This window comes from Collinsella sp. LCP19S3_F2 (genome assembly GCF_052121015.1).
Lineage (GTDB): Bacteria > Actinomycetota > Coriobacteriia > Coriobacteriales > Coriobacteriaceae > Collinsella.
Genome location: NZ_JBQKFA010000003.1, coordinates 230,687 through 284,419, shown reverse-complemented (window position 1 = coordinate 284,419; position 53,733 = coordinate 230,687). Strand labels below are relative to the sequence as shown.

The following is a 53,733-nucleotide window of genomic DNA, read 5'->3' as shown; positions in this document are numbered from 1 at the left end:
GGCCTCGGCAACGGCGTAGCGCTCGGCGCCCTCGACGGGGTCCCACGTCAGGGTGACCTCGCCGTCGCCGGTCGCCTCCGCCCTGGGGGCGGGCGCCGACGGGTCGGAGGGAGTCGCGGAGACCAGATCGGAGTCGGAGAAGGAGGTCCACCTGCCATAGACGCAGGCCTGCACGAGGAATCGGTAGCTCGTCCCGTTGGACAGCCCGGAGGCCTTGAAGGACTCACCGGAGCAGGAGGTCGTCAGCGTGCGGTAGCCGGACCCGTTCCGGTAGGCCACGGCGTACTTGGTGGCGCCGGGCACGCGGCCCCACGACAGCTCGACGCTGCCGTCGCCGGCGGTCGCCGCGGGCGCGGGCTTGACGGTCCCCTCCGGCCTGCAGCGCACGAGGCTGGCGGGGCCGAAGGAGGACCAGCGGCCGTTCACGTAGGCCTGGACGAGGAAGTCGTGGTCGTAGCCGTTGGGCAGGTCGGTGGCGGTGTAGGACGTCCCGGCGAGGGACTTGGTGAAGGTGGCGTAGGTGCCGCTGGAGAAGGCCTCGGCAACGGCGTAGCGCTCGGCGCCCTCGACGGGGTCCCACGTCAGGGTGACCTCGCCGTCGCCGGTCGCCTCCGCCCTGGGGGCGGGCGCCGACGGGTCGGAGGGGACAGTGCGTGAAATTGATTCAGCCTGCGACAGTACGGCATCTGCTGGGATGGAAGCAATAGCCGTGGAGCATACAGACAAAGAAAGCGCGACGGCAAGAGATAAAGAAATTGAGAGACGCTTCATACCACCCTCCACAATTAATAACTGTCTTTATGTTATCGGAAGCGCGGCATTTAATTAGTACTCACTCGGACCAGTGGACGATATTTACGCCAGACGGCGTTCGTGCAAAGCTAATTCAATAGCGCTGGCCATTCCTAGAATCACAAATCGTCAAACTCACTCTCGCTGCTAAGATTGGGATTCCTCCACGGATCACCGCTGAGGAAGGACTCCGGCCAGCGCTGCATGAACAGCGCCTGTTCGCGCTTCCAGCGGCGCAGTTTTTCCTCGTTGGCCTCTTCCCTGCCGCGCAAGGTGAACTCGTAGTGGTACAGCTCGGCATAGGGCGTAAAGATGGTACGGTAGCCCGCCTCCCACACGCGCAGGCAAAAGTCCGCGTCGTTAAAGCCGACGGCGAATTCCTCGTTGTAGCCGCCGACCTGCTCAAATACGTCGCGGCGGACCATCTGGCATGCTCCCGTTACGGCGCTATAGTTGCCAGGCCGCACGGCACGGACAAGATAGCCCTCGCGCTTTGCGAACGGCATCTTTGTTGCTGCGCATTTAAACACGCAATGCTACAGATAGACGAAATCTGATTGGCAGGCGATGAGGAGAGCCGCATCTTATTATCACGGGGATTGTCACCCCAGAAAAACCGAGGCTTCGGTAGTTTGTGTGACAAGGGGCTAGCCTAGGCAGCAACGCTCTTCGCTCCCTTCACGCCCTTCTTCCTCGCCTTCACCGGGCGACCCGGGAGCTGGGGCTGGCAGTCGCCGCACCTGAGCATGAGCAGGGCCACGAGGTTGTCGGTGTTGCGGAAGCCGTAGCCCATCCTCACCGTCACCTTGATCTTGTTGTTGATGGCCTCTACGCGCCCGTTGCTGATGCCGAGCTCGACTGCGGCGATGATGTCGTCGCGCCGGCGGCGCACCTTCTTCTCCACGGCGACGACCTTGGCGATCTTGCAGTAGGCGGCCCTGTGCATCCAGTCGTCGAGCAGCTCGGCGGCCTCGGAGCCGTCGGCTGCCCGGAAGACGGCCCGCAGGTCCTCCTTGAGCTCCCAGGCCCTGACCAGCCGCGAGCCGGCCCTCTTCTTGAGCGCCTCGAGCCTCGCCCTCTGGCCGTCGGTGAGGTCCTCGGGGTTCTTCACGAGCGCGTAGCGGCTGCCCTTGATGGAGGCCGCCTCCTCCTCGAGCGCCCTGACCTCCTCGGGCGGCAGCTCGCCTTTGGCAGGCCTGCCGCGCTTGCCCTCGGGCCTGGGCCTGGCGGCCCTGGCGGCGGCCCTGGCGGCGTTCCACTCCTCGCAGCGCACGGCGTCGAGCGCGTCGTTCATCCACTGGACCACGTGGAAGGGGTCCATGACCCACCTCGCGTTGGGGCAGCGGCGCTTGACCAGCTGCCTTATCCACCTCGCGCCGTCGGCGGTCACCACCTCTATGGCGCGCCTCTGCTCGCGCGTGAGCTCGTCGAGGAACAGGTTGAGCACGTCCTTGCCGGTGCCCTCGTGCGCCCAGATGAGGCAGCCGCGGTCGTGGTCGACGACCACCGTGACGTACTTGTGGCCCTTCTTGTACGACGTCTCGTCGATGCCGATGCGGCGCACGCCGTCGAACCTCGAGGCGCCGCGCGCGGCCTCCAGCTCGGCGTAGACGCGCCTGCACACGCCGCCCACGCTGTGCCACTCGACGCGGGCGAGCTCGGAGACCGCCGAGGCGGTGCAGCGGACCGCCAGCCACGCCACCCAGTCCTCGAAGTCGCGCGTGAAGCGCGCTGTGTTCCGTCAAGTAAAAATCGACAAATACGTCTGTCGAATTTCGACACCCTCATGCTGACCGCCTCCGGGCGGGCCGGCGCCGTCGCGGCCGGCCCGCCCGCTGCCTAGAACGGTATCTCCCAGTCCTCCGGGGGCACCTCCTCCATCCCGCCCCGCTCGCCCGTCATCAGCGGGTGGTCCGGCGTCAGCCCGCAGCCCGGGCACTGGAAGAGCCCGCAGAGCGCCTGCGCGTCCCAGGCGCCGGCGTCGCGGTCCTTCATCCTGTTCACCGGGCAGTCCTCCGCGGCGTACCTCATTCGGCCTCACCCTTCCCGAGCATCAGCGCGTTTTCCATCCTGTAGCTGGCGCCGTTGAACTCCACCAGCCTGCCCGTGTAGACGAGCCTGTCCACGACGGCCGCGGCCATCTTGTCGTCGCCGAACACCGTGCCCCACCTGCTGAACTCTATGTTGGTGGTGACTATGAGGCTCTGGGTGCCCTCGGGGGCCGACATGACCTGGAACAGCAGCCTCGCCCCCTCGACGTCGAGCGGCACGTAGCCGAGCTCGTCGAGTACCAGCAGGTCCGCCGACAGCAGGTCGTCGAGCTCCCTGCGCAGCCTGCCGCGGTCGCGCGCGTCGGCCAGGTGCATCACGAGCTGCGCGACGGTGAAGAACCTCACGGACTTGCCGGCCCTGACGGCGGCGGCGCCGACCGCGATGGCGAGGTGGGTCTTGCCCCTGCCCGTCTTCCCGTGGAAGACGAAGTCCTGGCACGCGTCGATGAAGGCGAGCGACCTGAGGTCGGCCTCCCCGTAGCCGTCGGGGAACGAGACCTGGGAGAAGTCGTAGCCGTCGAGCGACTTGGCCGCGGGGAACCTCGCCCTGCGCATCCTCCTCTCCAGCTGGTTGGCGGCCCTGACCTCCATCTGCCTGGCCAGCAGGCCCTCGACCGCCCTCATCTCGGGGAGCGTTGCCTCCTCGCAGAACTCGTCGACGACGCTGTTCGAGAACAGCATCGAGCGCGCCTTGCCCCTCAGCGAGGACTCGAGCAGGCGCCTGTCGGGGCATGCGGCCCTGGCCATCTACGCCACCCCCATGAAGCCGTCGTAGACGCCGAGGTCCACGGGCTCGTCGTAGGTGACGGTCCCCGTGGCGGCGCGCGCCGCGCTGACGGCGACCGACGCCTCGTCGATGCGGCCGGTCGCCTCGTAGGCGAGGCGCACCGCCTGCAGCGTGGCCTCCCATCCGGAGGTGGCCGCCTGGTCGCGCATCACCCTCAGCTCGGCCTTCAGGCCCGCCCTGTCCAGTGAGTCCATATGCTCCCTGAGCTCGTCGGGGAGCGCCTCCCTCACCCTGCTGTTCTCCCAGCCGCCGGCGTTCCACGCCAGCAGGGCGAGCTGCGAGGCGGGGTCGGACGTGTCGGTCGGGGCGCTGCCGTAGGCCCTGGGGTGCTCGCAGACGAGCTCGCCGCTGTCGGGGTCGTAGACGCTCACGGTCGTCGCCCGCAGGCCGACCGTGAGCCTGCGGCGCGAGAGCGACGGGTGCGTGGAGTAGAGGTGGCGGCCCCTCTCGCCGACCGAGACCTTGCCCTTCTTGTCGGCGGTGCGAGAGACGTAGGTGACGCAGTCGAGGGGCTTGGCCGGCAGCCCGAGCATCGCCAGCCTGTCGGCCTCGAAGAGATCGAGCTCGCGCTCGCCCTTTATCCAGTGGGGCTTGTCGGACATGGCGAGGCTGCGCTCGAGCAGCCTGCGGTTGAAGGCGCCGGCGTCCCACAGCTGGGGGACGGGGACGAAGAGGTTGCGGCGCACGCAGCCCACCTTGTTCTCGACGCTGCCCTTCTCGTTGCCCGAGCGGGGGTTGCAGAACCTGAAGCGGAAGCCGTAGTGGGCGCTGCAGGCGGCGAACAGCTCGGTCGTCCGGACCCCGCCGCCGACGCGGCGGCCGACGCCGGTCGCGTTGTCGAAGACGATCTTGGTCGGCACGCCGCCGACGTGCTCGAAGACGTTGCGCAGGGCCTGGCAGACGCACTCCGACGTCTCGCCCGGGAAGACCTGGGCCAGCCCGACGTTGGAGTACGGGAACGTCATCACGAAGAAGCTCAGCGTGGTCCGCATCCCCCTCACGTAGAAGTCGGCCTCGCCGAAGTCGGCCTGCGCCTCGCCGGGGCCCCAGACGAGGTCGAGGTACTGGGCGTCGGCCGCCTCCGCCGAGCGGCGGGCCCTAATCTCCCTGACGCACCGCTCCACGGTGCTGACGGAGACGTCGGCGCCGCACTCGGAGACGAGCCTGTCGTGGACGCGCTTTGCGGTATGGCGCTGCTTGCGTCCGCTGCGCATGTCGTCGTCGAGCCAGGACTCGATCAGGGGCCTGTACGGGTCGAGCTTTGAGCCCTGCGCCCGCCTCGCGGGCGGCTTGGGGCTGAAGTCGTCCATGTCGCGGTACTTGTAGACGGTGTCCCGGCTCACGCCGGTCTTGCGCGCGATCTCGGCGACGCTGTCCCCCTGCCGCCACAGCAGGCGTATAGAATTCTTATCGGTCATGCTGATCATTTCCTCTCCGGGCCTCCTTTGGTAGATACGAAGCACCACCAAGATAGCCCTGCGATCTGGTCAGCATGCCCCTTGCGGGAAGTGTCGACTTTATGCTGCCGTTTTTGTCGATTTAGATGTTACGGAATACAGCGCGCCCCGTGCCGCGCCCAGGGGACGGCCTCGGTGCGCACGCCGTGCTCCGGGCAGCGCACCCTGCAGGGCGCGTACTCCAGGTAGCAGGCCGAGCGCGCCAGGTCCATCGCCCTCCACAGCCTGGGGGCCCCGCGGTTCGCCATGTCGTAGAAGTCGCAGGCCCTGCCGCATACGGGGCAGCGGCGCTGCTCGCGCTTGTAGGGCCGGACGCTCACGACGATGCGCTCGGCCTCGATGCGCGCGCCCAGGACGACCGTGCGGGCCAGACCGAGGGCGAGAAGTAGTAGACTCTTCATGCGTCACGCCTCTTCGGTTGTCTGAATTTGGCTTAGCAATCATAGGCGGATGACGCGGAAACGGCCCCTCCCGGGGCCGTTTCAGTTCCAGATCGTTGTTTTCGCCCGCTGAGCTGGGCCTATGCCGGAATCTCTCCCACAGAAACCACCGAAGAGCCGAAAAACCCGATATGACAATCAACGCCGACGGCAGTCTTAAAGATGGTGACGTCGTCCTCTCTCGACCTAGAACCGCTCGAGAATCTCCGCGGCATTCTCTCGCAGATAAGTATCTAGGTCCGGCACGGCAAACTGCACGTAGCCCCTCTGCGGAGCCTGAATAACCTCTCTTTGTAGCAGCTTAGCCCTAATAGAGCTGATCTCATTGGTCTTTTTTCCCATGCGCCTAGCAATCTCGGCTGATTTGGACTGTTGCTTATCCTCGCACATCGCCAAAAGGTATTTGATATCGTTAAGCCCCAGTCCAGAAATCGCGGGCCCGTGAACAACATCGTGAAAACGAGCCTCTGCCAGCGCAATGCCTTCGGTGACGTCGCGCTCGCTCACAATGGCACTTTTAGCACGATGCAAGTTGGCGCGCTGCCAAATGGAATAACCGACCAGTTGCACCAGATAGGCATAGCCCTTAGTGGCCTTAGCGGCTCTCGACAGAAGATCGTCCTCTATGGTCAAACCAGTCGCGACAAAGCTATCGCCCATAGAGAGCGCTACCTCCACCTGGTTGATAGGCGCCAGATCTTCGGGGAGGGCACGACGCAAGAACGTAAGCGCCTTGCCGTTAATAAGATCCATAACGCCGGCCGGTAAGCCGGCAAAGGCAAGTGCGATATCTACTTATATCGGATAATATCGAGTTATATAAGCGTGTATAAACTTATCGCGAAAGTATCGACCTTTCGTAATTTGTCTTAAATAAGTAGTCCAACCCTGCTTTCTTCCAAGCTCATAGCGAAAGAAAGTTAAGGACCTCCTAAAAACCATTGCCTTAATACGAGAAATACTCGCTCTCAGCGGATAAATTCGGCCCCAACCACGGATCGCCCGTCAAGAAGAACTCAGGCCAGCGCTGCATGAACAGCGCCTGTTCACGCTTCCAGCGGCGCAGCTTTTCCTCGTTGGCCTCTTCCCTGCCGCGCGAGGTGAACTCGTAGTGGTACAGCTCGGCATAAGGCGTAAAGATGGTGCGGAAGCCCGCCTTCCACACGCGCAGGCAAAAATCCGCATCGTTAAAGCCGACGGCGAATTCCTCGTTGTAGCCTCCGACCTGCTCAAATACGTCGCGGCGGACCATCTGACAGGCGCCCGTCACGGCACTAAAGTTACCGGGGCGCACAGCGCGGGCAAGATAGCCCTCGCGCTTAGCCGAGAAGTCTTGGTTGGCATGAGCAAGTGCGCCGCGCACACCGACCAAAATGCCGGCGTGCTGCACCAGATGGTCGGCAAAGTAGAGCTTGGCACCCACCACGCCCGCATCGGGACGCTGCAGATAGCCCATCATCTCTTCAATAAAGTCCGGGTTTATGACCTCGGTATCGTTATTAAGCAGCAACAGATAATCGCCCTTGGCATGCTCAACGCCAAAGTTGATGATCTGGGAGTAATTGAACTCGCCCGGCCAGTACACAACACGTGCGCTACCTTTACCTTCGGATGCTGCAGCCACGCGCTCTGGCAGGGTTTCGTAATACGCAAACGTCTCCGGGGCTTCGCTGTTGTTCTCCACCAAGACGATCTCGTAGTTGGCATACGTAGCCTTCTGGGCAATCGACATCACACAGGCGTCGAGCGTCTCAATGTGGTCCTTGGTGGGAATCACAATGCTCACCAGCGGCTCGGGCTCCGGCAGCGCATAGCGCATGCGGTAGACAAACGGCGTCTCGGTCTCCTCGACCGTTCCGTGAATGCGCAGCGCGTCAAAGTGACGCTGCAGCGCAAGGCGCCCGGCCTCGATGGCATACGGCTTGCTATCTGCAGAGCCATCGGCGGTAGAACCGGGATGTACGCGCCAGTGATACAGCACGTGGGCAACATGCTCAAACCGTGCGCCCGATGCAAGGCAGCGAAGCGTCAGATCATAATCCTGGGCGCCCGCGACGTCTTCCGGCGACATGCCAATGCGATCGATAAGCGCCTTCTCCACCATCAGCAAATGCGTCACGCAGTTATGGCTATAGAGCAGGTCGACGTTGAGCCGCGTCTTAAAGACCGGCTGACCCCACTCCCCCGTTTTCTGAAACATATCCTCGTCACAAAACAGGACCTGCGGACGCTCCCCCTCTGCCGCCTTGTTCAACGCGGCGACATAGCGGAACAACGCATCCGGCTCCAGAATATCGTCATGGTCCAAAAATGCGATGTAGTCGCCCGACGCTTGCTCAATACCCGCGTTGGTGTTGAGCACAATGCCGCCGTTGCCAGGCAGCTCAATACGATGAACCCGCTCGTCATTGGCGGCGGCCGCAAGCTTGGCCACCGCATCCCATTCGGGCGAGGCGTCCATAAGCAGCAATTCCCAGTTGTCATAGCTCTGAGATAGCACCGAGTCCAGCAGCTCGTGCAGATAGACCCGATCGGTCTTATAGCACGGCACCACAATGCTCACGAGCGGTCGGTAGGCGAATGCCGCCGCGACAACGCGCTGGCACGCCAAGTCGCCCGGCTTCGCGCGATGCTGCTCAAACCAGCGTCGATAAGCAGCGTCATCCGCACGCGCATCCTTCATGCGGTTCCAACTGTCGTCGACCATGCCGTTGTATAAACGACCATCCATGGCACAAAACCCGCTCTGGATCTGCTCTGTGGGATCGCTCGCAATCGCGACAAAATCTCGTATATCCTGAGGTATCTCCACGCTCAGATACGTTTTATTGACGCGACAACCGTTTTGCTGGAGAACATCGACCTGCGACTCAAATACATGCACGGTAGCATCAATCGCATTCATGTGCGTATCGAAGATCTGGAGCCCAGGGACGCACTGGGGCTCTCCCGCCCACTTGACCTCATAGCGCCAAACGGCGCCCTCATCTGCCGGTAAATAACGAACGGCATCGATCTCGTAGCGACCGCAGCACTCGCCGCGCTGCGCATCGCGAACGAGCGCGCACATCGCAGACTTTGCTTTGTAGTTAATCTTAGATTCCAGCTTGGCAATACAACTATCAAGGCGAATGGAGCCCAGCCTTTTGCCGCCGGGCGCAAATGAGACATCAATTGTAGAGCCGTCCATAAACGGAAGCACCAAAACGACGAGTTCGCGCTCATAATCGGCAACGGAGGGACAAAGCGCAAGCACGCGGCCATGATCGACCGGCAGTGCCAAAGACGGCACGCAAGCGCGATTGGTCGTCGCGCAAGCAAAGGTCTGGGAACCCTCCCGCTCAATAAGCCCCGCGATATCCTGGCCGACAAAACGAAGCAGCACAAACAGCCGGCCCTGGCTGCGGCAAAGCGCCAAACGCTTGATACTCATCTACACTTCTCGCTTTCCCAGAGCGTTCGCAGCCATGCGCTTACACGCGCCCAAGCGCCCAAACCTCAAGACGTCGTAATCGAACATGAGCTTTTTGCACGAACGAGCAGCAGGCGCCTTACCGACAAGTGCCGTACGCACCATAGCGGCAACAGAAGGATCACATTGCGCAAGCGCAGCATCACTGCCCACGGCAGAACCGTCAAGCGCTGCAGCAACGGCAGCAAACACCTTGCCGCAGCCCGAGCCCAGGAGCCTAAGCGCATCGTACAGCACCAGATCACACAGGAAGTACGCCAGGTCATCGGCATGCCGGGCATCGAGACCGTGGCGCCGCCAGTCAGCCAGCACCGCGGAGTAAATCTTCACGTGCTCCAGCAAACGCGTCTCATCGTCGTAGCGCATGGTGTCCATGAGCGAACCCTTGCGCGCCACGCGGTAGTCGTACAGCTTGTTCGAGATAAGCGCGGTCTTACGCGAACGACCGTACACGGCAAAATCGAAGACCTGGTCCTCGCCATACTTAACGGTTTCATCAAACACGATCCCGCTACCCAGCAAAAAAGCGCGCTTGCAGGCGGTGCGCCATGCAAAAGGGCGAGACGCTTCCTTAAACAGCAGGTCGGAGCTATAGCCCACAAACGACACGTCGCGCGGGCTCAACACGTAGTTAAGCCACGGATACCCCGCCTCCAAGGGATACGGGTTCGCGCCAAAGGTCAAAACGTCGCAATCTTCACGCTCAAAGGCATCGACGATCACACGGCATGCATCGGACGTAAAGCGGTCGTCGGAATCCAAAAACGCCACGATAGGCGCCGTGGACGCAGCGATACCCGCATTTCGGGCGCTCGACAGACCACCGTTGGGCTTATCGACCAGCTTAAAGCGCGTATCCTTTTCGCAATAGGCAGCGGCGATATCGCGCGACCCGTCCGGCGAGCCATCGTTAACCAGCACACCTTCCCAATCGGGCATATCCTGCGCGAGTAGAGAGTCCAGGCACCATGCCAGGCACTCCTCCACCTTGTAAATGGGAACGACGACGGAAATCTTAGGGGTAACCATAATCACGCGCTCCTACTGTGCCGCCGGCACGTCATCGGGATGCGGGTTATCACCGTAGGTACGCTGATACGTCAGCACACGCCAAACCAGCGGCAGACCGCCAATCTTAAAATAATGCTTAAACGTATTGAGCTTGCCCGGCTTCTTAAAATCAAAGCGCGAATCGATATAAGCACGGGGCGACTTGATCATCAGTCGCAAATCGGTCTCGCCGCGCGGATCGAAGAGCGACAGGTCAAAGCGACCGGCATCCCAATCGGCCTTGAGCTCCGGAGACGCCTTCTCCCAAAACTGCTCGCGCAACTCATCGACCAGGCGCTCATCATTCCAACGGTACGTATCGACCTTCATGCGCATTAAAATACCCTGAAGCTGAGCCTTAAGCTCGGGACGCTCATCCAAAAAACGTTGCATCTCGGCATATTCGTCGCACACGCAAAACACCTTGTTGGGCGAATTAACAGAGCTCTTCTCGTTATCCTGGCGATAGCACAAAATGGGGTCCGCAATAAACGCGGCACGCTCGGCGCACGCCCAAACCTTAAAGTTAAAGCCTGCGTCCTGATACGAGGCACCCGGCGTGGGAAGGAACCGAATCTGATTGTCGTTGAGGAACTCGCGCCGATAGATGGCAGACCAAATGGAAGGCTTGCGGTAGAAGATACCCGGACGATCGGCGGGGCGATACGCGGCGCCCGTCATATGCTCGTCGATAATCCCAAACAGCTCACGGCGCTCGCTGGGCGCAGACCAGTACAAGTAAAAGTCTCCCTTAACGACATCGGCATGCTCAGCATCGGCCTTGGCGACCAGCTTTTGGAGCGAATCCTCAAACATAAAGTCGTCGGACTCAAGGATGCCCACGTACTCGCCGCGTGCCATCTCCAGGCCGCGATTCATCGAGTCGCCGTAGCCGCTGTTGGCCTTGTCGATCATCTTTACACGGGGGTCGCGCTCCATGTACTCGCGGATAATCGCCGGCGAGTTGTCGGTAGAGCCGTCGTTGATGCAAATGATCTCAATGTCCTTGAGCGTCTGCGCCACGGCGGAATCGAGGCACTCGCGCAGGTAGCGCTCAACGTTGCAGATGGGAACAAGCAGCGAAACTTTAGGGGTATCAGAGTTCTGCAAGAGAACCTCCTGTTGAATAGCGTGTAACAGGGTTATTTTAGCAGCCGAGTTGCGGCGGGCGGCAGCGCCCAGAATTAGATAAAGCGTTCCAGGCAGGCTTTGAGACCGCGGGTCGAAAGATAGAACAGCGTGGCATCTGCCATCGAAACGCCCGAGGTCGCCGCTACGAGCTTATGGGCAACACGGCGAACGGCGCCCTGAGCAGGCATATCCGCCCACTCCGATCCCAAAAACGTCGTGAGGTCCATGTTGACGCGAGCCGCCACGCGATGGAAGTCATCGGCATCCAAGCGTGCCAGGTCGAACACAATGAGGTCCAAAAACCAAGTGATCAGCTCGCCGGGACACAAGTCCAAAAGACCGTAGGCAGCCCAATCCTTCAAGACCTCCTCGAGCATCCTCATATGGACGTCGAGCTTTTTAGCGCGGGCCTCGGCGCTGTTGAACTCGTGCGTTGCCGAGTCGTTCTCCATCACGTAGTGGTAGAACTTGTCCGGCATGACAACGGTCTTGCGGGCAAGCGCATAGGCCGCAAATTGAAATACGACATCCTCGCCCAAGGCCAAGCCGGGAGCAAAGCGAATGCCTTCGCGATTGAGCAGCTCGCGCGAAAAAGCCGCACGGCACGCATACGGCTGCGCATTCGCATGGAACAGCAGCTGGGGATCACGAGCGCCGAAGGTACTAGCTTTGGGACCCATGAGTTGCTGGACGCGTTTGGGTGCGGCGTCGGACGGCTCGCAGACGCCGCCAAAAACGGCAACCTCGGCATCCGCGGACGCCATGGCCTGCAGCACGCAGTCGACCGTCTGGGCGTCGATGTAATCGTCGGCGTCCACAAAGAAGACGACCTCGCCCTCGGCCGCATCGATACCGGCATTTCGAGCGCACGAGACGCCAGCGTTTTCTTGGTCAATCACCAGCACACGGCCGTCGGTATGGGCAATCTGGCGCAAGACGCTTAGCGAGCCATCTGCGGAGCCGTCGTTAACGCAGATAACCTGAATCGAGCGCTCCGACTGCGCCAACAGCGAATCGAGGCATCGCCGAATCGAGCGTGCCGAGTTGTATACGGGAACGACAATAGTCGCTTTGGGGCTCGTGGCCTCTCCCATGCCGATCTACCCCCTCAGCGATTCGATGAGAAAGGCGGCGACCACGCCAGGGCCTCCAACCGATGCGTAGTACTTGGCACGCCCCAAGGCACCATCCGTCGCAAAACTCGGATGCTCGTCAACCCAGCCCTCAGGATCTTTGAGGATGGCAGCAAGATTCGCGCGCTTCCACGGTTTGAGGTCGTCTAGCGAAAAATCCCCCGCGTCCAAGGCCGCCTGAAATTCCTTGGCCATCTGAACCAGGAACTCCTTATAGAATTTAGGCGCCAGGCGCACGTAGTTCCACATGTACGAATCGTACTTAATGAGCTGATTGAACTTGAGCATGCGGGCGACGTCATCACTTGCGTGGTCGCGAGCATAATCCTCTCGAATCCAACGCTCGATCTCGGCATACTCGGTATTGACGCAAAAGACCTTGGCTGAAGAATTAACCGAGGAATTCTCGTTGTCCTGGCGATACGACAGCACGGCATCATGCAGGTAAATAGCCTTATCGGCACACGCGATCACCTTAAAGGCAAACGACGTGTCCTGAAAGGATGCCCCCGGAGTCGGCAAGAACTTGATGCCGTTGCGCTCAAGAAAATCGCGACGGTACACGGCCGACCAAATCGACGGCTTTTGCTTAAAGAACTGCGTCGTGTCGCTCGGATGCACCGGCTTGTCACAGTCCCTTGCCTTAAACATCTCGTGCAGCGAGCGGCGCTCCTCGGGCTTAGACCAGTAGAAGTCAAAATTCGCCTTCGCAAAGTCGGCGTTACTGCTCTCGGCTGCCAAGACCAGCTTCTCCAGCGCATCGGGCGCCATAAAGTCATCGGACTCTAGAATGCCCACGTACTTGCCACGCGCCATCTCGAGCCCGCGGTTCATCGAGTCGCCGTAGCCGCTGTTGGCCTTGTCGATCATCTTGACGCGCGCATCGCGCTGCATATACTCGCGGATAATCGCCGGCGAGTTGTCGGTAGAGCCGTCGTTGATGCAGATAATCTCGATGTCCTTAAGCGTCTGCGCCACGGCGGAATCGAGGCACTCGCGCAGGTAGCGCTCAACGTTGTAGATGGGAATAAGCAGCGACAGAACAGGGCTGCCAGAGGAATTAGTAGACAAATGTGCTCCTTAGGAAATACCTATCGTTAATGGTATCAAAGGGCTGACGTGCCAACGGGCGTTTATATAATCTATGGAGCCCATAGAGGCAAACCGTTACGAAAGGAAGCCATGCATCCCAAAGCCGCACGCAACATATCCATCGAAGCGCTGCGCTTGGTAGCGGTCGCTGGGATTGCCATATTCCACACGTTTCAGTGGACCTTCCAAGCCGTCTGCACCAGCCTACCGGAATACGCGCCGCTCGCTGTCTTCCCTTACTCCGGCGCGCCCGGCTTTATCAACCTGCTGGGCTGCTGGGCCAACGAGGTCTTTTTTATGATCTCGGGATACTTCCTTATTACTTCGGCTGCTCGCGCCTGGAGCGACGGGGCTACGTGGACGTCGCAACTTCAGCGGACGACGCAGCGCCTTGGCAAAGTCATCTTGCCCACCGCGTTTTATTGCCTCGCGGCACTCGCATGGTCCACAGCCGTCTCCCCCATTCCCGATGTCTCCTTTCACACGCACTATTGGTACACGCTGGGGCTTGAGTTTATCTGGGTCTATGCCGCCACGGTCTTTATGGCGCCATGGTTTGGACTGGCTAAAAACCGACTCGGTAAGAAAAGCTGCACAGCAGCCGTCGTCGCCGTCGGCGTTCTCGTTTTCATTGCCAATGGTTATCTAGCGGCGCAGAGCTCGGTAAACAGCGGTGAGTTTTCTTGGCTCCAAAAGGTCATGAGCGCCATCACCTACGTCGTCGCCTTTTTGATGGGAGGGCTGCTCCGCGACTATACCGGGACGACAACTCCGCGCAAAGCGCGCACCGTCGCCAAACGATTGCTTGCAGCAGTTTTAATCATCGTGATCGCCCTAGAAGCCGCGCTCTCCGCAACCGGCAATCTGTCGGCAATGGGGATGCTTTCCTATAAGTCGACCTCATTCGTCTCGTTCGCCCTCGCTGCCACCTCGTTGTTCTTTGTGGCGACACGCGACAATAAATCGAGTAATCCTCGCGCCGCGAATGTCATCGTCACCCTATCGACCGCCACGCTCGGTTTCTATGTGATGCAGTCGCTCACCAGTAGCCTGTGGCGTCCAGTCTTCAATACGTTGCTCGCAAACATACTGGTCAGCCAAAACAGCCCGGCAGCTATATGTATCGTCACGGGTACCGTCATTAGCATCGTCTTTGCGCTGACGCTTCTCATCATCGATGCAGCTAGAAGCCTTATCGCCCGTAGTATCAAGCAGCGATCGACGCATCAACATTGAGTATCGCGGCCACCATGCCCATGGCAGGTTCCTGCGTTTTATTCAAACCTTGCCTACATGGCGCAGCGACCCTTTACAATAGGTGCCGTCCAACGGACGCATTCGATAGCTTCCGCGCAGCGCTCGCCCGCCGCGCGTGAAAGGATATATTCCCCATGACTTCTACCCTCCCCGCTCCCATCGACAAGCTCGCCATCGTCGTCGTCACGTACAAGCGTCAGGAACTCCTGGCCAACCTGTTCGACTCCATGACCGAGCTCACGGCAACGCCTTGGCGTATCGTGATCGTCGACAACGAGAATTCGCGCGAGACCGAAGCCATGTGCGCAGCATTTAACGAGCGCCTCGCCAACCTGTGGGGCATCGACGCCGATCAGCCCGACGCGCAGGGCGGCACCGACCGCGTCATCTACGCCCCGCAGCTCAAAAACGGTGGCGGCGCGGGCGGCTTCTCCGCCGGAACCAAGTGCGCCTACGATCTGGGCGCCCAGTGGTTTTGGGTGATGGACGACGACGTGCTCGTCATCCCGGAGGGCATCGAGCGCCTGGCCAAGTGGACCGACCGCTACGACGTCATCCAGGGTTCGCGCCTGGACTTTGACGGCGGCGCCTTCTTTTGGCAGTACCAGCTCATCCTTTCGCTTGGCATCCCCAACCCCATCGCTAAGTGGGACCTGGGCCCCGAGGGCTACCGCGCCATGAACCAGCTGTGCTTTGAGGGAGGCCTGTTCTCACGCCGTGTTGTCGACAAGATCGGCCTGCCCGACGCTCGTTTCTTTATCTACGGCGATGACGCCTGCTATGGCTATGTCGCCAGCCAACACTTCCCTGCCGCCGTGGTTGCCGACGTGGTGCTCAAGCGCGCCCGCGCCGTCTCTAACTGGGATATCGCCGGTAAGCGTCAGCTCAATTCCACCAGTGACACCAATCGCTACTACATCATGCGCAATCGCGGCTACTTGGCCCGCTACATGCAGATCTACGGTGATTACCACCCCATTTTGTTCCGTTTGGGCAATGTGGCGACCTTCTGCAAGGAGTTCATCCGCCTTGCCGCCGTCGACAAGTGCTTTAAGACCGGCATTCCGGCGCTGCGCCGTGGCATGAAGGATGCCCGCAAGATCGTACGCGACCCCAACTGGAAGCCCATGCCGCCCATGAAGGAAACCGAGTAAAGCCGGCCCTCCTATAACTTCTGACATGCGACGGCAACTCGTTGCCCATCAAAGCCAAACCCCCAGCGCATGCGGCCCACGGCAGGACGCGGCACGCGAATGTCGTCGAGACCGCTCCGTTCGATATCGAGCAATGCCTGCACTGACAGAAGCTCTAGGCCCAACGCATCGACATCGGGGTCGTACAGCATGCTGACCGAGATCAGCGGGCGGCTATCCAATATGCCAAGTGTATCCGCCGCATCAAAGGTATTGGCGGTCGGAAACACCTGGAAATCCACAAACTCCAAACCGTGCGCTCGTTTTGTAACGGGGTCGGCATATCCAGGCAACCCAAAACAAAGACCCTGCAGTGCCAAACGAAAAGCCAGCAGCAAATCCGACTCGTCTCCATCGACGCCCAAGTCATTAATAATTGCGTCCAAAGCTCGCCTAACTGCACGCTCGTCTCCGCGGCAAAGACCCTCTTGGAAATCATCGATAGTCTCGGCACTCTCGGCAGCGCACTCGAACCATTCGATAATCACATGACGCATCGCATACCGGAGCTCGTTATTGGGAAGGCGCAGGGCGCGGGGCAGACTGCCGTCCGTCTGGCGATCGGTCGCATCTGTCGTCAGGAGTCCACTCAAATACAAATCGGTCCAAATACCTTCCGCTGTCCCGGCATCAGGCTTCACGGCGTCTATGCACAGCGGCGCCTCAACACAGCCATACGGATTAAGCAAATCAAACATTGCCGCAAGCCATCTTAAATCCCAGGTGCCCACAGTCTCGTTCAGACAATCGGCATAGCAACATACATCAAAGCGCGTTGGCGGCAGGCAGCCCCGAGCCAAGAACTCAACCACACGCGCCGGGTTCGAACAATAGAACCCGCCAAACCGGTAGCCTTCGAACCATTCGCGCGCGCAAGCCAGTCTGTCGCTCTGACCAGTGTAATCTAGCAGCGCCCTGTTTTCGGCATCCGAAAAACCAAAGCGGCGATCGCACCAGCTCGACAAGGGCGAAGCCAAACAATACGGGCAGTTGCGATGCGCAAGTGCCGCCCGTGCGGGGCCGGGTCGCTCCCCCATCAAGCAAACCAGCCGCAAAGAATCGGTAGAGGAGACAATGACGTCAAAGAGCAGGCGGTCAAGCAACTCGACAAAGCACGAGCCATAGGCGCCCTTCGTCTGCATATGATTCGAGAATGCCGCGTCATACCCATCAACCAGCAGCACAACCTGTTCATCACATGCCATACGGAGGAGCTCGATTAACACGCCAAGCGCCGAATCGATTTCATCAGAACCGGCAACACCGCGCGCTACGCGCTCGATATGGCGCACGTCGCCGCGCGCTAAATCGGGAACTTCCAGCAGCGGCAACAGACGAGCGCACTCACGAGCGACGGCATCGCGCATGGCGGCCTCGGCATCGGCGCCTCGATAGGAGGAAGTAGAAAAATCCAAAGCAATGATCGGGTAGCGTGTATACTCATCACGATAGATGCCATCTTCTGCGTCCCATATTTGGCTACCGATGAACAGATTCACGCTCGACGAGCCGGGCACAGGACGCTCCAGATAACATTTGAGCATGGAGAGGTTCATACTCTTGCCAAAACCATGAGGCCGACAACAGAGCGCCACAGTCGATTCGCAATCTAAGATATCGGCAATAAACATGGTCTTATCAACTAAAACACAATGATCGGCGGCGTCGGCAAAATCATGAATATCAATCGGCAGAACGGCATTTCCGCCGGGATTGAGCAACTTCACGTCAAAGGTGTTATCAATATCATACATTGCCTGTTCAGACACCGTTTTATCTCCCCTTTTAGAATAACGATGCCATTTTAGCGACCATCTTGATAACAATTTTATTGTTCAACAAATGATTCGGGTAACGGTAGAAATGACTCCATAAGGGGGGGCATAACAAAACGATTCGCAACAAATAGGGGTCCGGTGCTATCGCATCGGGCCCCTATTTCAATCCCTAAGGCAAAACACTCGCTGAGAGCCTACTTTTGGGCGTCTTTCTCCGCAGCGTCTTTGTTTTGCTGGTCAAGTTTATGCTTACCGCTCACAATAGACGTAGCGCCCAATGTGGCCAAGCTCGCGCTGGCAAGGCTCGCCATCAAAATCAAGTCACCCGTCTTGGGCATGCTGCCCTTAGAGGACTCAGTCGTCGTGGCTGAAGCAGTCACAACCTTGGTCTTACCCTGGTTCTGGTCGGCGGCATCATCAACCAGGCCCTTGGACCCATTGTCGTCCGTGTGCTTGCCATCCTTATCAAGGCGGGGATCCTTCGATTCCGCACCGTCTGATTCCGTGCCCTTGTCGGAATCAGACCCCTTAGAACCCTCGTCCTTCGAATCGCCCTTAGCATCCTCGGTCTTTTCCGTAGCGCCCTGGTCGGAGCCATCCTTCTTGGAAGACGAGCTGCTGTTGATGTCAACCATCAGCGAGGAGCCAAACATGGAGCCAAGTTGTTCGCTCGCAGAGGGTTTGCCATTCGTCGACGAGTCGCTCGAACCGGCAGTCGATCCACCGGCGGAAGAACCAGACCCTGCCGCAGCATCTGCGGAATTCGAAGGCGAGGCAGACCCCGCGCTGCCGGCCGATGCGACATCGCCATTTCCATCGCTTGCTCCGGCATCGTTCGAAGGAGCATCGACGGTATCCTCGTCAGCACCATTGGTATCGGCACTAGGCCCAGAGGGAGCAACGGGAGCGGCGGGCGCCTGGCTAGGCGCTGGAGTCACGGGCTTGGGCTCAGGCTCGGGTTCAGGCTCGGGCTCAGGTTCAGGCTCGACCGGCGGCGTCGCCGCGGCCTCGTCCTCGGTAATATAGACCAGGCAATCCTTAAGCTCGTTCTTGTAACGGTTCTTCCAGCCCTCGTGATATTGCGGCTGGCTCGAGTACTTACGGGCAACGTTATTGACCACGCTGCTGGAAAGCGCCGTCACAAATTCACGGTCGGTCATATCGTTTGTAAGATTTGCCCAGCGGAAAAAGTCCTGGCAGCCATAGGTGCCGCACATGTTGGTGATGCTCCACACCATACCCTTGACGCAATCGGCGCGGCCAGAGATATCAATACCAAGCGCGCTCTTGAGCCAGGCCTCGGTCACCGCGTAATAGGAGTTGTATGCATATGAATCTTGCAGCGCCGAGAACTCAGCCGGATCGGCGTTATAGGCGCCCTGGAAGGCCTCCTGTGCAATGCGGCCCAGCTCCGTCAGCTGACCGTTCGAATACATGGGGTTGCTTGCGTTGGAGATATCGCCCCCGCGGTCAATTGCAGACTTAAGCATGCCGTACTTGGCAGGATTGTAGTTATAGACCTGCTTCATAAACGGGATGAGCGACCAGCGTCGATCGAACTGGTAGTAACCGAGCGCGTTGTAACCATCGCCGTACGAAAAGCCCTGGTTATAGTTGCCGTGGCTCTCATACTTGGTAAAGTACTTCATCTCGCTGGTCACATTGACAAACGAGACGCCTTGGACCGACCTCAGCACGCCCGAGAAAGACTGCTGGGTATAAAGACCCTTATCGATATCGGTGGCATCCGAGGCAACGCCCGGCGTGGGCTCATCCGCAGCAGCGGGCGCGGGCGCGGCAACGGCGCCAAACGAAAGAGCCAGCGTCAATCCGGCAACAATCGCAGAATGCTTGGGCTGCATAAGATCCTCCTTGCATTGGTGTAGTTAAAGTGCAGTTTGCAAAGATAGATTTAAGTATCGCAGCAAGACCGATGTCGTACAACAACAACTCGACAAACGATAACGCCCTCCGCGAAATCTTAAGGAATTGTGCTCGAGTTACAGCTTGATATCGAAGTTAATCTCGGGCACGGCCGCCAAGTCGGCCAACGTCACGCCGTCGACGTACTTTTCAATCACGTCGTCCAGACCGCGCCAGAACTTCACAGTAGAGCACAGATCGCTGCGAGTGCAGTTGTTATCGATGCCATCGCATGCGACGGGCGCCGTGCTGCCCTCGACAGCACGCAGTATATCGCCGGCTCGCACCTCGGCCGGGTCCACGGCCATCATGTAGCCGCCGCCCTTGCCGCGCACACTCTTGAGCAGGCCCGCCTTCATAAGCGGACGGACCAGCTGCTCCAAATACTTTTGCGAAATATGCTCGCGGTCGGCAATCTCGCGCAGGGCGATTTTGCCCTCGGCGTCACCGAGCGCCGCGATATAAATCATCAAACGGAGGGCATAGCGGCCCTTAGAAGAAATGAGCATACCTACCCTCCCGGTGCGCTTGAGAAAAAATCATCAGCAGAGTTTGCCCCCGATGCCAAGCGTGTGGGACAGACGATCCCGACTATTATGTCCCACATCTGAAAAGTCGAGTGGATTAGTCGGGTTTTCCCTTGACTAACGCCGAACCCATAGTAACTTTATTCCGAGAAGATTCCTAGGGTTTAGTACACCTATGAGTACACCATAAACAGAGAGGGACAGCATGAGCGCAAATCCGCTGCTTTCCATCGAAGGTCTGACCGCCTCCGTGGACGAGAAGACCATCCTCCACAACGTCAACCTCAACGTCGCCGCCGGCGAGACCCATGTGCTGATGGGGCCCAACGGCGCCGGCAAGTCCACCCTCGGCCACCTGGTCATGGGCGATCCCGTCTACACCGTGCAGAACGGCCGCATCGTCTTTGACGGCCAGGACATCACCGAGCTCACCGCTGACAAGCGTTCGCGCGCCGGCCTGTTCCTGAGCTTCCAGGCTCCGGTCGAGATCCCGGGCGTGCCGCTGTCGAGCTTTTTGCGCGCCAGCATCGCCGGCCGCCCCGGCCTGGAGATGAAGGGCAAGGAATTCCGCCGTCGCGTCAAGGAGCTCGCGGCCGAGCTCAACATGGACACCGCCTACCTCAACCGTGAGCTGGGCGTAGGCTTCTCGGGCGGCGAGAAAAAGAAGGTCGAGATGCTCCAGCTTCTGCTGCTGCAGCCCAAACTCGCCATCCTGGACGAGACCGACTCCGGCCTGGACGTCGACGCCCTGTCCACCGTCAGCCACGGCATGGACGCCTACCGCAAGAGCTGCAACGGTTCCATGCTCATCATCACGCACAACACGCGCATCCTGGAGCACCTGGATGTCGACCGCGTCCACGTTATGGTCAAGGGCCACATCGTGCGCGAGGACGACGCCTCGCTGATCCCCTGGATCGACAAGAACGGCTTTGAGGCCTTCGAGCGCGAGGCCGCCGAGCAGCGCGCCCAGGCCGAGGCAGCCGCTGCCGAGCAGCAGGCGTAAAGGGGCGACGCAATGACCAAGAACCGCACCGAGGTCGCGGACATCGACCGCAGCCTCTACGACTTCACCTATGGCGAGGAGGGATTCGAGCGCCTCGACGCCGGCATCACGCCCGACATCGTGCGCGAGATCAGCGCCAAGAAGGACGAGCCGCAGTGGATGCTCGACCTGCGCCTCAAGTCCCTCGAGATCTTCAACCGTTTTCCCGACCCAACGTGGGGCCCCTCCATCGAGGGCCTGGACATGGACAACATCGTCACCTACGTCAAGCCCAACACCGACCAAAAGCACGACTGGGAGTCGGTGCCCGACGACATCAAGAACACCTTTGAGCGCCTGGGTATCCCCGAGGCCGAGCGCAGCTACCTGGCAGGCGTCGGCGCGCAGTACGACTCCGAGCTCGTCTACCACAACATGCAGGACACCGCGTCCAAGATGGGCATCGTCTACTCCGGCATCGAGGAGGCTCTGCACGACCCGCAGTGGGAGCCGCTCATCCACGAGAAGTTTATGACGCTCATCCCGCCCACCGACCACAAGTTTGCGGCCCTGCACGGCGCCGTATGGTCGGGCGGCTCGTTTGTCTACGTGCCCAAGGGCACCAAGCTCGATTTTCCGCTGCAGAGCTACTTCCGGCTCAACGCCAAGGGCGCCGGCCAGTTTGAGCACACGCTCATCATCGTCGAGGACGACGCCGACCTGCACTTCATTGAAGGTTGCTCCGCACCCAAGTACAACGTGGCAAACCTCCACGCCGGCGCTGTCGAGCTCTTTGTGGGCAAGCGTGCGCACCTGCGCTACTCGACCATCGAGAACTGGTCCAAGAACATGTACAACCTCAACACCAAGCGTGCGCGCGTGGACGAGGACGGCGACATCGAGTGGATCAGCGGCTCCTTCGGCAGCCATGTGGGCTACCTCTACCCCATGAGCGTGCTCAACGGCCGCCGCGCCCGCTCGAGCTTTACCGGCATCACCTTTGCCGGCGCCGGCCAGAACCTCGATACCGGCTGCAAAGTCGTGCTCAACGCGCCCGATACCTCGGCAACCGTCGAGACCAAGGGCATCTCCAAGAGCGGTGGTATCCAGACCTTCCGCAGCTCTATCGTGGCCACGCCCAAGGCCGAGGGTTCCAAGGCAACCGTGAGCTGTCAGTCGCTCATGCTCGACGACCAAAGCCGCTCCGATACCATCCCCGCCATGGACATCCGCGCCAAAAACGTCGACATCGGCCACGAGGCCACCATCGGCCGCATCGGCGACGACAAGGTGTTCTACCTGATGAGCCGCGGCATCTCGGAGGAAGAGGCCCGCACCATGATTGTCAACGGCTTTGCCAACCCGGTCTCCAAGGAGCTGCCGCTTGAGTACGCCGTCGAGATGAACAACCTGATCAAGCTCGAGATGGAAGGAGCGATCGGATAATGAAACAGACCACGAACACGCCGAACGCATTTACGTCATCCGAGCTTCTGCAGTGCGACGTATCGGGAGCGACGAGCCCGACGACGCGTACTAAAGGTACGCGAGGAGGGTCGGAGCCCCGAGACGGCGTGCTGCAGGAGATCGGGGGCGTCAACGCGATGCCGGCCGCCACATGGGGCTGGCTCAAGATGAACCAAACCAAGCTCGAGCTTTCGGACGAACTTGCTGCCGCTCCCGCCGAGGCCGTTGAGGTCGAGGGCCTGGACGAGCAGATCCATGGTGCGGCCGACGCCTTCGATACCGCCATGGAGGCCATGGCCGAGCGCTTCCCCGAGCGCCGTGCCTCAGCCCCCGGCGACGCCGCCGACCGCGCCCGCATCACGCCCGAGACCGAGCTCGACGTGCCCGCCACCTCTGTCTACCAGGCCGGTGCCATCAAGCTCGAGGAGGAGCTCTCCCCCGCCGAGGCCTTCGAGACTGGCATGGGTGAGGCCGCCTACACCTACCTGGCCGGCCACGCCACCAAGCGCATCGTCATCGATGTGCCCGCCTACGGCCGTGCCACGGTTACCGTGCGCGTGAGCGGCGTCGATGCCGCCGCTGCCATCGCCGCCATCGATGTCGTTGCCCGTCCGCAGGCAACGCTCGACCTGCAGATCGCCCTGGACTCCCCCGTTACCGGCGAGGGCGTCGTGGGCTCCGTGCTGCGCGTGTGTGCTCACGAGTACGCCACCGTCAACGTGACCTGCACGCAGACGCTCGACGACAGCTGGATCGCGCTCGACGACACCGGCCTGTTCCTGGACGAAGGCGCACGCGTCAACGTGCAGCACACCGTACTGGGTGCTGGCGCCAGCGCCACCGGCCTTGCCGGCGACCTGCTGGGCGATACCGCCAAGGTGACCATCGATACCGATTACCTGGGTGCCCGCGAACAGGTGCGCGACTTTAACTACGAGCTTCGCCACCGCGGCCGCAAGACCGAGTGCGAGATCGATGCCAACGGCGTGCTGACCGGCACATCCAAGAAGGTCTACCGCGGCACCATCGACCTCGTGCACGGCTGCAAGGGTGCCGTCGGCACCGAGCGCGAGACGGTGCTCTTGGCCAACAAGGGCGTCGACAACAAGACCGTTCCCGTCATCCTCTGCGACGAGGACGACGTCGCCGGCAACCACGGCGCCACCATCGGCCACGTCCGCGACGAGCAGCTGTTCTACCTCGCCTGCCGCGGCCTTGACCAAAACGACGCCGAGGACCTGTTCATCCGTGCCAAGCTGGAGGACGCCGCACTTTCCGCCGCCGACGAGCGCATCCGCGCCGCCGTCGTCCGCTTGGGCAACAACCTGATCGATAACTTTGAGGAGGAGCTCGCATGATCGACACCGAGCACGTTAAATGCGATACCTGTACTGCCCCCGAGCCCATGGAATTCGACGCCAGCGACGAGGCCTCGCGCGGCTGGCCTACCGTCGACATCGAGACCAACCCCTACAAGGCGCAGTTCCCGCTGTTCCAACAGCACCCCGAGATCGCCTTCCTCGATAGTGCCGCCACCGCGCAGCGCCCCGCCTGTGTGCTCGACGCCGAGCGTGACTTCTACCAGCGCATGAACGCCAACCCCCTGCGCGGCCTGTACTCGCTGTCCGTCGAGGCCACCGAGGCCATCGCGAAGGTGCGTCAGCAGATCGCCGACCTCATCGGCGCCTCCCAGGCTAATGAGATCGTCTTCACCCGCAACACGAGCGAGTCGCTCAACCTGGTCGCCAAGAGCTTTGCGCCCACGGTGCTGGAGCCCGGCGACGAGGTCGTCATCACCATCATGGAGCACCACTCCAACCTAATCCCGTGGCAGCAGGTCTGCCGCGAGACCGGCGCCAAGCTCGTCTACCTCTACCCCACCAAGACCGGTCAGCTCACGACCGAGGAAGTGCTTGCCAAGGTGGGCCCCAAGACCAAGATCTTGGCCGTGGGTCAGATCTCTAACGTGCTGGGCGTCGAGAACCCGGTCAAGAATCTCGGCAAGCTCGTGCACAAGTACGGCGGCTATCTGGTCGTCGACGGCGCGCAGTCGCTGCCGCACATGCCGGTCGATGTGGCCGATCTGGGAGCCGACTTCTTTGCCTTTAGCGCGCACAAGGCCATGGGCCCCATGGGCATCGGCGTGCTGTGGGGCAAGATGGATCTGCTCAACGCCATGCCGCCCATGCTTACCGGTGGCGAGATGATCGATTCGGTCACCGAGCAGGACGCCGCCTGGGCGCCCGTCCCCGAGAAGTTCGAGGCCGGTACGCAAGACGCCGCCGGCATCTTCGCCACGGGCGCGGCGCTTGATTACCTGGTCAATACGGTGGGCTACGAAAACATCCAGGCCCGCGAGCAGGCGCTTGTCCACTACCTGATGGGCGAGCTCATGCAGCTCGACTTTGTCCAGATCATCGGCTCCATCTATTGGGACAACCACCACGGGGTCGTGAGCTTTAACGTCAAGGGCATCCACCCTCACGACGTCGCGAGCATCATGGACATGGACGGCGTCTGCATCCGTGCCGGTCACCACTGCGCGCAGCCGCTGCTCACCTGGCTGGGGGTCGAAAACCTTGCCTGCTGCCGCGCCAGCGTGGCCTTCTACAACGACAAGGCCGATATCGATAAGTTCATCGCCGGCCTGTATCACGTTTGGAGCACGTTCAATGGGTAATCTGTACACCTCCACCACGTTTATGGAGCACAACTCCCACCCCGACTACAAGTACGAGATGGATGCCCCCACGCACGAACACGACGGTATCAACCCCAGCTGCGGCGATGAGCTCACCCTGCAGCTGCGTGTCGAGAACGATGTGATCGAGGAGGCCTCGTTTACCGGGCACGGCTGCGCCATCAGCCAGGCCAGCGCCGACATCATGGCCGACCTCATCACGGGCGAAACGGTCGAGGAGGCTCGTCGTCTGGCAGGGCTTTTCCTCGCCATGATCCGCGGCGAGGAGCTCTCCGAGGAAGACTTGGAAGACTTGGACGAGGCCGCCCAGCTCCAGGACATCTCACACATGCCCGCCCGCGTCAAATGCGCCGAGCTCGCCTGGCGCACCCTCGACGGCATGCTCGAGGGTCAGGCTAACCAGTAACGGATGCCCCGAATCCAAGGTTTTTGATTGCCGAGCCGCCCGATACGGGCGGCTCGGCTTTTTCATAACGAGCGCACGCGCAGCCACGCTTCCGGCGCCCAATCTTCATTTATCGCACGGCCAACCGCAAGCACAAGCGTTATTCACAGTACCAAAGGCTTGCCACAGGGCCACGGGGCACGCCGAGCAAAGCGCCAGGCACCGTCCTACTAGGCTCCGGCTCGCCTCCTGCCTGCCGCAGACGGGTCCCATAGGGTGCGGCGTGCATTTTTGCGAGTATTCAGCACGCCAAGCTATGTGCATACAAATCACGAGCATAAATTAGCGCCTTCGGGCGCGTGTATATTGCGTTTTAGAACAGGCATTACGGTCTACGGGGACGCAAACGCGTGCTTCGGGGCGTAATGGCAGACAAATAATTGTCTCGGGGCCCGCAAGTTGCAAGGTTATAGTAGTTCCGACAGCACTACGATGCTGAAAACTCCGCTTTTTGCACGGCGTGGACGGGGGTAGGCACGGGCAAAACCGGACTGAGCTATTGTTTTATGCAAGACGGCAATCATTCTATGCATATTTAGAAGTGTAGTTAACGTCCAAGCATTTAGAATGATGGTCCCAGTGGGCAGACAGCCCTATCCCAGGCTGTCATCAGTCCGCACCGCCGTTCGAGCACGGGCGCGCACAATACGAGAAGCGGTACTTTTGCTTATCCCCGTATACCGCTCAATCTGGCGCACCGTAAAACCAGCATCGTGCAAGCCAAGAATAACGATATTGCGCTGCGCCGGCGGCGCCGCTTTAACCCCCTGGAGCGCAACCCCGAATCCCTTAGCCAACTCGTCGGCAAAGGCGTGCCGCCCCAACTCCATCTCTACCAAATCGCGCATCGCCGGATCGCCGCCGTCGGGCGTCGAAAGCGAATAGGCAATAAAGGCCTTAGCCGAACCAAAAAGCTCAAGCACGCAAGAAGGATCGGAAAATCCCCTCGTAGCATCTGCCTCGTCACCGTCGTAAACGCGCAGATGCTCCGCAAAGCTGCTCCAGGGATAACGCTCAATTAGGTTGATGCCCGCATCCTGCGGATCGGCGTGAACGGAGCGAACAGCCTCCATCACCTGTCGGTCGGTATCGAGCGAACAGCGCTCAAAACGTTCCCGGAACAGGCAGCCCGATCGCCCGGTACGCTTATTGAACCGACGAGCATACGTCAACAGCAGGCGCTGCATGGCTGCACTCATGTTGTCCTCATAATCCAGAAGTACCAAATCCACATGGTCGCCCATGAGGCACCACGCCACAATCGTTACCTGGGCATCGCGGCAGCAGTCGCGCATCAGCTCCAAAAACTCCCACCGGTCCTCGTCGCTCTCAAAGATCAGCTGACTGCCCATACCGCGGGCACAGACATGGTAAAAACCGGTGATCGTTTTCCAAACACGCTGCATGGCGCTCCCTTCGCCGGGACCTGCTTACCGTCCAATACATCACGATTGAAACGTGCCATCAAAAACATTCACGCAAAATGGCACCCGTCGACGGTAAAAGGCGGCAAACCGACGGCGAATGGCATCATAACCACAGGCTAGACACCGCAACAGGGGCAAGAACTAACCAATAACTTGACCAGAACTGACCCCCTATAACGTAACGCATAACCGCAACCAGGGTTGTTAAATCGTTTCAATTGAAAGTTCCGCGCTTCTCGTTACGAAAACTGCGCCGTTCGCCGAATATTCCGTGCATTTCGCGGTATTATAGGGGCTGCATGTCATGTCCCTTTCGAAGGGTCGCCCGGCAATCACCAGCCACGACCTCCAGACGGGACGCCAACACGATAGAGAGGAGAGGCATGCAGTACTCACAGGAAGTGGAGAACATGTGCCCCGTTGCCAAGGGTGCATACCACGGCCCCGCACCCATCCCCGAGGAGGGCAAGTGGGTCCAGGCTAAGGAGATTTCCGACATCTCCGGTCTTACGCACGGTGTGGGTTGGTGCGCACCTCAGCAGGGCGCCTGCAAGCTCACGCTGAACGTCAAGGACGGCATCATCGAGGAGGCCCTCGTTGAGACCATCGGCTGCTCGGGCATGACCCACTCTGCTGCCATGGCTTCCGAGATCCTTCCCGGCAAGACCATCCTCGAGGCCCTCAACACCGACCTCGTCTGCGACGCCATCAACGTTGCTATGCGCGAGATCTTCCTGCAGATCGTTTACGGCCGCAGCCAGACCGCGTTCTCCGAGGGCGGCCTGCCCGTGGGCGCCTCCCTCGACGACCTCGGCAAGGGCCTTCGCTCTCAGGTCGGCACCATGTTCGGCACCAAGGCCAAGGGCGCTCGTTACCTCGAGCTCGCTCAGGGCTACGTCACCCGCATGGCTCTCAACGACAAGAACGAGATCATCGCGTTCGAGTTCCTGAACCTCGGCAAGTTCACCGACGCCGTCAAGGCCGGCAAGACCCCCGAGGAGGCCATCGCTGGCGCCATGGGCCACTATGGTCAGTGGGAGAACGCTGCCAAGTACATCGACCCGCGCACCGACGAGGAGACTCACTCCGTCGCCAGCGTGTTCCCGGTTCACGAGTAGAAAGGGAGGGAAATAACTATGACTGTTACGTTCGAAGGTTACGAGCGCCGCGCTGACAAGATCAACAAGTGCCTCGCCGACAACGGCATCGCCTCCCTCGAGGAAGCTCTGCAGATCTGCACCGACAAGGGCTTCAACCCGCGTGAGATCGTCAACAACACCCAGTCCATCGCCTTCCAGAACGCCGAGTGGGCCTACACCCTCGGCTGCGCTCTCGCTGTCAAGCGTGGCGCCAAGAACGCTTCTGAGGCTGCCGCCATCATCGGCGAGGGCATCCAGGCCTTCACCGTTCCCGGCTCCGTCGCCGAGGACCGCAAGGTCGGTCTGGGCCACGGCAACCTGGGCGCTATGCTGCTCTCCGACGACACCGAGTGCTTCGCCTTCCTGGCCGGCCACGAGTCCTTCGCTGCCGCTGAGGGCGCTATCGGCCTGGCTCTGAACGCCAACAAGGCTCGTAAGAAGCCGCTGCGCGTTATCCTCAACGGTCTGGGCAAGGACGCCGCCCAGATCATCGCCCGCATCAACGGCTTCACCTACGTGAAGACCCAGTTCGACTACTACACGGGCGAGCTCAAGGTCGTCGAGACCATCCCCTACTCCGATGGTCCCCGTGCTGCCGTTAACTGCTACGGCTCCGACGACGTCCGCGAGGGCGTTGCCATCATGTGGCACGAGAACGTCGACATCTCGATCACCGGTAACTCCACCAACCCCACGCGCTTCCAGCACCCCGTCGCTGGCACCTACAAGAAGGAGCGCATCGAGGCTGGCAAGAAGTACTTCTCCGTCGCCTCTGGTGGCGGCACTGGCCGTACCCTGCACCCGGACAACATGGGCGCCGGCCCTGCCTCTTACGGCATGACCGACACCATGGGCCGTATGCACTCCGACGCCCAGTTCGCCGGTTCTTCCTCCGTGCCTGCGCACGTCGACATGATGGGTCTCATCGGCATGGGCAACAACCCCATGGTCGGTGCCACCGTCGCCTGCGCTGTCGCCGTCGAGGAGGCCCTCAAGGCCTAATCGCGCCCGCGCGATGCTCATATAGTTGAGCCTTGGAGCCGCTATCCACCCGGGTAGCGGCTCTTTTTTATTCCAAAACAGCCAATCGCTTTGGATTGCTCCACGAAAACGGCCCATCTACTACGTTTAACCCGCGCAGCTCGACCATAGCCGGGTTTTTGAAAATCAATAAGCCGTCTACCTGCGGTTTTAATTTTGTAATTCTCGGTATGATTGGGGGTGACCGCCCAGACGTAGTAGATAGGCCCATTTCGTGGCGAGCGGATCGACCCGAGGCGCAGGACAGCTCGTAAAGCCCCCGTCTCAAATTGACTACTCCAAAATAAATGTCCGATATATCAGTTGCAGCGAAATACGAGATGCCCGGAGACGAAGCCAGCGAATGCGTACGACGCCCGCCTGCCATATTCGCCCTTTACCGAATAGCGCGGCCTTTGCATCGCATTAGTCGATCACCCATGCGACAATGCGCCGGACGAGAAAGGAATCCCATGGAATCGACTGATGTACTGGTAATAGGATCTGGCATTGCGGGCCTTTGTGCCGCCATAGAAGCGGCACGCGCGGGCGCGACCGTTGCCGTCGCAAGCGCCGGCAAAACTATGAGCGGATCGAGCTTCTTCCCGGGCACCTGGGGCCTTGGCCTTATTGGCCCCATCGACGAAGACGACGAACAGGACCTCATCGACACCGTCCAGACCGTGGGCGGCGGCGTCGCCGACCCTACGCTCGTCCAGACGTTCGTCCACGGTATTCCCCAGGCCATCCAATGGCTCGAGCAGGATCTAGGTGTTGAGCTCCAGCGTCCGCAAAGCGCTGAGAGCGCTCAGCAAAAGCAGTTTATCCCCTGCTTTGACCATAAGACGCGCAATTGGCGCGGCCTCACTCGCAAGCCCCTTGAGGACGCGTGTACGGCCCAGATCAAGTCTCTCGGCATTCGCCTACTCCCCCGCCACGAGCTTATCGACCTTGTTGAGGACACGACCGGAAAGATTATCGGCGCCGTACTCTACGACCGCACAAACGAGCATCTCGTGCCTATGGCAGCCAAGGCCACCATCATCGCTGCGGGCGGCACGGGTGGCCTGTTCGAGCGAAGCCTCACTTCCGCCGACGTGCTCAGCTCCTCGCAGGCCATCGCGCTGGCACACGGCGCAACGCTCACTAATATAGAGTTCATGCAGATGATGCCGGGCTTCATCGAGCCCAAGCGCAACCTTGTCTTTAACGAGAAGACCTGGCGCTACGTACATGTAGACCAGCCGGTCGATATTGCCGACGAAAAGCTGGACGATCTACTTGAGCAACGCTCCGGATATGGTCCCTTCACCTCGCGCTTGGCCTCCCGCGCCATCGATCTTGCCATCGATCAAGCGGGTACCGAAGGTCTGGCGCTCCACTACGACTTCCCCCGCGAGGACGTCCCCGAGTTTGTGCAGACCTTTGCCACCTGGCTACAAGACGAGCACGGCATCGCGCCGACCGACGAGATGCGTGTGGCGATGTATGCCCACGCCGCCAATGGCGGCATCAAAATCGACAAGACCGCATACACGGGCGTTGAGGGCCTCTATGCCTGCGGCGAGGCGACAGGCGGCATGCACGGGGCCGATCGCATTGGTGGCCTGTCAAGCGCCAACGGCATCGTGTTTGGGCGCATCGCGGGCGCCTCGGCAGCCCAAGCAGCACAGAATGCACCTGAGGTGGCCTCAAAGGCGGATGTCGCCCTCCCCCAGCATGGCATTGCCACAACAGACGCCAATCGCCTAACCCGTAGCCTCAAGCACACGATGAGTACCTATTGCATGATCAACCGCACCGAAGCAGGCCTCTCCAAGGCGCTGCAAGAGCTTGAAAGCCTGCAAGACGAGGCCACCATGCTGAGCAAGCCATATGTCAATGACAGCGAAATCGCGGCTTACGCCCGCCTGCAATCGCAGATTCAGCTGGCAGCGGAAATGGTCAAAGCCATGCGCAAACGGACCGAAAGCCTCGGATCGCACTATCGAGCGGACTGATTCGATTCCCACCTTGAGCTTGATCACAATTACTCAACATGTATCGAGCCCCGTAAGCATGATTCCCCTAAGGAGAACACGCTTACGGGGCTTTAGCCGTGTTTTCCCTAAGGGAATCACAATGGAGATTTCTCAGCTCCGCGCCCTTTCGGGTTCGACCCATGTATGGTCAACAAAAAAGCGACCAGCCTAAGCCAGTCGCTTTAACATGCTTTGGTGGGCCGTCAGGGGGTCAGCCTGCTGCGCAGGCGGCCGCTGCGGCGCTTCGCGCCTTGCGCGCTGCGCTGGTAAATGCTCACGCATTTCCTCAGCTCCGCGCCCTTTCGGGTTCGACCCCATGCGAGGTCAACAAAAAAGCGACCAGCCTAAGCCAGTCGCTTTAACATGCTTTGGTGGGCCGTCAGGGGGTCGAACCCTGGACCTTGGGATTAAGAGTCCCCTGCTCTACCAACTGAGCTAACGACCCAAAGCTAAAGTCCGTAGTAGCGGACTTTAGAGGAGATATCGTGTGGTGGGCCGTCAGGGGGTCGAACCCTGGACCTTGGGATTAAGAGTCCCCTGCTCTACCAACTGAGCTAACGACCCGATATCAACACGAAGCAAGAACTGGGGTGGGTAAAGGGACTCGAACCCTCGACCTACGGGACCACAACCCGTCGCTCTAGCCAACTGAGCTACACCCACCGTGTCCTGTGCGCTTCGCGCTCGACTATTATTGCAAGGAACGCCACGCGACGCAAGCCCCAATTTTCAAGAATTTTGAAAAGAGTTTTTCGGATCCATTTCGAGCAAATCCCACCGGTTCCATAGGAGTAAACTTGCCCCACCCCGATGTTCGAAAGGACAAGCATGAAAGAACTCTCCAATCGCACGGCAACGTTTACCGATTCGGTCATCCGCCGCATGACGCGCATCTCCGATATGTACGGCGCCGTCAACCTCTCGCAGGGCTTCCCCGACTTTGATCCCCCAGCGCAGCTGCTCAAGAGCCTGGGCACCATCGCCACCGATCCCAAACCGCTCTACCACCAGTACTCCATCACCTGGGGCTCCCAGGCCATGCGCGAGGCGCTTGCCGCCAAACAGGAGCACTTTATGGGCATACCGATCGACCCCAACCAGAACATCGTGGTCACTTGCGGCTCCACCGAGGCCATGATGGCTGCCATGATGACGGTCACCAACCCCGGCGACAAGGTCGTCATCTTCTCGCCGTTCTACGAGAACTACGGCGCCGACACGATCCTTTCGGGTGCCGAGCCCATCTACGTGCCGCTCAACCCGCCCACATTCGACTTTGACCGCGAGACACTCGAGGCGGCCTTCCGCGACAACGACCCCAAGGCCATCGTCCTGTGCAACCCTTCCAATCCCTGCGGTAAGGTCTTTACACGCGAAGAGCTCACCTTTATCGCCGATCTCTGCAAAAAGTACGACGCCTACTGCATCACCGACGAGGTGTACGAGCACATCGTCTACGCGCCCCACGAGCACGTCTATATGGCCACGCTGCCCGGCATGTTCGAGCGCACCATCAGCTGCAGTTCGCTGTCCAAGACGTACTCCATCACCGGCTGGCGTCTGGGCTACACCATCGCCCCGGCCCAGATTACCGAGCGCATCAAGAAGGTCCACGACTTCCTCACTGTGGGTGCCGCCGCCCCCCTGCAGGAAGCCGTCGTCACCGCTCTCAACTTCGACGACAGCTATTACCAGGAGGTCCTCGATCTCTACACAGCCAAGCGCGATCTGTTCTGTCAGGGGCTCGATAGCATTGGTCTTGAGCATAACGTGCCGCAGGGCGCCTACTACGTCATGATGGACATCTCTGAGTTTGGCTATGACAGCGACCTCGACTTCTGCGAGGACCTCGCGTCTAAGGTGGGCGTGGGCGCTGTGCCCGGCTCGAGCTTCTTCCGTGAGCCCGTCAACCATCTGATTCGCCTCCACTTTGCCAAGCGAGACGAGACGATTAACGCGGCGCTGGAGAACCTCAAGTCGCTACGCGATAAAATCAATCCGCGCGGGTAAGGACGGCCCGGCAACTAAAGCACCCAAAGAAGCCCCGCACCGCACGCGCGTTGTGGGGCTTCTTTTTATAGCGCTTTCTTAATTTGTTTAAAGCGCTATACTTTAGTCACGGAACAACTCGTCCCAGGGGGGGGGAATACTATGGCAGAGCAGCAGCTTATCGGAGCGCTCGAGGCCGGCGGCACCAAGATGGTCTGCGCCACGGGCTATGCAGACGGTACGGTTCTGGAGCGTGAGCAGATCGCAACCACGACCCCGCAGGAGACCGTTGAGACCGTCAACGCATGGTTTGCAAACAAGGGCATCGCCGCGCTGGGCATCGGCGCCTTTGGCCCCACTGCAGTCAACCCTGCCTCGCCCCAATACGGCAAGATCTTGGAGACGCCCAAGACGGCATGGCGCTACTTTGACCTGCTGGGCACCATCCAAAACGAGCTCAATATTCCCTGTGGCTACGATACCGACGTCAACGTCGCCTGCTTGGGCGAGGTCAGCTTTGGTTGCGCCCAGGGCCTCACCGACGTGGTGTATCTGACCATCGGCACCGGTGTGGGCGCCGGCGTGCTCTCGGGCGGCCAACTCGTGCACGGCATGATGCATCCCGAGGCAGGGCACATCCTGGTCACACGCGATCCGCGCGACACCATCGGCGAGCACAGCGGCTGCCCCTTCCACGACAACTGCCTCGAGGGCCTCATCGCAGGCCCCGGCATTAAAAAGCGCTGGGATGGCAAAAGCGCCGGAGACATGGCCGATGACCCGGCGGCCATGGACCTGCTCGCAGGCTACCTGGCACAGGCGCTCATGACCTACACGCTGTGCTATGCGCCGCAAAAGATCATCATCGGCGGCGGCGTGGCCGACCACACCCCCATCGTGCCGCTCGCCCGCAAAAAGTGCGCCGAGATGCTCAATGGCTATATCGTCACGCCCGAGGTCAACGACATCGATACCTACATTGTCAACAACAGCCTCGAGGGTAAGCAGGGCATCATGGGCTGTCTGGCCCTTGGCGCACAGGCGCTCCAGTAAAGGGTGCACCAACGACACACGGTATTGCCGGGCCCGTATAACGCGCAGACAACGCTATCGCGTCCTGCAGGGCCCCCAAACGCACAAGGCCGCCTAGGACCAAGAAAAACGTCCTAGGCGGCCTTTTTGGTGCATACAAGCGATCGGAGGAGATATCGGAGCATGACGCCGGTAGCCGCTCCGCAGCAGTCAATCATCACGTCGGTAATCATACCGGCGCGCCCCGGCACAAATAACTGAATCGTCTCGTCGATTGAGGGGACCAGCAACAGAAAAACCACCGTGGGAAGCAGTCTGTCAAAAGTGCGTCGACCCTCGATATCAAAGGCATGTGTCACCAAAACACCGAGCACCATATACTCGGTAAAGTGTGCGCACTTGCGGACGACAAAGTTGGTTACCCATTCATACGGCAGGCTCAAGCTATGCAAAAACCCGCGGACGTCCTCCATGATCGCCAAGCTCAGTGAGCCGGACCCCGTGCCGGGAACCAGTGAATTGCCCCAGATCAGCAACACCATGACGCAGGCCGCAACCGCCCACTTACGATCGATCTTAATCATGCAGAACTAGGCCTCGGCACGAAGCGGCGTAAAACTGGCGGTACCGCCCTCGATAACACTCAAATAGGCACGGCCCGTACGCTTGGCGGTAGAGGACTGCAGGCGCTCGATCTCTTCCTCAAGGATCTGATTGACGCGCTCATGGCGACGGTTTTCCATAACGCCGGCGGCGATAGCCTCGGCGCGCTCGATACTCTCGCGCGAGATACGCGCGGTATCCTCGGGAAACACGGAGCTGTGGCGGCCGACATAGACGGGAGCAACCGAGACAGGTGAGGCTGCAGGCGTGGGCATCGGCGCGGGGGCGGGCTCGGCGACCTCGGCCATGATCGCCATGGCGGCGGCCCACATGTTCTCGTGGCCCGAATAATCGGCCATGGGGATATCTTCCTCGAGGGAGGCATCGGGGAGACTGTCGGTATCCACGCGATTCTGGGCATCGATAGAGGCAGTGATGGCGGCGGGCTCGTCCAAATCGGTGAGATCCACACCCTTGGCATCGGAAATGATGGGCATGCTGGCGAGCTTGGCGTTGTACGGCACCGCCTCCGCGGCCTGCATTTGGGCCGAAGCGCCCCAAAGCGAGCTTTCGGCAGCACGACGAGCGGCGATGGTCTCCTCGTCGACAACCAGGGGCTCATCGGCAAAGGGGTCGGCGACAGGAGCCGGCTGAGCTGCGCCCTGCTGGCCGGTCGAAGCGGCCGCCGCGGCAGAGGCGTACGCAGCCGAAGAAGCACCGTTACAGGCGGCATTGTTGGCAGCGTTGGCCACAAGCGCCACGAAAGCTGCAGTGCTGCCCGCAGGGGCGGCATGAGAGCCCGAGACGGCACGTGCGGCAGCAACGATGTCGTCGCGGTTATAGGAGCCAGTCTTTCCACCGTTTGTGAGCTCGTCAATTGCGACCTGGTAGATATCGCGCGAGCGAGCGGGATCGCAGCTAACCGGCGAATCGTCGTCGAGCATGCTATCGATCATAGCCCAGGCATCGGCCTCGTCCATGGCATTGGCGGCACGGGCGATGGTCGGAACGCCATCATCGGCATGACGGCGCTGAAACGCGCCGGTCAGACCGGAGAGAAGCGAAGAGGATTGACCCTGCTCGTCCAAAGTGACAGGAGCAGCAGCCCGGGGAGCGGCCTCCTCCTGCTGAACGGGAATAGAGGCGGTCTTGAACTCGTTGTAGGTCCGACTAAACTGAGCGGCGCCGCCCACGGCATCGGGCTCAAACAGGCGGCCATCGTGCTCCGCACGATACTCAGAGATACCCAGCGAGGCGGCATAGATACCCACGCCGGCCACTGCGCCCACGGCAAAGGGAACAGCACCCGCGACGACCGTCTCGTTGATCGACGAAAACGGCAGTGTAGCGGCATACACGACCACGGGTGCGGCAAGGCCGATCCCGCAGGAAAGTCCGGCAAGGACTGCTCGTTGTGTTGCATCAGAAGAAGCCATGAGCTCTCCCCATCTTCCAGCACCCAAATCGCATCATTCAGTTGGCTGCGCGAGAGAAGATGAAGCGGGGCCTGAGCCCCAAAGCAACGGTATAAGGTTCGTTTCATCTGCGTTTTCCGTCGCGAAGCTTAACTGCTATTATGCGAAACCCCCTTGGGGATTGCAAGCGACGAAGCGGAATTGAAACGGGAAAATCGCTGCTTGCCGGTCGTGAGGTCAATAATCGTTGGCGAGCGGCTATACGAAAAGGGCCAGGATCTAAACCCCGGCCCTTCTGGCATGTCTATGGTTGCTGTCGCGTGCAGCGGACGGACTAGAACGTCTGCTCGTAGTCGCTGTGCTTTTTAGCCGAACGCACCAAAAATTCCTGGTTGGTATTAGTGCCCTTAAGGCCCTTGATAAACGACGCTGCCGCGCGCTCGGTGTTGTTCATGCCGGCGAGGATGCGGCGCAGGCCAAAGACAAACGGGCGCATTTGCTCGTCGACCAACAGGTCCTCGTTGCGCGTGCCCGAGGCAACGGGGTCGATGGCCGGGAAGATGCGGCGGTCGGCCAGGTCACGGTCGAGCTTGAGCTCCATGTTGCCGGTGCCCTTGAACTCCTCAAAGATGACCTCGTCCATCTTGGAGCCGGTATCGATAAGGGCGGAAGCAAGGATGGTGAGTGAGCCGCCGTTTTCGATATTGCGGGCAGCACCCAGGAAGCGTTTAGGCGGATACAGGGCCGCCGAATCGACGCCGCCCGAAAGGATGCGGCCCGAGGCGGGCGCCGCCAGGTTGTACGCACGGGCAAGACGCGTGATGGAGTCGAGCACCACCACGACGTCGCCGCCCAACTCCACGATGCGCTTGGCGCGCTCGATGACGAGCTCGGCCACGCGGGTATGATTGTCGGCGGGCATATCGAAGGTGGAGGCCACGACCTCGCCCTCAATGGAGCGCTGCATATCGGTGACCTCTTCGGGGCGCTCGTCGACGAGCAGGCAGATAAGGTGCACCTCGGGATTGTTGATCGAGATAGACTGGCAGATCTTCTTGAGAATCGTAGTCTTACCGGCCTTGGGCGGTGACACAATCAGGCCACGCTGGCCCTTGCCGATCGGCGACACGATATCGATGGCGCGACCGGTAATGGAATCCTTGCCATGCTCCATGCGCAGCGGCTCATTGGGGTAGACCGGCGTGAGATCGCCGAACTTGGGGCGGTTACGGGCCTGCTCAGGATCAAGGCCGTTGACGGTCGTAATTTTGGCGAGACCGGCACGCTTGTCGCCGCCGCGCGAGGGACGAAGCGAACCCTCGATCACGTCGCCCGTGCGCAGACGCGCGGAGCGGATGAGGTAGGCGGGCACGAAGGCGTCGTCATTGGACTTCATGTAGCCGTGGGCATGGATGATGCCGGAGCTGTCCGGGCGAATCTGCAGGATGCCCTTAATATCGCGGAAGCCCTCGGCCTTCGCGGCTGTAGTGTAGATCTCTTCGACGAGCTCGGCCTTCTTCTTGCCGGTCGTCTCAATCTCGAACTCCTTGGCCTTCTCGCGCAGCTCGGCGACCTTCATGGCCGCGAGCTCCTCGCGCGAAAGCGTGGGCTCAGTCGGAGCAGCATTGCGCTCCTTATTGCGCTGTTTGCGGTCGCGCTGACGGCTGCGGCGGTCGTTGTTACGATCATCCTTGCGCTCGCTGCGCTCATCGTTACGCTTGTGCTGACGACGGTTGGGGCGGGAACCCTCTTCGGCCTCAGCGCTCTCGACGGCAGGCGTCGTGGGCGCATCGGCGGTCGCCAGGGTCTCGCCGTCCGACTTAGCGTCGGACTCGGGCTGTTGCTCAGCATCCCCCTGCTGTTCGGCAGACTTGGTCTTGGAAGATTTCTTGCGCGTGCGCTTGGGCTTCTCGCCTGCCGACCGATCGGTGCCCTCCGTCTCGGGAGTCGTGTCGACACTCGCCTCGGTAGACTCAGCTACCGCAGATTCGGCGCCGGACTTCGCCTCTGCCTTAGCTGGGCGTTTGGCTGCGGTGTGACGGCTGCGCCCGGGACGAACGTCGGCAGACTCGGCAGCGGCAGAAACAGCGACCTCAGGAACATCAGCGCCCTCGGCCGAAACCACGGCAGCCGTTGTAGGCTCGACGAACGCCGGGGCATCTTGGACAGAAGCCGCGGCAGCGGCCGCCTTCTCCGCCTCGACAAATGCCTTGGGCTTGCGGCCGCGGCGATGCGGGCGCAAAGCAGGATCGACGACAAATGCACCGCCGGCCTCGGCAGGCACGACAGACTCAGCAGAGGAAGCGTCCTCCTCCGCCGCAGAGCGAACCGGGGTCTCGGCGGCATCGGACGAAACCTGCTCGGCAGCCTGCTGGACCTTGGCCGCCGTGCGACGGCGCGTGCGCGGAGCCGGCTTTTCTGCTACCTGCTCGGGAGCCGGAGCCGAAGGCGCCTCGGGGGCGGACGAAGCCGCGAGTTCGGTCAGAGCCGCAGCATCGCGCTCTGCGGCACGACGGCGAGCACGAACAACCTGGGCTTCGCTGATCTGCGCAAGCGCGCGGGCCTGCGCAACCTCATCTGAAAGCGGCGCCGAAACCTCGGCGGAAACCGGACGCTTGGCACGCGTCGTGCGCGTGGTGCGGCGTTTGGGCTTTGCAGCCTCATCGCCATCCGCAGCGGGCTTGGCCACACGACGCGTGCGCTTGGGCTTCACGGGCGCAGCCTCCTCCCCGGTAACAGGTGCGACGGGAACAGGCTTCTCACTCAAAGCCAAGGCAGCGTTCTGGTGTGTCTCGGGGACCGACGCCTGCGACGGTGCGGGTTTCGCGATTTGGTCCAACGCAACCGGTGCAGCGGGAGTGGTTTGTGCCGTGCTTATTTCATTTTCTTGCTGTTGATCAGACACAGTGTTTGCTCAACTTTCTTTTAAAGCCCTGTGATCACATGCTCCCTGCATAAACCTTCAGGGCGGCTAAACAGTCTAGCTCCGTTCAAAACACAACGGACATCATTGATCTGTATCGAGATGATTGCGTCAAATACGCAGCGTTAGTGTAACACAACCGCCACCACCTGCAACTTAGTCATTGGACGTTCTTATACAACTGGTCAAAAGGGACACTCTCCCTCAAAAGCGCTTCCTCTGTCGCACCAGAGGAGTGAAGCCGTGGCATCCGGAATAGCCGCGCCACGAAACGCGCCTATCTACTACGTTTGACCCGCGACCCCTGACCATCCCCTCGATCTTCCTAAAATCGCAAGCCCGCTACCTGCGGTTTTAATATCGTACTTTTCGGCATGGTTCGGGGTATGCGACTAAACGTAGTAGATAAGCCCGATTCGTGGCGGACGGTTTCGCACCGTCTCCCACCGGACAAAAATGATCCGTTTTCCTCCGTCCCCAAGGGGTCGTTTTCAAAACGATCGCGGATTACGGTGCAAGAACGGCGTAAGCCAACCATACCCTGCATTTTTAATATTCGGCAAGCCGTCTACCTACGATTTTATTTTCGCTGCTGTTGCTATGGTCGCCAGGCAGCGATTCAGCCCCGTAAACCGGTATAGTTGCGTTTTTGTAGCATTTTCCAACACGCCAAAAAGCCCCGCCAAACGCAAAAAGCCCGACCTCCGTATGGAGATCGGGCTTATAGGGCTCAGCAAAGCCAAACCTACACGGTCAAACGACCCGTAGATTACATCTGCTCGGGTGCGGAAACGCCAACCAGAGCGAGCACCAGGGCGAGCGTCACGCGGACGGCGTCGCAAGCGGCCAGACGGGCGCGCGAAAGCTCGGGGTCGACGGGACGGCCCTCGCTCGGAAGCACCTGGCAGGCAGCGTAGAAGCTGTGGAAGTCGCCGGCGAGCTCCTCGGCAAAGTGCGTCAGACGGAACGGGGCGCGGTCGCGAGCGCAGCTGGCGATGAGGTCGGTGAGCTCGTTGAGCTTACGCGAAAGGGCAAGCTCGGTGGGGTCGGTCAGCAGCGAGTAATCGACGTTCTCGCCGATGGCCTTGGCGGCGACGGCCTTCATGCCCATCTCATCAGCCTGCTCGGGCGTAACGTCAGCGGCACGGCGCAGAATGGAGCACACGCGGGCGTGAGCGTACTGCACGTAGTAGACCGGGTTGGAGTTATCACGCTTCTTAACGGCCTCGATATCGAAGTCGACCATCTGGTTGGAGCTCTTGGAGATGAGCGTGTAACGGGCGGCGTCGGAGCCGACCTCGTCAACAAGCTCCTGCAGGGTCACCATGGTGCCCTTGCGCTTGGACATACGGACGGGCTTGCCGTTGCGCAGCAGGTTGACGAGCTGGCCCAGCAGAACCTCGAACTTGCCGGGATAGCCAAGAGCGTCGCAGACACAGCGGACGCGGTCGATGTAGCCATGGTGGTCGGCGCCCCAGATGTCGATGACGTGGTCGACGCGCTGGAACTTGTCCCAGTGATAGGCGACGTCGGAGGCGAAGTAGGTGTACTCGCCGTCGGACTTGATCAGGACGCGATCCTTGTCGTCGCCCAGGTCGGTGGAGCGGAACCACAGAGCGCCGTCCTTGGTGTAGAGGTAGCCCATCTTGTCGAGCTTCTCGAAAGCGCGGTCGACGGCGGAGGTGCCGGCGGTCTCGCCCTCGGTGTCCTTCACATACAGTGAGCGCTCGGAGAACCAACGATCGAAGTCGCAGTTGACGGCGTGGCAGAGGTTACGCATGTTGTCGACCATCTTTACGTAGCCGCGCTCGCGGAAGCTCTCCATGCGCTCCTGCGGATCGGCGTCGACCCACTTGTCACCGTCGGTGCGCCAGAACTCGGCGGCCTCGTCGATGATGTAGTCGCCGCCGTAGGAATCCTTGCCCAGAGTCTCGGCAAAGTTGTCCTGATACGGATGGGTCTCGGGATGCTCGTCGTTCTCGTCGGCAACAAAGGCATCGCGGTCGGCAATCAGCAGCTTGTGAGCCTCGTCGATATCCACGCCCTGCTTGGCGATGATGTCGGCAAGCTGCATATAGCGTGTGCTGATGGAGTTGCCGAAGGTGTTCATCTGAGAGCCGTGGTCGTTGATATAGAACTCACGCTGGATATCGTAACCGGCATGGTCCATAACACGGCAGAGGGAGTCGCCCAGAGCGGCCCAACGGCCATGGCCAATATGCATGGGGCCGACGGGGTTGGCGGAGACAAACTCGACCTGGGTCTTCAGGCCGCCGCCGACGTTGGACTTAGCGAAGTCCATGCCCTTCTCGCGGGCCTCGCCGAAGATGGCATTCTTAACGGAGACGGAGAGGTAGAAGTTGATGAAGCCAGGGCCGGCGATCTCGACCTTCTCGATCGCGGGATCCTCGGGCATATGGGCAACGACGGCCTCGGCGATCTTGCGCGGGGCGCAGTGAGCCAGCTTGGCGGACTTCAGGGCCATGGTGGAGGTCCACTCGCCATGAGAAGTGTCAGCCGGTCGCTCGATAGCGCAATCGTCAAGTTCAAATGCGGAAAGGTCGCCGGCCTCCTGGGCCGCAGCAAGCGCAGCGCGTACCAGCTCTTCAATCTTCTCGGGCATAGATCCTCCTTGTGTTAAAGCCCCCGAGCTCTTGGTCACTCGTAGGGCAAAAGCCAGAGTTTGCAGCACTCTATCACAAGCGATAACTACTGTCGCAGGGTAAAGTCAATCGATATTGCATATGCACAAAATTGACCACAGTTGTCGCAAGGCCATTCAAAGATGGCGGTCTGCCTGCTGATTGTGCACCCGCCGAAAATGAATATACATCTGCATGGGCAGCTCAGAATATCGAATACTCTTACCTATCGGATTTGTGTGCTTTTCCTGCATAAAGTAAGGGTTTGCGCACGTCAGCGTGGTATTCTAGACATACGTAAATTCGTATAAGCTGGAGGTAGCATGTTCTCAATCGGTCAACACGTCATTCATCCGGGTCAGGGAGTCTGCACCGTCGTCGGTTTTAGGGAAGACACACCGCAGCCCATGCTGTTGCTCGAGACCAAGCAGGGACATGCGCAGACGATCCTCATGTACCCCGTGGCGCAGGCCGACCGTCTGCATGCCGCCATCTCCCAGCAAGATGCCGAGCACCTACTGAGCCATTACGACGAGCTGGAGTGCGACACCTTTACCGAGCGCAACAGCTCGCTCGAGGAGACGCACTTTAAGCAGCAGCTCAAGCTGGGTGCGCCCGAGACGGTCCGCGTGGCAAAAACAATGATGCACCGTATTCGCCAGGCCGAGGAAGCAGATAAAAAGCCCAGCTCCTACTACATGCGCGTACTCAAGGAAGCCAAGCGCCGCTCCATCGAGGAGATTGCCGTGGCCTTGGGCGTCACCGAGGAAGACGCCGAAGCCCGCCTAGCCCAAGCCGCCCTCAACTAACCTGCCAAAAAGGGACAGGTTTATTTTGGCAGGTTTTATCTGGGGAAACGTCAACAAACAATTGGTAAATGGTCGGGTGCTCCGTTTTGTTTGTAAGCCCCGGCCATTTTTCTATCGCTGCGAAAATGCGTGAAGCCCATTTGTGATGACATCACGCGAGGGCCGTCCAGATCGACGCAACCAACGCCCGTATCCGCAAAAAGCAGGACTGGCGGCATACGTCGAATATCCCTGGAGCAGCCATCGCGAGTATCTAATGAGTGCCAGGTCACGGCCGCATGTCACCGGCAGCGTTGTCGGTGTTTTATTCCCAACACCTTGCTCATACCTTCAACTCATGGAAAGTGCGCCGTCGCTTCCCTATCGCCCCAGCGCAACAGCCAAGGTTCGCGAGGAAGATCTATGCGAATTTGGCACGGCAATCGTGCAGAGTGTCGCAGGATGCGCTCCGACGGAACTCAAATCTGTCTCCAAGCCACTTCGCAATGAGGCGATTCTCGCGCTTCGAAAACAAGGGCTAACCGTTAAGCAGGTTCAGCTGTTGACCGGACTCGGAACATGGATTATCAAGAACGCGTCCTAACGTCGCGTTTGCCGAGTTACGGGTACGGCGAAGCGCAGCCACCTGCCGCGAGGCGCCGCCATTCGCAAGCGCCACCATGTTAAACAGAAAACGCTTCCGCTGAATAACGTTCAACGGAAGCGTCTTCCCAGATAAAACCTGCCAAAATAAACCTGTCCCTTTTTGGCAGGTTAGGCCTGGAAGGTGTCGCGGTCGGGCGCGAAGGACTGCATGGCCGCGATGGTGCGGTCGAAAAGCTCGGGGAGCTCCCAGCCCAGCATCTCGGCGCCCTGCGTAATCACGTCGCGCGAGCAGCCGGCGGCAAAGCGCTTGTCCTTGAACTTCTTCTTGAGCGACTTGGTCGTAAAGTCCATGACGCTCTTGCTCGGACGCATGATCACGGCAGCCCCAATCAGGCCGGTAAGTTCGTCGCAGGCAAACAGGATCTTTTCCATCTGCAGCTCGGGCTTGGGCAGCGAGGTATTGAAGTCCGAGGTATGCGTCTGGATGGCGCGGATGAGCTCGGGCGATGCACCCTCGCCCTTGAGGATTTCGGCCGCATAGATGGTGTGGTTCACGGGGTCGTCCTCATGCTCCTCCCAATCCAGGTCGTGCAGCAGTCCGACGATGCCCCAAAACTCCTCGTTCTCGGGGTCGAACTCGCGCGCAAAGTAGCGCATGGTGCCCTCGACCGTCTCACCATGGGTGATGTGGAACGGATCTTTGTTGTGCTCGTTGAGCAATTCGAACGCACGGTCGCGGGTGATTCCGGCGGAAAGCGTCTGAGACATGGCAATACCTCCAGGTGAGTCGGTGCTAAGACACGGTGTCACTATCGTATATCGCCGCGGATCAAGCCGAAAGGCAGAAAAGGCATACGGAGAAAAAAGCCGGGCGAACGCGTCGCCCGGCAAAACCGCAGATAAAACCTGCCAAAATAAACCTGTCCCTTTTTGGTAGGTTTAGGGGCGGACCTGGCCGGTGCCGCGGAGCTTGTATTTGTAGGTGGTGAGGGCCTCGGCGGCAAAGGGGCCGCGGGCGTGGAGCTTTTGGGTCGAAATGCCGATCTCGGCGCCCAGGCCAAACTCGCCGCCGTCGGTAAAGCGCGTGCTGGCGTTGGCATACACGGCCGAGGCATCGATCTCATCCAAAAAGCGCTCGCAAGCGTCCGCGTCCTCGGCGATGATAGCCTCGGAATGCATAGTGCCATAGCGGTTGATGTGCGCGATGGCCTCGTTCTCGTTCGCCACTACCTTCACGCTCATCTCGAGCGCCAGGTACTCGCGGCCCCAGTCCTCCTCGGTTGCGGCCACGTAGTCGTCGCCCTCGGCAAGACCGGCGGCGGCGCATGCGGCACACATGGCCTCGTCGCCGTGAATCAGTACACCGTGGTCGTGCAGCACGGCCACGACCGCCGGCAAAAACGAATCTGCCACGGCGCGGTCCACAAGCAGCGACTCGGCGGCGTTGCACACGCCCACGCGCTGGGTCTTAGCATTGACGATAATGTTGAGCGCCTTGTCAAAGTCGGCCGACTCATGCACGTAGATGTGGCAGTTTCCCGTGCCCGTCTCGATAACCGGCACAAGCGACTCGCGCACGCAGCGCTGGATCAGGCCCGCACCGCCACGCGGAATAAGCACGTCGACGATGCCGCGAAGCTTCATGAGCTCGCCGGTGGCCTCGCGGTCGGTGGACTCGATCATCGAGATAGCCTCGCGCGGGAAACCCTTGGCCTCGAGCGCATCGGCCAGCAGTTCGGCAATCATGGCGCACGAGTGATAGGCCAGCGAACCGCCGCGCAGAATGCAGGCGTTGCCGGTGCGGATGCAGATGCCCGCGGCATCGGCCGTCACGTTGGGGCGCGCCTCATAGACCATGGCGACCAGGCCCAGCGGCACGCTCACGCGGGTGAGGTCCACACCACTTGCAAGTACACGGTGGTCGAGCACGCGGCCGACAGGATCGGGCAGCTCAGCGAGCTTCTCCAGGCCGGCGGCCATGCCCTCGACGCGCTCGGGCGTCAGCAGCAGACGGTCGAGGAGCCCCGCCGAGGTCCCCGCATCGCGCGCAGCGGACATATCGAGCTCGTTGGCGGCGACGATGGAATCGACGCCATCGCGCAGCGCCGCGGCCATGGCGCGCACGGCCTCCTGGCGCTGCTCGTCGCTCGCCGTGGCAAGCGAGGCCGACGCTGCCTTGGCGGCAACGGCAAGATCGTGGACATACGTGGCTATATCGACCGACATGGACGGCCCTTTCTCTTAGTTGTTTGCCAACCATGGTAGCCGATTTATGCATGCCCTCGCGCATGGCGGTAGAATTGGTCAACCCGAAACACCGCAACGAACGGAAGTACCGCATGGCCCTCATCACTTCGTACCACGTCCCCGGCCTCTATGTCGAGGACCACAGCATCGACGTCCCCTTGGATTGGCGCGGCCTGGAGCCAATGCTTTTGGCCTTCGGCAGTACCATGCGCCGCGGCGCCATGCCGGCGCCCATTGCCGGCGCACCCGAGAGCATCAAGCTTTTCTACCGCGTGGTTTGCGCTCCCGACCGTATCAACGACGACCTGCCTCTCCTCCTCTTTTTGCAGGGCGGCCCCGGCGGCGAGAGCCCGCGTCCGCTGTCGCCCACAAGCGACGGCTGGATTGAGGAGGCCGTCAAGCACTTCCGCGTCGTCCTGCCCGACCAGCGCGGTACCGGGCGCAGCAGCTGTGTAGACGGGCGCACGATTGCCGCACTGGGCGAGCGCGCCGAGGCGGCAGGCTCCGATGCGGCCCGCTCGCAGGCGGACTTCCTCAAGCGCCACCTCGCCAGCTCCATCGTGCGCGACTTTGAGTACCTGCGCCTGGTGGGCTTTGGCGGCAAGCCCTGGGTCACACTCGGCCAGAGCTACGGCGGCTTTTTGACGTTGAGCTATCTGTCGCTCTTCCCCGAGGGCGTGGCGGCGAGCTTTACCTGCGGCGGCATTCCGCACGTACCGGCGAGTGCCAGCGAGGTCTACGCGCACACCTTCCCGCGTATGGCGGCCAAGACTCAGCAGTATTACGACCGCTACCCCGCCGACGTCGAGCGCGTGGCGGCCCTGGCAGATGCCCTCGAGGAGCAAAAGCCCGCGCTGCCCGACGGCTCGCCGATGACGGTCGAGCGCCTGCAGCTCATGGGCAGCGACTTTGGCATGAAGCCGAGCTTTGAGCGCATGCACTGGATTATCGACCACGCGTTTGTTAATGGCGACGGTACGCTGAGCTGCGGATCCTCGGTATCAGACAGCTTTTTGATGCGCGCCTTCGAGCGCACCAACACGCGCACGAATCCGCTGTACTGGACGCTACAGGAGTTCATCTACGCCGATGGCGACACGATGCCCATTGGCTGGGCAGCCGCCGAGGAAAAGGCCCATCGTGCCGAGTTCGACACCCTCGCGCGCCCACTCATGTTTACCGGCGAGGCCATGTTCCCGTGGATGTTTGAGCAGATGCCCGAGCTCAAGCCCTTCAAGCCCGCCATGGACCTGCTGATGGAAGACACCAGCTGGGACAAGATCTACGACCCGCAGCGCCTGGCCTGCAACGAGGTGCCGCTCCAAGCCGCGGTGTATTTCGACGACATGTACGTGGATTCGGGCCTGCAGCTCGACACGCTCAGCCGCGTGGGCAACTCACACGCCTGGGTGACCAACGAGTTCGAGCACGACGGCCTGCACGGCAGCATGGTGTTCAAGCACCTCTTCGACGAGGCCCTCAACCGCGGAGACCTGCGCCGAATCTTCTAGCAAAGGAGTGTCCCCCATCAGCCGGCGCAAAAGGAACGTCCCCAAGTGCCGGCACGAGAAAGACAGCGCTGCGGGAAACGATCCGCAGCGCTGTCTTTCTTTATGCAAAGACGATCAAGTTGTCTCGGTGGATCGCGGGCTTCTCGGCCAAGTCTGCCAGCAAGCGGTTGCCGGCAATCTGGTCCTGGCGGCGTCCGGCTGCAAGCTCCAGCACGTCCGAATCGGCCTCGGCGATACCGCGGGCGACAACCATACCGCTCGGGTCGCACACGTCGAGCACATCGCCCTCGGCAAACGTGCCATCGACCTCGCGAATACCCACCGCAAGCAGGGAAGAACCGCGGCTGACCAGCGCTTTCGCGGCGCCGTCATCGACCGTCACCGAGCCATGCGCCTTGTCGCCCAGTGCAATCCACAGCTTGCGAGGCGCAATGTCCAGGCGCTCCGCCGGCGGATCGAACAGTGTACCCACGCTCTCGCCGCGGGCAAGGCGCACGAGCGCATCGGGCTCCTCGCCCGAGCAAATCACGCTCTGAATGCCCGCCGTCATCAGGATGCGGCTCGCGCGGATCTTGGTAATCATGCCGCCTGTGCCAACCGATGTGGAAGAATCGCCCGCCGAGGCAATGATCTTGGCATCGATCCTATGCACGACCGGAACGAACTCGGCCGTGGGGTCCTCGTGCGGATTGGCGGTATAGAGGCCATCGATGTCCGAGAGCGTCACGCACAGGTCGGCAGAAACCAGGCAGCCCACAAGCGCCGCCAGCGTGTCGTTGTCGCCAAACTTGATCTCGTCGACGGTAACGGTGTCATTCTCGTTGACGACCGGCACCACGCCCAGTTCCACCAGACGCAGCAGCGCGTCGCGCGCGTGCAGATAGGACGTGCGACGGGCCGTGTCGTGACGCGTGAGCAGCACGAGGGAGGTAAGCAGGTCGCGCGCATGGAACTCCTCGTCGTAGACCGACGAGATGATGCACTGACCGGCCGAGGCGCAGGCCTGCAGGCTCGGCAGGTCACCGACCGGCTTGCGGTCAAAGCCCAGCACGGGATAGCCACAGGCAATGGCGCCCGAACTCACCACGACCAGACGCCAGCCGAGTTTGCGCAGGGCAGCAGCCTGATCGGCGAGCCCGCCGATAAAGGCGCGGTTGACCTTGCCATCGGCGCCCACCACCGTGGACGAACCGATCTTTACCACCATCGTTTTATAAGAAGTCGTCATACGTCAAACCAATCAACTGTTGAGGGTTCGGGCGAGCTGACGGCCGAGGAAACGTAATTCCACCCTACACCCAAGAAAATTAGCGAGCCCAGGGGAAAGCAGAAGCCGCGGCCATGTTCTTGCGCACGAGGTCGTCGCGCACCTGCGCCAGGCCCTGCTCCATGCCCACCACATAGGTCTGCGGGTACAGGAAGCGCTTGTAGACCGGATCCAGATGGTCCAGCGCCCAAGCGCAACGCTCGCGTGCGGCCTCGATGCTCTCGCGCGGGGCAACAGCACTGCCGTCGCGCACGATCGGCACCAGCAGCTCGCGATACTCAAGCTCGGACACGTCGGTCACCAGGGCGGCATCGTTCACGGCCACGAGGGTATTGCCGCGCGCGGCGCCCTCCCCCGCCAGATGGTCCTCGTCATAGATCATGTCGCAGACCGGGCCGCCAAAGCCGTCGTAATAGCGGCGCACGCGCTGCACGCCCGGAATCGTGCGCTTGTAGGGCTGCTCGGAGAGCTTGACCACCGGCGTCCACGGGTCCGCCTCGCTCGCACGGCGGGCGGAAAGCTTGTAAACGCCGCCCAGCGCCGGTTGGTCGTAGCAGGTCGCGAGCTTGGTGCCCACGCCAAAGCTATCGATGGGCGCGCCCTGGTCGAGCAGCGACTGAATCGTGTATTCATCCAGATCGTTGGAAACCGAGATCCCCACATAGGGCAAACCCTCGGCATCAAAACGGCCGCGGACATACTTGGACAGCTTGGCGAGGTCGCCTGAGTCGATGCGAATGGCCGACAGACGCTCGCCCACCGCCTCCATCTCCTTGGCAACCGTAATGGCATGCTCGCAGCCCTCGCGCACATCGTAAGTGTCAATGAGCAGCGTGCAGTTCTTGGGGCTCGACTTGGCAAAGGCGCGGAAGGCCTCGAGCTCGGAATCGAAGCTCATCACCCAGCTGTGCGCATGCGTGCCAAAGACGGGAATACCGTAGCGGCGACCGGCGAGCACATTGGACGTAGAGGAACAGCCGGCAACGTAGCTCGCGCGCGCGACGGCCAGACCGCCATCGGGACCCTGGGCGCGGCGCAGGCCAAACTCGGCCACGGGACGGCCGTCCGCCGCCAGCACCACGCGCGCCGTCTTGGTGGCGACAAGCGTCTGGAAGCCGACGATGTTGAGCAGCGCCGTCTCGAGCAGCTGACACTCCAGCGCGGGGCCGGTGACGCGCACCATGGGCTCGCGCGGAAAGACGAGCTCGCCCTCGGGGACGGCGTCGATGTTTACATGCGCACGAAAATCGCACAGGTAGTCGAGGAATTCGGGCTTGAACATCGCGCCGCCGGCCGGGGCCTGGAGCGATGCGAGGTAGTCGATATCCTCGGGCGTAAAGCGAAGGTTTTCGACCAGCTCGGGCAGCTCGGCGGTGCCGCACATGACGGCGTAGGCGCTGCCAAACGGATGGTCACGGTAAAACGCGGTAAAACAGCCCTGCTCATTGGCCTTGCCGCTCTCCCACAGGCCCTGGGCCATAGTGAGCTCGTACAGATCGGTGAGCATTGCGATGTCGGTGGGATGCGAGATGTCGGTCAAAGCCATGGGGCGACCTTTCGGATGCGTTGTGCAGAGGTTGAGGGTTGGACGAGAGCAGAGCATGCGGACATGACGCCCGATGCAAATCGGTTAGAGCAGGCCCATGCTGGTCATGATCGTGTAGCCCATAAAGACGACAAACGCGACCAAGGCGAGCGCGATGATGATCTTTTGAGCCGGGGCCATACCGGGGATCTCGCCCTCGGCCGTGGGTTCCTTGGAGGTGACCATACGCTGGGCAAACGTCATCTCATCACGGCTCGGCTTGGGCTCGGCGGGCTTGGGGCGGGCGGCTTTCTTAGGCTGAGGCTTGGGTGCAGCAGGCGCAGGCTTCGCAGCGGCGGGCCTGGGCGCGGGCGCGGGCCTGCACTCGGATGCGCCACTCGCAGCGGCCTCCTCGGCCTTCGCATGCTCGGCACGCAGGGCGGCCAGCTCCTCACGCTCGCGCCGGGCCTCTTCCTGGGCCTCGCGGCGGGCCTTCTCAGCGCGGAGCTCTTCCAACTCGGCGCGCTCCTCGTCGGACAATGGTTGGGAATCAAGCTCGGCCATAGTGCAGCCCTTTCTTTCAAAAAAAGCCGCCGACACAATGTCGACGGCTTATCAAATCCAAGGGTGGAGACGAAGGGAGTCGAACCCTCGGCCTCTGCCATGCGACGGCAGCGCTCTCCCAACTGAGCTACGTCCCCAGGACAAGTCGATATTTTACCTACGGCTCGCCAGCTGTCAACGCCCAATACCCAGTCTTTTTGGGACGGGGCTTTTTTGACTACTTTTCGGATGGTAGCTCGACCCCCACCGGGAGCAGTCTTTTTGGGACGGGGCTATTTTAGCTACCCAGGCAGATAGCGAAAACGATTTGGACGATTAACGGCAGGGGCAGCTAAAATAGCCCCGTCCCAAAAAGACTGCTCAAAAGAGCTACTTTGCGCTGGTGAGGACGCCAGTGGTGTCGAACGCTGGGGTAAAGCTCTCGTCTACCGCGCCGCCCTCTTGCCAGAACATCGTCGTAAAGCCCAGGTCGTCGGCATGGTCGAGCACCTGCTCGTACTCCTCGCGCGTCACGGCTCGCGCCAAGTCGCCGCCCTGCTCGCGCATGAGCGCATTGGGCGTGTACTGGTTCATGACCGAGATCGGAACATCACCCACCGTCTGCCACACCAGGTCTAGCACGCGACACGAATCGTCCGCATGTCCCGGCAGAACCAAATGACGCACGATCATGCCGCGCTTCATGAGCCCGTCCTCGTCCACCAGCTCTCCCCCACGGCGCCCAATCTCGCGCGCCATTTGCGCCAAAGCCGACACGGCCACACGCGGGTAGTCCCGAATATGAGAGAGCGACTGCGCAAGCCCCGCATCGGCATATTTAAAGTCGGTTAGCCACACATCGACCAGATCGCCGAGCGCCGCCACGGCACTCGCGCGCTCATAACCGCTCGTGTTGTAGACGATTGGAACAACCAGCCCGCGCGCCCGTGCCGCGGCAATCGCAGCCGGCAGAAGGTGCGCGTAGTGCGTCGCCGTCACCAAGTTAATATTGTTTGCACCCTGGTCCTGCAGCTCCAACATAATCTCGACCAGGCGCTCGGGCATAATCTCAAGCCCAAAATTGCCCGTCGAGATCTCGTGGTTCTGGCAATAGACGCATTTGAGCGAGCAGCCGCTAAAGAAGATCGTGCCCGAACCGGCCTCGCCCGAGATAGGCGGCTCCTCCCACATATGAAGCGCCGCACGGGCCACCTTGAGCGTGTCGTTAGCACCGCATACGCCGCGCGCACCCTCATCGCGCGCCGCACCGCAACGGCGCGGACACAAATGGCAGGCGGGCGAAAAAAGTTCGGTCAACGACGTCGGCATAAAAACATGCTCCAAAACAACGATTCAGCAGCTCAAACGCAAAAGGACCAACCGCGCAGACGGCTCGAGCCCAAGGCGCCGTAATCGTCCGACACGATTTTTGTAATGTCAAGACTGGAATCGATAAAGTGCCGCTTTATGATATAGGTATTCCGCCCCCCGCGGAGCAACTGGGTGAACCGTCGCGTTTATTTAGGGAGCCCACACAGTCGTACGTAGTACAGGTATCCTTCGTTGTTAAGGACGCTGGAACGGTCGATGAGGGCACCCACCTGTTTTAGGTGGGTTCATTTTCGTAACGTGGGGGGTGGTTTTCTTTTGCCGTTTTTGCCAAAAATAGCCATCGCAGATCCCGTATGACACCCAACGGCACTCGGCAGAACCCCCGCCACCATCCCAATATCTGGTAAGCACGTGATTATCGATTGGCGCGATTCCCCGCACCCCCTTTGGTCGAGTATCATGGGTCAGCTATACCCTTTGCGGCATGGCATCCTTTGACCTTTTCCTTCGACGCTTGGCGGTTTTTGATACATGGCTTCATCCACGAGCTACATACCGTTCCTTTGCGTGGCAGCCGCGGCATATATCACGACCTTCCTCACGGTGCCCCTGGTTAAACGTCTGGCAATCAAGCTCGACGCCGTTGACTATCCTTCAAAACGCCGTATCAACACCAAGCCCATCCCGCGCTTGGGAGGTACGGCGGTCTTTTTGGGCCTGGTCGTTGCCTGCATCGTTCAGATTATGGGCACCTGGCATCTGGGCTGGCCGCCCGTCTTGGTCCCGCATCCGCGCCTGCACATTAGCTACCCCATGCTGGCGCTTTCTTTTACCGTCATTTTTGCGACCGGCGCGATCGACGACGTCTTCCAGCTTAAGCCCAAGCAAAAGCTCGCCGGCCAGGTCCTCGCCGCGCTCATCGCCTGCGTGGGTGGCCTAAAAATCGGCGTCATCGTCAACCCGGTTGCCCCCGGCGAGATTATGCTCGGCTGGCTTGCCTACCCCATCACCGTGGTCTACCTGGTGGCGTTCACCAACATTATCAACCTTATCGACGGCCTCGATGGCCTGGCCACAGGCATCTGCGGCATCGCATCGTTCACGATGTTCTCGATGGCCGTTCTCTCGGGCCGCATCGATGCCGCCGCGCTCTCCATCGCGTTGTTTGGCGCCTGCCTGGCCTTTTTGCGCTACAACTTCAACCCCGCGAGCATCTTTCTGGGCGACTCGGGGTCGCTGCTGCTGGGCTTTGCGCTGGGTTCCATTTCGCTGCTTAATGTGAGCCGCACCGCCGCGCTCACCTCGCTTATCATTCCGCTCATCGTTGCCGGTGTGCCCATCATCGACACGTTTAGCGCCATCGTGCGCCGCAAGCGCGCCCACATAAGCATTGGGCAGGCCGACAAAGGCCACATCCACCACCGCCTCATTCAAGAGGGCTATAACCAAAAGCAGGCTGTGCTGCTTATCTATGCCTGGTGTGTCCTGCTTTCGGCCGGTGCGGCCGCCATCAACCAGGTCGAAGTCCCCATGCGCGTGCTCATCTTTACCGTCCTTGGCATTGGCTCGGCAGCCTTCGCCAAGCACCTGCACCTGTTTGAGCCCGTGCTACGCCACCATTACAACAAGCGCACGCACGAAGACGAGCTGATAACCCCCGACGACCCCGCCTTTAAGCAGGAGGAGCAAGCGGCCGAGGAGCGTAAGGGAGAGCGCCACCACAGGCATTAAGGTTTGCTGCAGAAGGTCGCTCTGCTTACCGTCGGCCGCTCGTGACCACGCCTCGACCACCACGCATGCCTCGCCTTACCACCCCCTTGCTCACTTTCGCCCGCCCCTCTCAATAAACGCGTTATCATCTTGACCCATGAACATACGTTAGGAGCAATCATGCCAAACGAGAACAGCTACGAAGTCGCGCTGCAAAAGAGCAACGCCATTCGCGAGGGCCTGGCCAAGACGCCCGAGAAGTTCACCATGCTTACCGGCGACCGCCCCACCGGCCGTCTGCACCTAGGCCAC

Annotated in this window: 42 protein-coding genes, 4 tRNA genes and 1 pseudogene (1 of these 47 running past the window's edge); 16 read left to right on the top strand and 31 right to left on the bottom strand. The window is 60.7% G+C overall.

Translation table 11 applies throughout. The annotated features are described in order from the left end of the window. The 13 genes and pseudogenes from ACTQX9_RS04330 to ACTQX9_RS04270 form a co-directional block, all read right to left on the bottom strand. Nucleotides 1–771 (bottom strand): hypothetical protein (locus tag ACTQX9_RS04330; RefSeq protein ID WP_441540594.1); only part of this gene is annotated, 771 nt, incomplete at its 3' end. Between the two features lie 140 nt (nucleotides 772–911). Further along, a complete protein-coding gene (locus ACTQX9_RS04325; protein ID WP_441540593.1) occupies nucleotides 912–1,298 on the bottom strand; it encodes a glycosyltransferase family 2 protein in 387 nt (128 codons plus the stop codon). A gap of 146 nt (nucleotides 1,299–1,444) precedes the next feature. Beyond that, nucleotides 1,445–2,515, bottom strand: a pseudogene (locus ACTQX9_RS04320) (ISL3 family transposase); the annotation flags it as partial. A 116-nt stretch (nucleotides 2,516–2,631) separates the two neighbouring features. After that, a complete protein-coding gene (locus tag ACTQX9_RS04315) occupies nucleotides 2,632–2,823 on the bottom strand; it encodes a hypothetical protein (protein WP_055287498.1) in 192 nt (63 codons plus the stop codon). Continuing rightward, the gene (istB, locus tag ACTQX9_RS04310) at nucleotides 2,820–3,524 is read right to left on the bottom strand and encodes an IS21-like element helper ATPase IstB (RefSeq protein WP_055287500.1); all 705 of its coding nucleotides are present in this window, start codon (nucleotides 3,522–3,524) and stop codon (nucleotides 2,820–2,822) included. The genes ACTQX9_RS04315 and istB overlap by 4 nt, the downstream gene beginning before the upstream one ends. A gap of 66 nt (nucleotides 3,525–3,590) precedes the next feature. Then, a complete protein-coding gene (gene istA, locus ACTQX9_RS04305; protein ID WP_082421957.1) occupies nucleotides 3,591–5,048 on the bottom strand; it encodes an IS21 family transposase in 1,458 nt (485 codons plus the stop codon). Between the two features lie 128 nt (nucleotides 5,049–5,176). Next, nucleotides 5,177–5,488, bottom strand: coding sequence for a hypothetical protein (locus tag ACTQX9_RS04300; RefSeq protein ID WP_441540592.1), 312 nt, complete (start codon nucleotides 5,486–5,488; stop codon nucleotides 5,177–5,179). A 225-nt stretch (nucleotides 5,489–5,713) separates the two neighbouring features. Continuing rightward, entirely contained in the window at nucleotides 5,714–6,280 is a 567-nt protein-coding gene (locus ACTQX9_RS04295) for a hypothetical protein (protein WP_441537182.1), read from the bottom strand. A 193-nt stretch (nucleotides 6,281–6,473) separates the two neighbouring features. Continuing rightward, entirely contained in the window at nucleotides 6,474–8,960 is a 2,487-nt protein-coding gene (locus tag ACTQX9_RS04290; protein ID WP_441540591.1) for a glycosyltransferase, read from the bottom strand. Next, a complete protein-coding gene (locus tag ACTQX9_RS04285) occupies nucleotides 8,961–10,028 on the bottom strand; it encodes a glycosyltransferase (RefSeq protein ID WP_441540590.1) in 1,068 nt (355 codons plus the stop codon). Nucleotides 10,029–10,040: 12 nt separating this feature from the next. After that, nucleotides 10,041–11,159: a glycosyltransferase family 2 protein gene (locus ACTQX9_RS04280; RefSeq protein ID WP_441540589.1), complete on the bottom strand. Its 1,119-nt coding sequence runs from the start codon at nucleotides 11,157–11,159 to the stop codon at nucleotides 10,041–10,043. 74 nt (nucleotides 11,160–11,233) lie between these two features. Further along, nucleotides 11,234–12,274 (bottom strand): glycosyltransferase family 2 protein, encoded by a 1,041-nt coding sequence (locus ACTQX9_RS04275; RefSeq protein WP_441540588.1) that lies wholly within the window; start codon nucleotides 12,272–12,274, stop codon nucleotides 11,234–11,236. 6 nt (nucleotides 12,275–12,280) lie between these two features. Beyond that, the gene (locus ACTQX9_RS04270) at nucleotides 12,281–13,384 is read right to left on the bottom strand and encodes a glycosyltransferase (RefSeq protein WP_441540587.1); all 1,104 of its coding nucleotides are present in this window, start codon (nucleotides 13,382–13,384) and stop codon (nucleotides 12,281–12,283) included. 111 nt (nucleotides 13,385–13,495) lie between these two features. Here ACTQX9_RS04270 and ACTQX9_RS04265 point away from each other — a divergent pair, with 111 nt between their 5' ends. Both ACTQX9_RS04265 and ACTQX9_RS04260 read left to right on the top strand, forming a co-directional pair. After that, nucleotides 13,496–14,641: an acyltransferase family protein gene (locus tag ACTQX9_RS04265; protein WP_441540586.1), complete on the top strand. Its 1,146-nt coding sequence runs from the start codon at nucleotides 13,496–13,498 to the stop codon at nucleotides 14,639–14,641. 155 nt (nucleotides 14,642–14,796) lie between these two features. Then, nucleotides 14,797–15,816: a glycosyltransferase gene (locus ACTQX9_RS04260; RefSeq protein ID WP_441540585.1), complete on the top strand. Its 1,020-nt coding sequence runs from the start codon at nucleotides 14,797–14,799 to the stop codon at nucleotides 15,814–15,816. A gap of 11 nt (nucleotides 15,817–15,827) precedes the next feature. Here the strand turns inward: ACTQX9_RS04260 and ACTQX9_RS04255 are convergent, their stop codons facing one another. The 3 genes from ACTQX9_RS04255 to ACTQX9_RS04245 all read right to left on the bottom strand — a co-directional run bounded on the left by ACTQX9_RS04255 (nucleotide 15,828) and on the right by ACTQX9_RS04245 (nucleotide 20,065). Continuing rightward, a complete protein-coding gene (locus tag ACTQX9_RS04255) occupies nucleotides 15,828–17,624 on the bottom strand; it encodes an AAA family ATPase (protein WP_441540584.1) in 1,797 nt (598 codons plus the stop codon). Nucleotides 17,625–17,827: 203 nt separating this feature from the next. Beyond that, nucleotides 17,828–19,495, bottom strand: a complete 1,668-nt coding sequence (locus ACTQX9_RS04250; protein WP_441540583.1) for a hypothetical protein — start codon at nucleotides 19,493–19,495, stop codon at nucleotides 17,828–17,830. Between the two features lie 138 nt (nucleotides 19,496–19,633). After that, on the bottom strand, nucleotides 19,634–20,065 hold the full coding sequence (locus ACTQX9_RS04245) for an RrF2 family transcriptional regulator (RefSeq protein WP_154518293.1): 432 nt from the start codon (nucleotides 20,063–20,065) through the stop codon (nucleotides 19,634–19,636). Nucleotides 20,066–20,288: 223 nt separating this feature from the next. On the opposite strand from ACTQX9_RS04245, the gene sufC reads away from it, so the two are divergent. From sufC to sufU, 5 genes are read left to right on the top strand one after another with little or no spacing between them, the layout of a single operon-like run. Beyond that, nucleotides 20,289–21,089: a Fe-S cluster assembly ATPase SufC gene (sufC, locus tag ACTQX9_RS04240; RefSeq protein ID WP_441540582.1), complete on the top strand. Its 801-nt coding sequence runs from the start codon at nucleotides 20,289–20,291 to the stop codon at nucleotides 21,087–21,089. A 12-nt stretch (nucleotides 21,090–21,101) separates the two neighbouring features. Continuing rightward, nucleotides 21,102–22,514 (top strand): Fe-S cluster assembly protein SufB, encoded by a 1,413-nt coding sequence (gene sufB / locus ACTQX9_RS04235; RefSeq protein ID WP_117854891.1) that lies wholly within the window; start codon nucleotides 21,102–21,104, stop codon nucleotides 22,512–22,514. Then, on the top strand, nucleotides 22,514–23,893 hold the full coding sequence (locus ACTQX9_RS04230; protein WP_441540581.1) for a SufB/SufD family protein: 1,380 nt from the start codon (nucleotides 22,514–22,516) through the stop codon (nucleotides 23,891–23,893). The genes sufB and ACTQX9_RS04230 overlap by 1 nt, the downstream gene beginning before the upstream one ends. Continuing rightward, the gene (locus ACTQX9_RS04225; protein WP_229770730.1) at nucleotides 23,890–25,215 is read left to right on the top strand and encodes an aminotransferase class V-fold PLP-dependent enzyme; all 1,326 of its coding nucleotides are present in this window, start codon (nucleotides 23,890–23,892) and stop codon (nucleotides 25,213–25,215) included. The genes ACTQX9_RS04230 and ACTQX9_RS04225 overlap by 4 nt, the downstream gene beginning before the upstream one ends. Beyond that, nucleotides 25,208–25,642 carry a Fe-S cluster assembly sulfur transfer protein SufU gene (gene sufU / locus ACTQX9_RS04220; RefSeq protein ID WP_427718807.1) on the top strand — a complete coding sequence of 145 codons (435 nt, stop codon included), beginning with the start codon at nucleotides 25,208–25,210 and terminating at the stop codon, nucleotides 25,640–25,642. Before ACTQX9_RS04225 ends, sufU begins: the two co-directional genes overlap by 8 nt. A 632-nt stretch (nucleotides 25,643–26,274) precedes the next feature. Here the strand turns inward: sufU and ACTQX9_RS04215 are convergent. After that, on the bottom strand, nucleotides 26,275–27,087 hold the full coding sequence (locus ACTQX9_RS04215; protein WP_441540580.1) for a transposase: 813 nt from the start codon (nucleotides 27,085–27,087) through the stop codon (nucleotides 26,275–26,277). 404 nt (nucleotides 27,088–27,491) lie between these two features. On the opposite strand from ACTQX9_RS04215, the gene ACTQX9_RS04210 reads away from it, so the two are divergent. The 3 genes from ACTQX9_RS04210 (at nucleotide 27,492) to ACTQX9_RS04200 (ending at nucleotide 31,267) form a co-directional block, all read left to right on the top strand. Then, complete coding sequence (locus tag ACTQX9_RS04210) at nucleotides 27,492–28,226, top strand: iron-sulfur cluster assembly scaffold protein (protein ID WP_006235554.1); 735 nt, start codon at nucleotides 27,492–27,494, stop codon at nucleotides 28,224–28,226. Nucleotides 28,227–28,244: 18 nt separating this feature from the next. Further along, entirely contained in the window at nucleotides 28,245–29,249 is a 1,005-nt protein-coding gene (locus ACTQX9_RS04205; RefSeq protein WP_154518278.1) for a GGGtGRT protein, read from the top strand. 491 nt (nucleotides 29,250–29,740) lie between these two features. Beyond that, a complete protein-coding gene (locus ACTQX9_RS04200) occupies nucleotides 29,741–31,267 on the top strand; it encodes an FAD-dependent oxidoreductase (RefSeq protein WP_441540579.1) in 1,527 nt (508 codons plus the stop codon). 390 nt (nucleotides 31,268–31,657) lie between these two features. Here the strand turns inward: ACTQX9_RS04200 and ACTQX9_RS04195 are convergent. From ACTQX9_RS04195 to ACTQX9_RS04185, 3 genes are all read right to left on the bottom strand, one after another. Next, nucleotides 31,658–31,733 (bottom strand) — tRNA-Lys (locus ACTQX9_RS04195). A 43-nt stretch (nucleotides 31,734–31,776) separates the two neighbouring features. After that, nucleotides 31,777–31,852: transfer RNA gene (locus ACTQX9_RS04190), tRNA-Lys, on the bottom strand. Nucleotides 31,853–31,874: 22 nt separating this feature from the next. Further along, nucleotides 31,875–31,951, bottom strand: a tRNA-His gene (locus ACTQX9_RS04185). Between the two features lie 165 nt (nucleotides 31,952–32,116). On the opposite strand from ACTQX9_RS04185, the gene ACTQX9_RS04180 reads away from it, so the two are divergent. Both ACTQX9_RS04180 and ACTQX9_RS04175 read left to right on the top strand, forming a co-directional pair. After that, entirely contained in the window at nucleotides 32,117–33,298 is a 1,182-nt protein-coding gene (locus ACTQX9_RS04180; protein ID WP_441540578.1) for a pyridoxal phosphate-dependent aminotransferase, read from the top strand. 141 nt (nucleotides 33,299–33,439) lie between these two features. After that, a complete protein-coding gene (locus ACTQX9_RS04175) occupies nucleotides 33,440–34,330 on the top strand; it encodes an ROK family protein (RefSeq protein WP_441540577.1) in 891 nt (296 codons plus the stop codon). Nucleotides 34,331–34,443: 113 nt separating this feature from the next. On the opposite strand, the gene ACTQX9_RS04170 is transcribed toward ACTQX9_RS04175, so the two are convergent. The 4 genes from ACTQX9_RS04170 to argS form a co-directional block, all read right to left on the bottom strand. Continuing rightward, nucleotides 34,444–34,893 carry a VanZ family protein gene (locus tag ACTQX9_RS04170; RefSeq protein ID WP_441540576.1) on the bottom strand — a complete coding sequence of 150 codons (450 nt, stop codon included), beginning with the start codon at nucleotides 34,891–34,893 and terminating at the stop codon, nucleotides 34,444–34,446. Between the two features lie 6 nt (nucleotides 34,894–34,899). Then, nucleotides 34,900–36,348 (bottom strand): hypothetical protein, encoded by a 1,449-nt coding sequence (locus tag ACTQX9_RS04165; protein WP_441540575.1) that lies wholly within the window; start codon nucleotides 36,346–36,348, stop codon nucleotides 34,900–34,902. 313 nt (nucleotides 36,349–36,661) lie between these two features. Next, a complete protein-coding gene (gene rho / locus ACTQX9_RS04160; protein WP_441540574.1) occupies nucleotides 36,662–39,040 on the bottom strand; it encodes a transcription termination factor Rho in 2,379 nt (792 codons plus the stop codon). Between the two features lie 979 nt (nucleotides 39,041–40,019). Beyond that, nucleotides 40,020–41,873, bottom strand: a complete 1,854-nt coding sequence (gene argS / locus ACTQX9_RS04155; RefSeq protein WP_441540573.1) for an arginine--tRNA ligase — start codon at nucleotides 41,871–41,873, stop codon at nucleotides 40,020–40,022. Nucleotides 41,874–42,215: 342 nt separating this feature from the next. On the opposite strand from argS, the gene ACTQX9_RS04150 reads away from it, so the two are divergent. Next, nucleotides 42,216–42,701 (top strand): CarD family transcriptional regulator, encoded by a 486-nt coding sequence (locus ACTQX9_RS04150; protein ID WP_154518254.1) that lies wholly within the window; start codon nucleotides 42,216–42,218, stop codon nucleotides 42,699–42,701. Between the two features lie 753 nt (nucleotides 42,702–43,454). On the opposite strand, the gene ACTQX9_RS04145 is transcribed toward ACTQX9_RS04150, so the two are convergent. After that, nucleotides 43,455–44,054 (bottom strand): HD domain-containing protein, encoded by a 600-nt coding sequence (locus ACTQX9_RS04145; RefSeq protein WP_441083210.1) that lies wholly within the window; start codon nucleotides 44,052–44,054, stop codon nucleotides 43,455–43,457. Between the two features lie 171 nt (nucleotides 44,055–44,225). Further along, on the bottom strand, nucleotides 44,226–45,512 hold the full coding sequence (locus ACTQX9_RS04140; protein WP_441540572.1) for a glutamate-5-semialdehyde dehydrogenase: 1,287 nt from the start codon (nucleotides 45,510–45,512) through the stop codon (nucleotides 44,226–44,228). Between the two features lie 113 nt (nucleotides 45,513–45,625). On the opposite strand from ACTQX9_RS04140, the gene ACTQX9_RS04135 reads away from it, so the two are divergent. Beyond that, nucleotides 45,626–47,044: an alpha/beta fold hydrolase gene (locus tag ACTQX9_RS04135; protein WP_441540571.1), complete on the top strand. Its 1,419-nt coding sequence runs from the start codon at nucleotides 45,626–45,628 to the stop codon at nucleotides 47,042–47,044. 100 nt (nucleotides 47,045–47,144) lie between these two features. On the opposite strand, the gene proB is transcribed toward ACTQX9_RS04135, so the two are convergent. The 5 genes from proB to ACTQX9_RS04110 all read right to left on the bottom strand — a co-directional run bounded on the left by proB (nucleotide 47,145) and on the right by ACTQX9_RS04110 (nucleotide 51,708). Continuing rightward, nucleotides 47,145–48,272 carry a glutamate 5-kinase gene (gene proB / locus ACTQX9_RS04130; protein ID WP_441540570.1) on the bottom strand — a complete coding sequence of 376 codons (1,128 nt, stop codon included), beginning with the start codon at nucleotides 48,270–48,272 and terminating at the stop codon, nucleotides 47,145–47,147. Nucleotides 48,273–48,351: 79 nt separating this feature from the next. After that, the gene (locus ACTQX9_RS04125; protein ID WP_441540569.1) at nucleotides 48,352–49,857 is read right to left on the bottom strand and encodes a nicotinate phosphoribosyltransferase; all 1,506 of its coding nucleotides are present in this window, start codon (nucleotides 49,855–49,857) and stop codon (nucleotides 48,352–48,354) included. A gap of 84 nt (nucleotides 49,858–49,941) precedes the next feature. Then, on the bottom strand, nucleotides 49,942–50,400 hold the full coding sequence (locus ACTQX9_RS04120) for a hypothetical protein (protein WP_441540568.1): 459 nt from the start codon (nucleotides 50,398–50,400) through the stop codon (nucleotides 49,942–49,944). Between the two features lie 64 nt (nucleotides 50,401–50,464). Then, nucleotides 50,465–50,537: transfer RNA gene (locus ACTQX9_RS04115), tRNA-Ala, on the bottom strand. Nucleotides 50,538–50,769: 232 nt separating this feature from the next. Beyond that, nucleotides 50,770–51,708 carry a radical SAM protein gene (locus ACTQX9_RS04110; RefSeq protein ID WP_441540567.1) on the bottom strand — a complete coding sequence of 313 codons (939 nt, stop codon included), beginning with the start codon at nucleotides 51,706–51,708 and terminating at the stop codon, nucleotides 50,770–50,772. A 534-nt stretch (nucleotides 51,709–52,242) separates the two neighbouring features. Here ACTQX9_RS04110 and ACTQX9_RS04105 point away from each other — a divergent pair. Both ACTQX9_RS04105 and trpS read left to right on the top strand, forming a co-directional pair. Beyond that, a complete protein-coding gene (locus ACTQX9_RS04105) occupies nucleotides 52,243–53,442 on the top strand; it encodes an MraY family glycosyltransferase (protein ID WP_441014800.1) in 1,200 nt (399 codons plus the stop codon). Between the two features lie 159 nt (nucleotides 53,443–53,601). Then, on the top strand, nucleotides 53,602–53,733 hold the 5' end (the start) of the coding sequence (gene trpS / locus ACTQX9_RS04100) for a tryptophan--tRNA ligase (protein ID WP_427794591.1). 918 nt of this gene lie beyond the right edge of the window; the window shows 132 of its 1,050 coding nt (coding positions 1–132); the start codon lies at nucleotides 53,602–53,604; its stop codon lies off the right edge, out of view.

Excerpts from the sequence above, each read along its gene's own strand:
- ACTQX9_RS04325 (WP_441540593.1), bottom strand. The coding sequence starts at position 1,298 with ATGCCGTTCGCAAAGCGCGAGGGCTATCTTGTCCGTGCCGTGCGGCCT.
- ACTQX9_RS04315 (WP_055287498.1), bottom strand. The coding sequence starts at position 2,823 with ATGAGGTACGCCGCGGAGGACTGCCCGGTGAACAGGATGAAGGACCGC.
- istB (WP_055287500.1), bottom strand. The coding sequence starts at position 3,524 with ATGCTGTTCTCGAACAGCGTCGTCGACGAGTTCTGCGAGGAGGCAACG.
- istA (WP_082421957.1), bottom strand. The coding sequence starts at position 5,048 with ATGACCGATAAGAATTCTATACGCCTGCTGTGGCGGCAGGGGGACAGC.
- ACTQX9_RS04300 (WP_441540592.1), bottom strand. The coding sequence starts at position 5,488 with ATGAAGAGTCTACTACTTCTCGCCCTCGGTCTGGCCCGCACGGTCGTC.
- ACTQX9_RS04295 (WP_441537182.1), bottom strand. The coding sequence starts at position 6,280 with ATGGATCTTATTAACGGCAAGGCGCTTACGTTCTTGCGTCGTGCCCTC.
- ACTQX9_RS04290 (WP_441540591.1), bottom strand. The coding sequence starts at position 8,960 with ATGAGTATCAAGCGTTTGGCGCTTTGCCGCAGCCAGGGCCGGCTGTTT.
- ACTQX9_RS04285 (WP_441540590.1), bottom strand. The coding sequence starts at position 10,028 with ATGGTTACCCCTAAGATTTCCGTCGTCGTTCCCATTTACAAGGTGGAG.
- ACTQX9_RS04275 (WP_441540588.1), bottom strand. The coding sequence starts at position 12,274 with ATGGGAGAGGCCACGAGCCCCAAAGCGACTATTGTCGTTCCCGTATAC.
- ACTQX9_RS04265 (WP_441540586.1), top strand. The coding sequence starts at position 13,496 with ATGCATCCCAAAGCCGCACGCAACATATCCATCGAAGCGCTGCGCTTG.
- ACTQX9_RS04260 (WP_441540585.1), top strand. The coding sequence starts at position 14,797 with ATGACTTCTACCCTCCCCGCTCCCATCGACAAGCTCGCCATCGTCGTC.
- ACTQX9_RS04250 (WP_441540583.1), bottom strand. The coding sequence starts at position 19,495 with ATGCAGCCCAAGCATTCTGCGATTGTTGCCGGATTGACGCTGGCTCTT.
- ACTQX9_RS04245 (WP_154518293.1), bottom strand. The coding sequence starts at position 20,065 with ATGCTCATTTCTTCTAAGGGCCGCTATGCCCTCCGTTTGATGATTTAT.
- sufC (WP_441540582.1), top strand. The coding sequence starts at position 20,289 with ATGAGCGCAAATCCGCTGCTTTCCATCGAAGGTCTGACCGCCTCCGTG.
- sufB (WP_117854891.1), top strand. The coding sequence starts at position 21,102 with ATGACCAAGAACCGCACCGAGGTCGCGGACATCGACCGCAGCCTCTAC.
- ACTQX9_RS04230 (WP_441540581.1), top strand. The coding sequence starts at position 22,514 with ATGAAACAGACCACGAACACGCCGAACGCATTTACGTCATCCGAGCTT.
- ACTQX9_RS04225 (WP_229770730.1), top strand. The coding sequence starts at position 23,890 with ATGATCGACACCGAGCACGTTAAATGCGATACCTGTACTGCCCCCGAG.
- sufU (WP_427718807.1), top strand. The coding sequence starts at position 25,208 with ATGGGTAATCTGTACACCTCCACCACGTTTATGGAGCACAACTCCCAC.
- ACTQX9_RS04215 (WP_441540580.1), bottom strand. The coding sequence starts at position 27,087 with ATGCAGCGTGTTTGGAAAACGATCACCGGTTTTTACCATGTCTGTGCC.
- ACTQX9_RS04210 (WP_006235554.1), top strand. The coding sequence starts at position 27,492 with ATGCAGTACTCACAGGAAGTGGAGAACATGTGCCCCGTTGCCAAGGGT.
- ACTQX9_RS04205 (WP_154518278.1), top strand. The coding sequence starts at position 28,245 with ATGACTGTTACGTTCGAAGGTTACGAGCGCCGCGCTGACAAGATCAAC.
- ACTQX9_RS04200 (WP_441540579.1), top strand. The coding sequence starts at position 29,741 with ATGGAATCGACTGATGTACTGGTAATAGGATCTGGCATTGCGGGCCTT.
- ACTQX9_RS04180 (WP_441540578.1), top strand. The coding sequence starts at position 32,117 with ATGAAAGAACTCTCCAATCGCACGGCAACGTTTACCGATTCGGTCATC.
- ACTQX9_RS04175 (WP_441540577.1), top strand. The coding sequence starts at position 33,440 with ATGGCAGAGCAGCAGCTTATCGGAGCGCTCGAGGCCGGCGGCACCAAG.
- ACTQX9_RS04170 (WP_441540576.1), bottom strand. The coding sequence starts at position 34,893 with ATGATTAAGATCGATCGTAAGTGGGCGGTTGCGGCCTGCGTCATGGTG.
- ACTQX9_RS04165 (WP_441540575.1), bottom strand. The coding sequence starts at position 36,348 with ATGGCTTCTTCTGATGCAACACAACGAGCAGTCCTTGCCGGACTTTCC.
- argS (WP_441540573.1), bottom strand. The coding sequence starts at position 41,873 with ATGCCCGAGAAGATTGAAGAGCTGGTACGCGCTGCGCTTGCTGCGGCC.
- ACTQX9_RS04150 (WP_154518254.1), top strand. The coding sequence starts at position 42,216 with ATGTTCTCAATCGGTCAACACGTCATTCATCCGGGTCAGGGAGTCTGC.
- ACTQX9_RS04145 (WP_441083210.1), bottom strand. The coding sequence starts at position 44,054 with ATGTCTCAGACGCTTTCCGCCGGAATCACCCGCGACCGTGCGTTCGAA.
- ACTQX9_RS04140 (WP_441540572.1), bottom strand. The coding sequence starts at position 45,512 with ATGTCGGTCGATATAGCCACGTATGTCCACGATCTTGCCGTTGCCGCC.
- ACTQX9_RS04135 (WP_441540571.1), top strand. The coding sequence starts at position 45,626 with ATGGCCCTCATCACTTCGTACCACGTCCCCGGCCTCTATGTCGAGGAC.
- proB (WP_441540570.1), bottom strand. The coding sequence starts at position 48,272 with ATGACGACTTCTTATAAAACGATGGTGGTAAAGATCGGTTCGTCCACG.
- ACTQX9_RS04125 (WP_441540569.1), bottom strand. The coding sequence starts at position 49,857 with ATGGCTTTGACCGACATCTCGCATCCCACCGACATCGCAATGCTCACC.
- ACTQX9_RS04120 (WP_441540568.1), bottom strand. The coding sequence starts at position 50,400 with ATGGCCGAGCTTGATTCCCAACCATTGTCCGACGAGGAGCGCGCCGAG.
- ACTQX9_RS04110 (WP_441540567.1), bottom strand. The coding sequence starts at position 51,708 with ATGCCGACGTCGTTGACCGAACTTTTTTCGCCCGCCTGCCATTTGTGT.
- ACTQX9_RS04105 (WP_441014800.1), top strand. The coding sequence starts at position 52,243 with ATGGCTTCATCCACGAGCTACATACCGTTCCTTTGCGTGGCAGCCGCG.